Below are 57,671 nucleotides of genomic sequence, written 5' to 3'. Positions count from 1 at the left end.
GCTCTCGGTCCCGCTCTATGGCCACGGCGACCGCATCCAGCATGTCCTGGTCGCGGAACGGTTTGGCCAGAAAATCGACGGCGCCGGCCTTCATGGCGCGCACCGACATCGGGATATCGCCATGGCCGGTCATGAAGACGATGGGAAGATGGATTTCGAGCCTGGCAAGCTGGCCCTGGAAGTCGAGGCCGCTGACGCCGGGCAGGCGTATGTCGAGCACCAGGCAGCTCGGCACGTCCGGCAGCTTGGCCCGCAGCAGTTCCGGCGCCGAACCAAACACCGAGACCTCCATTCCGACCGACTGGAACAGATTGGAGAGCGCGTCGCGCAGGTCGGCGTCGTCGTCGACCACGATCACCATCGAGCGGACCGGCTCCTCGGCCTTGGGAGGTTTTGGCGAACCGGGCATCAGGCATCTCCTGTGGCGGCAACAGGCAACCGCACGGTGAAAGTGGCGCCGCCGCCCTCGCCGGCCGAGGCCGATATCTGGCCGTGATGGGCCTCGACGATCGAACGGCTGATCGAAAGCCCCATGCCCATGCCATCGGGCTTTGTGCTGTAGAAGGGGTTGAACAGCTTGCCTGCCATTTCCGCGTCGAACCCGGTGCCGGAATCCGTCACTTCCAGAGCGACGTTCTGGTCGTTCTCGGCCGTCTCGCGGCGTGTGGCAATGCGCAGCCGGCGGGAGCCGCTGACGTCGTCCATGGCCTGCAGCGCATTCATCACCAGGTTGATGATCACCTGCTGGAGCTGCACGCGGTCGCCCAGCACGGTCGGCAAGGTAGGATCGAAGGAAAGGTCGAGATCGACGCGCCTCTCGGCGAGTTCGCGCTGAACCAGAAACAGCGTGTCGTCGACGGCCTCGTTGAGATCGAGCGGCAGATGCTCGGCTTCCGACCGCCGCGCCAGGGCGCGCAGCCGGGCGATGACGTCGCTTGCCCGCCGCGCATTGGTGATTATCTTCTCCAGCGACATCCGCGCCGCGTCGATATTCGGCGGCTCCCGCGACAGCCAGCGCAGCCCGGCGTCCCCGTTGGTAACGACGGCGGCCAGAGGCTGGTTTGTCTCGTGGGCGATCGACGCCGCAAGCTCGCCAAGCGTGGTGACGCGGGAAACATGGGACAGCTCCGCCTGCGCCTTGTGCAGGGCGCTCTCGGCCTCGCGGTGTTCGGTGATGTCGCTGTTGGTTTCCATGGTCGCCGCCGGCTTGCCGCGTGGGTCCCGATGCAGAGACCAGCGGCTCACGACCTTGAGTTCGGCACCGTCGCGCCGTGTGTGGGAGAGCTCGCCCTCCCAGCGTCCGGTTTCCAGAAGTTCTGCCTGCAGCCGAGCCAGCTCTATAGGGAATCGCGTTTTCAAGAGTTCGGCCGCCTTGCGCCCGACAGCGTCCTCGGCCGGCCATCCATACAGCAGTTCGGAACCACGATTCCAGTAGGTGATGGTGTCCGCGGGATCGCGCACGAAGATCGCGTCGTGGGTCAGGTCAAGCAGCGCCGCCTGGTCCTTGAGCTGCAACATGGCTTGCTGGTTCTTCAGCGACAGCAGCGTCGTGACGATGATCGCGCAGAGGCTGATGGCGCAGCGGATCGCGGCATCGGTGTCGAACGTGTCACCGTGTCCGAACACGAAGGCCAGGATCGTAAAGACCACGCACAGGACCGATACCGCGATCAATCCGCGCCGGTCGAGCGACGCTGCGCCGAGGATGATGACCAGCGCGTAGAGCACCGCGATCGCGATCCCCAGCGGGGTCAGCGCGTCGACGACGAAGATGGCGATCGTCAGCAGGATCGCCGCCACCCCCTTGGCGGTCGACTGGGCGTGCGCGGACACATGGATAGGCATGCGGCTTTTCCTGCGTTTTCCCTTCAACAAACGCAATATCATCATATCTCGCAAGGCGGCCACAGGCGGTCACTCCTTCCCGGGATCGGGATCGTTCGCTAACCGGATCGACGAGCCGGCGCACTCGCCTCGGCTCGCTTTCGTCGCGTTCGGCCTGCTTTTTCGATGCCCGGCGCAAAACGTCTTTCGCGAAGGCACGTCTCACCGAATCCCGTCCGGAATGGACCTGGGCAGAGCGGCGACCATACCAAGGTTTGGGGTGCTCCAACCCATCAGATGGGCCACGAAACCCCGGTATAATTGAGCAATTCAGCCCCGGAAATATCTTGAGACTGCAATCACCGGAGTTTCCGAACAGGGTTCACAGAGGAAGCCAGCCCGCTTTCCCCGAAAACCCCCCGGTCGGAAATCCCAGGGAATTCATCCCAGGATCATTGAGGGAGATCGGACATGCCCATCAGCCCATTCACCAGCGCCTCGGCCGCTTCAGTCCATTCCGCTCCGGCCGGCCTGCTCGCCGCGAATGCCCGTGTTATGGACGATACGCCGTCCCTGCCCCGCAATCCCCAGGCCAGCGTCAAAGTCGGCCTCCCGCATATGGGTGTCGTGCTGTCGCTGTCGGCCGATGCGGCAAACGGCGCCGGCCTCGACTTCGACGCGCCCGCGACTTCGGAAGCCATGGCCTCCGATCCGGTCATGCAGCGTCTGTTCGACCAGCTCGGCCGCTCCGGCAGCGGTGAGAGCGATGACGACGGCGCCTATGACGACGCCATCCGCGTGGCGCTTGCCGCCCGCTGGCTCAAGCTGCGTTCTAGCGAACAGTCCGAATCCACCGAGGCCCTGCAGAAGTGGCGGCTGAAGCGCGTGCTCGCCCATATCGACGAGAACCTCGGCGAGGCCGTCTCGCTGGCCGACCTGGCGCGCGCCGCCGGGCTCAGCCGCATGTATTTCGCCGCCCGCTTCCGCGCCGCGACCGGCCAGCGCCCCCACGACTATCTGCTGAAGCGGCGGATAGACCGGGCCAAGGAACTGCTGTCGCGGACCGAGGAGACGCTGGTCAACATCGCCCTCGACGTCGGTTTCCAGACCCAGGCCCACTTCACCACCGTCTTCAAGAAATTCGTCGGCAGCACGCCGGGCCGCTGGCGCGCGGATAACCGCTTCGCCTGAGCGTCACGTTTCAACGCAGGCATTCGCGCCCACGCATTCGTCAATCGATGGGGAAGTCTCATGAACGTCGTCGTCCACCCTGCGAGCCTAAAGACGGGCGCCGTTGCGCTCGCCCCTCCTCCGCCCGTGCAAGCTCCTGCTCCGCCCGTGCAAGCGCCTCCTGCGCCGGTGCAAGCGCGTCCGCGTCGGCTGCGGCGCGTTCTACTCGGCTCGGCCACGGTGCTGGCGCTGTGCGCCATTGCCTATGCCGGCGAGCAATACTGGACGGTCTGGCGTTTCCAGGAATCGACCGACGACGCCTATGTCCAGGCGGATGTCGTCACCATCGCCCCGAAGGTCACCGGTTACCTCGCCACCGTCTCGGTCGCCGACAACCAGCCGGTGAAGGCCGGCGACGTGCTGGCGGTCATCGACCAGCGCGACTACCAGGCCGCCGTCGACCAGGCCAAGGCCGATGTCGCCGTGGCGCAGGCGGCGATCGGCAGCATCAAGGCTGAGCTCGACGAGCAGAACGCCCTGATCGACGAGGCGAACGCCACGATCAAGGCCGACGAGGCGACGGCCGTCTATGCCGATCAGAACAACCAGCGCTTCGGCACGCTGGCCAAGACCGGATACGGAACAGTGCAGGACGCGCAGCAGGCCGCCTCGCAGATCGCCTCCGCCAACGCTGTTGTGGCCAAGGACAAGGCGGCGCTGCAAGCGGCTCAGACCGAGATCGAGACGCTCAACGCCCAGCTCGCCGAGGCCAACGCCACGCTCCAGCACAATCAGGCGGTGCTCGACCAGGCCGAGCTCAATCTCGGCTACACGGTGCTGCGCGCGCCTGTGGACGGCGTGGTCGGCGCGCGTCAACTGAGGGTTGGGCTCTACGTCCAGCCCGGCATGCAGTTGCTGGCGGTGGTCCCGCTCGCCCAGGCCTACATCGTCGCCAACTACAAGGAGACGCAGCTCGCCGATGTCGTGCCGGGCCAGCCGGTCAGCATCGACGTCGACACCTTCGACGGCGTCTCGGTGCGCGGCACGGTCGACAGCGTCGCGCCGGCCAGCGGTCAGGAATTCGCCTTGCTGCCGCCGGACAACGCCACCGGCAATTTCACCAAGATCGTCCAGCGCATTCCGGTGAAGATCGCCATCGACCGCACCGACCCGCTGGCCGGCCGTCTGCTGCCCGGCATGTCGGTGACGGCGACGATCGACATCAAGCCGCCCGTAGAGACAGCCTCGAGATAGCAGGGAGCACGGCCATGGCTGACATCACCTATGCGGCCGCGCCTCCTGCCCAGGAAGGCGCCAGCCTGCGGGCCTGGATTTCCGTTTTCGGCTGCATGGTCGGCGCGCTGATCGCGGTGCTCGACATCCAGATCACCAACTCCTCGCTCCCAGAGATCGAAGGCGGCATAGGCACCGGCATCGACAACGGCACATGGATCTCGACCTCCTACCTGATCGGCGAGATCATCATGATCCCGCTGACCGACTATCTCAGCCGCGTCTTCACCTTCCGCCGCTTCCTGATCGGCAATGTCATCCTGTTCCTGATCTTCTCCATCGCCTGTGCCTTCGCCGAAAACCTCAGCCAGATGATCGTGCTGCGCGGGCTGCAAGGTTTCAGCGGCGGCGTGATGATCCCGATGGCCTTCACCCGGGTGCTGACGACGCTGCCGCCGCGCCAGCAGCCGATGGGGCTCGCCGCCTTCGCCCTGACCGCAACCTTCGGACCCTCCATCGGCCCGACCATCGGCGGCTTCCTCACCGAGAACTATGGCTGGCAATACATCTTCTTCGTCAACATCGTGCCCGGGGCCCTGATGCTGGGCCTCCTCTATCCGACGCTTGAACGGGCGAAGATGAACCTCGCCTTGCTTAGGGAAGGCGACTGGTGGGGCATCGCCTTCATGGTGGTCGGCCTCGCCTGCCTGCAGACCGTGCTCGACGAAGGCAACAAGGACGACTGGTTCGGGTCGCCACTGATCGTCCGGCTGTCGATCATCGCCGCCGTCGCCCTGGCGATCTTCGTGGCCATCGAACTGACGATCGAAAAGCCTGCCGTTCGGTTGCGCCTTCTCGCCCATCGCAATTTTGCGCTCGGCACAATCGCCAACGTGACCGTCGGCTTCGCGTTGTTCGGTTCGGTCTATGTGCTGCCCGCCTATCTCGACCGGGTCCAGGGCTACAATGCCGAGCAGATCGGTCTCGTGCTGGCCTGGGCGGGACTACCGCAACTGCTCATCATCCCGTTCGTGCCGCTGCTGCAGAAGCATTTTGACGCCCGCCTCATCGTCTGCACCGGGCTGGTCATCTTCGCCACCAGCTTCTTCCTGAACACGCATCTCAGCTTCGACAATGGCGGAGACCAGTTCATGACCACCAACATCGTGCGCGCGTTCGGCCAGGCCGTCGTGCTCGCGCCGCTGGCCGGTATAACAACGGCCGGCATTCCGAAGGAGCTGTCGGGCGCGGCCGCGGGCCTCTTCAACATGATGCGCACCCTTGGCGGCGCGGTGGGCACGGCGGTGCTCGCCACCATCATCACCAAGCGCGAGCAGTTCCATTCCAACATCATCGGCCAGTCGGTCACACCCTATGGCGAGAACGTCCAGCAGTTCCTCGCCAGGCTGCAGGCCTATTTCCTGTCGCACGGCATCTCCGACCAGGACCTCGCGCACCATCAGGCCGAGATCCTGCTCGGCAAGCTCGTCGCGCAGCAGTCCCTGGTCATGGCGTTTTCCGATACGTTCTACATCATGGGGCTGGTGCTGCTGGTGGCGGCAGTGGCCGTGGTTCTGACACGCAAGCGCCCTGCCGTGTGACGGCCGACAGTTCGGTCTGCCGCCCAACGCGCTGGCGTCCGCCCATCGGACGACCGGGCCGCGCATGACCCAAGACGGATATCCCGCGCTTACCGGATGGTCGCGCCAAACCACGCGTTGAAGACCTGCGGATCACCAGGTGGGATCGCGCCCTTCCAGATCATCGTCCGGAACGACCGGCTGACGACCGTGACTGGCGTAGGGGTCCACGTAGGCCATTTTGAATGCGTTGCCCATTACACCGCATATGGCGGCGAGCGTTGCGCCGATTGCAAGCCACGGAAAGCTTGGCCGTGGCAGGGTAAGGCGTCGAATGGTGGTCGGGGTGGTGGTGGACATGTCGGTCATGGTGTCCTCCTGTGATAATGAGGATGACATCGCTTTCCGGTCAGGTCCTTGGCGCGGACCTGAAGAGTCCTGAACAGCCCTGAAGTTCGCCTTCAGGGTCATCTTGAATTATCTTGCCCACGAGGGATGGTTTCTCTGCCGATGGACCTGGAGTTTGGGAACTATCGTCTGAAACGCGCCGAACGGCTGCTGCTGGGCCCGAGCGGGCCGGTGGAGCTTTCGGCGCGTTCCTTCGACATCCTCGCCCTATTGCTCGACAGGCCGGATGAGGTGGTCGGCAAGACCGAACTCTTCGATGCGGTCTGGCCCGGCCTGGTGGTGGAAGAGAACACGCTGCAGGTCCACATTTCGGCGCTGCGACGGCTGCTGTCCGCCGAGATGATCGCAACCGTACATGGCCGCGGCTATAAATATGCCGGCCCCAAGCCCTTTGTGGCTATGGCAGAGGCTACGGCGCCGTCCAGGGCGTCCATCGCCGTTCTCCCCTTCGACAACATGAGCGGCGACCGTGAGCAGGACTTCTTCAGCGACGGGATCACCGAAGACATCATCGCCGGGCTCGGCAGGTTCAAGGAGTTTCTGGTCATTGCGCGGAACTCCTCCTTCCAGTTTCGCGGCAAGGCGAACGACCTGGCCGAGGTGGCGGAAAAGCTCGGCGTCCAGTACGTCGTCGACGGCAGCGTGCGCAAGATCGGCAACCGGATCAGGGTCACCGTGCAGCTAACCGATGCGTCCTCAATGGCGCATGTCTGGGGCGAGCACTACGACCGCCAGCTCGACGACATCTTCGCCATCCAGGACGAGATCACCCAGATGATCGCGGCACGTCTCGCCCGGCAGGCCAGAACCGCGATTTCATCGCGCGCCAGGGCGCGGCCGACCGACAACATGTCGGCCTACGAGTTTTACCTGCGGGCGCTGCAACTCGCGCCCTTCTATGAGACGGCACATGAGGCCGAGCCCTTCCTGCGCCAGGCGATCAAGCTCGACCCGCGGTTTGCGGCGGCCCACGCCATGCTGAGCTTCGTGGAGTCCTTCAAGTTCTACTGGGACTACGACAATCCCGGTCATCTGCATTCCGGGCTGGAGATCGCAAGAACCGCATTGCGGCTCGATCCCGACGAGGCCTATGGGCATCTGGCTACCGGCTTCGCCCACTTCTTCCTGCGCCAGTATAGGCAAGCCGAAATCAGTCTCGATCGGGCCGTCGCCCTCAATCCGAACGATCCGTTCATTCTCAGCACCCGCGCTCTTTTCCTCAGCTACACGGACAGGCCCGAGGAAGGGCTCGGTGAGATCACCGAAGCCCAGCGCCGCGACCCGTATGCCGTGGGATGGTACGACGACTATCGTGGCACCATACTCACGTCGGCCGAACGATACCGCGAGGCGATCGCCTGCTTTGCGAAAATGGCAACCGTGCCATCATGGTCACTCGTTCGTCTGACCATCTGCCATTCCGAACTGGACGAAATCAGCCAAGCGCAAGACCTCCTGGCAAAGGTCAAGGCACACTATGCCGGACTAAGCCTTGACGAGATCGTCGATAAGGAACTGGACTTCTTCAAAGATCCTGCGATCTGCAGCCGTTACCGCGCGATCCTGCGGCGCGTCGACGGCCAGGAGTAATACTAGCGGTTCCAATCTCGGCCCGTTTTGCTCCCAGGCACCCACTCCGGCCCTTCGGGCCACCTCTCCCCTCGCAGGGTAGAGGAAGGGTGCGGTCGGGACGCCGGCGCTTCCACAGCTTGGCTTCCTCTACCCCTGCAAGGGGGAGAGGTGGCCCGAAGGGCCGGAGTGGGGGTTTTCCGGGTTATCACCTAGACTGGGTATTCCTCAATTCCAGAGTCGAGCCCTGCCGCGACGGCTGTGCAGGAACCGGAATTGAGCAAACTGCACCGGGGATTCTATGATCATCCCGACGCCGCTTATGTCGGGCTTGCCAGCGCCTTGGTCATGCTTGTTACGCAAAATTCCACGAGGGTTGCCACCAACTCTCTGTTTCTGCTGGGCTTTACAAGCATGACATTCTTTTTCGACGGACCTTTCGCCCAGGCCGGGAAGGTCCTGAGGGCAAGCCACTGAACCTCGAAAAGTCAAGCTTTTCCAAAGTGTTGTGCAGGAGGAGCATGCCGCTTATAGGATTATTTTCTTAGGATTATTTACATGGACGCTGACTGGTGCTATTATGCCTGCCGCCTGTGTTCGAAGGAGGCGGCGGTGGAGTTTGGAGATGCGAGTGCGACAATCGAGCGATACCGGGCAGCGCTGAAGCATATCCTGTTGATGCTCATCGGCATGGCCGAGATGGGGTTTGGCAGGCCGTTGTCGCTGGTGCTCGGGGAAGCCGCTGTCGCTCCGAGACCGGGACGGGCGGGAAGGACGGGGCGGAACAAACCGTCGCCGGCGCTTTGCCTGCCGCGCCACCTCTACCGCGCCATTCTTCTCATGCTGCGCCCAGCCGAATCCGCCGCCCGGCGGCTCGTCATCGCGGCGGCGCAAGGCATGGTGGTGACGCTGCCGCCGTTTCGTCCGCGCAAGCCAAAACCAAAAATTTCCGACACGGTGGCCGCCATGCGCCGCCTCGGCCTTGCCGTCAACCTGTCGCGCGAGGACTTCGCCCGCTACGAAGCCGAGATGAAAGCCGCCGAACGCCGCGCCGCCAGGCCGCGCGGACAAAACCTTTCGCTGCTCGATCCTCTGAAATATCCGTTCCGCATCCGCCGCCGTTATGTTCCCGCGCATCCGGTCGCTCGACGACGATGCTCGGTACACGCCCCTGCCGCCGCCGCCGTCGCGCGACGATCCGATGAATGCTGCGAAACTGACGCTCAGGCTGGACGCGCTGGGTCAGGCACTCGACGATCTTCCCGGCCAAGCGCAGCGTTTCGCCCGCTGGAAGGTGCGCAACGACGCGGCCCTTCAACGCGACAGAGCGGCCCGCGACGCGGCGGCAGCAGGCGGCAAGCAGGGCTCGGTCAGGTTCCGGCGTTTTTCGCCGCTCCGGCGCGGGCGGCCGCCCGGCGGAAGATTGCCGCGCTTCGATCCGGATGCACCGCGCCGCAAGAACATCCGCGAGGTCGACGAGATTCTGGCGCACGCCAATGCCATGGCATTCTACGCGCTGGAGCCGCCGCGGCGAGATACGTCATGACACACCGCCTGTCGGACGTAACAAGCTTGAGATCGACGGCCGCGTGGATTTTTTCCGCCCCGCGGCGACGATCCGTGCTGTCTGTAAATGCCGCTCGTCCGCCGGCGGAGCCGCTCACCTGCGCAGGCGCCTTCAGCCCGCGCGGCGGACAAACCAGATCAGCGCCAAAAAGCTGAGCAGGATCGGCAGCAGCAGCGCCGACAGCCCGACCTGCCATTCCAGTACCCCGCCGGCCGCACAGCCGACGATGAAGCCGAAAATCTGGGGGAATGTGGACGCGACCTTGCCGCGCGCTTCAGCCCGTTTCTCCATCGGACCGGCGGTGGCTTCCACGGCGGCGATGGTGAAACGCCCGACATTGGTGGTCAGCACGGATGTCGAGGCAACGCCCGGCAACGAGGTCTGCACCAGCACGGTCTGGACGGCCATCGCGGCAACGCCGCACATGCCGGCCGCCACCGCCCAGGGCGCGTTCATGCCGTAGGATTCTCCAAGCGGAAGGCTGAGCAGCAGGAACGCCAGCAGGAAGACAAATTGAATCACCAGGAATGCATGCGCGGACTGCCGGCGCCGATCGAGCGCCAGGCCGAGCAGCCGGGCAAGTGCTGCCACCGCCATGAACATCGGCACCGCGAGCAACTGCCCCAGGCCGGCCTCGCCGCCGGCGACGAGATGGCTGGTGAGCACGACGATATTTCCCGTGATGTGCGCGGTGAACAGGCCGTGCAGGCCGAGGAATCCGATCGCATCGGTCGCGCCGGCCGTCGCGCTGAGCAGGAGCAGCAGCGCCAGATCGTGCGGAGCCTCGTGCCGCGTGGCCGGCTCGCCGGTTGTGGTGTGCGACTGAAGGTTCATGATCGTCCCCGTGGCCTGCCTCGCGCGCCAGCACAGCTCGCGGCCGGCGCAAAACGCTCCTTACACGGGATCGGGCGCCGTTCTTTCCATATCGACCATTTTTCCCGCTGGCGCCGGCTGAACTCTCCCGGCATTCTCGAAACCGGGCCGGCATTCCCAAAATATCTCGAGCCCTCCTTCAGCGACTATCGACAGCATCAAGACCGAAGCGAACGCGAGGCCACGCCGATTTCCGGGCGAGCCCGAGCAGAGAGGAGACAATGCGATGGACCAGATTTCACGCCGCGCAGTCCTGGCGCTGGGCGCGGTTGGAGGCGGCATGCTCGCCGCGACCGCCCACGCCGCCAGCTTCGGCAACCCCGACCAGCCGGCGGAGGGCGCCATCAACGCCAATCCCGCCGGGCTTTCCGATCCGGGACCGAAGAACCCGGTCCTCGACAGCCAGTTCCCCTCGCGCGGCAGCCCGCCGGCGACCGACATCGGCGACATGCCGCAGTTCTGGTCGTCCTTCAACACCGCCGCAAAGCGCATCCAGAACGGCGGCTGGGCGCGCCAGGTCACCCAGTCGGACTTCGCGATCTCCGAGGCCGTCTCCGGCGTGAACATGCGGCTCGGCCCCGGCGGCATCCGCGAGATGCACTGGCACCTCGCCGCCGAATGGGCGATCATGACCAACGGCCGCTGCCGCGTCACCGTGCTGGACCCGCAGGGCCGCGCCTATGTGCAGGACGTGGAAGCGGGCGACCTCTGGTATTTCCCGGCGGGTTATCCGCACTCGCTGCAGGGGCTCGGCCCCGACGGCTGCGAATTCGTCATCGTCTTCGACCAGGGCAACCAGTCGGAATACAACACGCTGCTCGTCACCGACTGGCTGGCGCATACGCCGCCGGAGGTGCTGGCGCTGAATTTCGGCGTGCCGGCCGACACCTTCAAGTCGATCCCGCTGAACGATCTCTGGATATTCCAGGGCAAGGAGCCCGGCTCCCTCGCAGCCGACCAGGCCGCCGTCGCCTCGGGCGGAACGCCGCCGGAACCCTTCACCTTCCGCCTCGGCCAGTCCGAGCCGATCCGCAACAACAAGTCGGGCAAGCTTCGACTGGCCGACAGTTCGACCTTCAAGGTGTCGAAAACGATCGCCGCCGCGCTGGAGACGCTGGCGCCCGGCGCGGTGCGCGAGATGCATTGGCATCCCAACGCCGACGAATGGCAATACTGGATCGAGGGCGAAGGCCGCATGACCGTATTCGACGCCGGCCCGCGCGCCCAGACGGGCGACTTCCACGCCGGGGACATCGGCTACGTCAAGCGCGGCCAGGGCCATTTCATCCAGAACACCGGCACCACCGAACTACGCTTCCTGGCGGTGTTCAAGATCGCCGAATACCAGGAGGTCGGCCTTTCCGACTGGCTCACGCACACGCCGCCGCAACTGGTCGCCCAGCATCTCAACATCGATCCCGCCGTGCTGGCGAAATTCCCCAACGACCGTCCCGGCATCATGCCACGCTGATCCGCGACAGAGGCTCGCCTCGTTGCGAAAGGTGCCTAAATCTCTCCTCGCGTCACTTCCTTCGACCCAACCGCCAAACCTAGAGGCCCACCGTCATGACCGACACCGCCCGCCTGCGCACCGCAAAACTCCGCACCCCGTCCGACCTTGGCGAGAACGCCGCCAAGGACATATCCGCCGCCCTCACCGGGCTGCTGGCCGACGCCTTCGCGCTCTACATCAAGACCAAGAACTTTCACTGGCACATGTCCGGCCCGCATTTCCGCGACTATCACCTGCTGCTCGACGAACAGGGCGAGCAGATATTCGCCATCACCGACGACATCGCCGAGCGCTGCCGCAAGATCGGCGGCACGACGCTGCGCTCCGTCGGGCAGATCGCCAGGGAGCAGCGCATCCCCGACAATGACGCGGCCTATGTGACGCCGCGCGACATGTTGGCCGAACTCGCGCAGGACAACCGCACTTTTGCCGGCCTGCTGCGCTCCGCGCATGGCGTCGCCGAGGAGCACGGAGACGTGGCCACGACCAGCCTGCTGGAAGTCTGGATCGACGAGGCCGAGCGGCGCACCTGGTTCCTATTCGAGGCCGGCCGGACGACCGACTGAGCAGCCAAATCGATCGACGCGGCAAACCTTCTGACGGCGGGCCGCGTTCGATCCGCCGGCACCTGCCCGAGGCAGGTACGTTTCAAGGAGGAATGCAAACCATGTCCCGCCCGCCCCTGCCGCCCTTCACGGAACAGACCGCCATCGAAAAGGTGCGGCTGGCCGAAGATGGCTGGAACAGTCGTGACCCCAGCCGGGTAGCGCTCGCCTACACGGTCGACAGCGCCTGGCGAAATCGCGCCGAGTTCGTGACGGGCCGGGAAGCCATCGAGGCCTTTCTCACCCGCAAATGGAACAGGGAACTCGACTACCGGCTGATCAAGGAGCTCTGGACGTTTTCGGGAAACCGCATCGCGGTCAGGTTCGCATACGAATATCATGACGATAGCGGCCAGTGGTTCCGCGCCTATGGCAACGAGAACTGGGAGTTCGACGGAGACGGGCTGATGCGCCGCCGGATCGCCAGCATCAACGAACATCCGATCGCCGCGGCCGACCGAAAATTCCACTGGCCCCTCGGCCGGCGTCCGGACGATCATCCCGGTCTGAGCAGCTTCGGCTTTTGACGTCCCGGCGCGCCGCCTCGATCATCTGGCGCGCCGGTATTTTTTGCCTGCACGGCCTGACCCGCCGCCATCCAGCCGCCCGTCACCGCCGAGGGCTCGGCGTGCAAATCGGAAAGCAGCGAACCTCTCGGAAAGATCATGCTGAACATTGCCGGTATCATCCGGCATCTCGCTGAACATCAAGGAGGCCGACATGCCCGGCAAGAAGTCCATACGCCGTTATCACGGGCCGGCCGGCGGCTGGGGGGCGCTGAAGGCACTCGGCGAGCATCTGGTCGAGCAGGACATACCGGTCAAGGGCGCGACGACGCTGCTGCGCATGAACCAGCCGCTCGGCTTCGACTGCCCCGGCTGCGCCTGGCCCGATCCTAAACACACCTCGTCCTTCGAGTTCTGCGAGAACGGCGGCAAGGCGGTCGCGTGGGAGGCGACCGCGAAACGCTGCACGCCGGAATTCTTCGCCGCCCACACCGTCACCGAGCTTGCGTCATGGGGCGACTACGAGCTGGAGATGGCGGGACGCCTCACCCATCCCATGGCTTATGACGCGGCCAGCGACCGCTATTTGCCGGTGAGCTGGGAGGACGCCTTCGCCACTATCGGCCGGCATCTTGCCGCCCTTCCCGATCCCAATATGGCGGAGTTCTACACCTCCGGCCGCACCTCCAACGAGGCCGCCTTCCTCTACGAGTTGTTCGTGCGCGAATACGGCACCAACAATTTCCCGGACTGTTCCAACATGTGCCACGAGGCGACCAGCGTCGGCCTGCCGCTGTCGCTCGGCGTCGGCAAGGGCACGGTGCTGCTCGACGATTTCGACAAGACCGACTGCATCTTCATCTTCGGCCAGAACCCAGGGACGAACAGCCCGCGCATGATGACCAGCCTGCGCAAAGCCTCGCGGCGCGGCGCCACCATCATCTCGTTCAATCCCTTCCGCGAGCGGGCGCTGGAGCGTTTCCAGGCGCCGCAGAGCCCGATCGAGATGGCGACGCTGACATCCACCCCGATCAGCTCGCGCCTGCATCAGGTCAAGGTCGGCGGCGACGTCGCCGTGGTCAAGGGCCTGATGAAGGTCATGGTCGAGGAGGACGAGCGGCTGCGCGCCGAGCACCAGATCGAGGCCCTCGACTGGGATTTCATCCGCGGCCACACTGTCGGCATCGAAGCTCTCGTCGCCGACCTTAAGGCGACACGCTGGGAAGACATCGAGCGACGCTCGGGTCTCACGCGCGCGGCGATCGAAGAAGCCGCCCATGCCTACATGAAGGCGGAGAAGGCGATCGTCGTCTACGGCATGGGCATTACCCAGCACCGGCGCGGCGCGCGCAACGTCCAGCAGCTCGCCAATCTCTGCCTGCTCAAGGGCAATATCGGCAAGGACGGCGCCGGCCTGTGCCCGGTGCGCGGCCATTCCAACGTACAGGGCGACCGCACGGTCGGCATCACCGAGATCCCCACCGTCGAATTCCTTGGCCGGCTTGAAAAACGTTTCGGCTTCAAACCACCCGCCGCCCACGGGCACAACGTCGTCACCGCGCTGGAAGCAATGATCAAGGGCGAGGCGCGCGTGTTCATCGGCATGGGCGGCAACATCGTCGCGGCGATCCCCGACTGGCAGGTCACGCAGGATGCGTTCCGCCGCCTGGACCTCAGCGTCCACGTCTCCACAAAACTCAACCGCAGCCACATCATCCATGGCCGCGAAGCGCTGATCCTGCCGTGCCTCGGGCGCACCGAGATCGACGTGCAGGCGACCGGCCCGCAATCCATCACCGTCGAGGATTCGATGTCGATGGTGCATGCCTCGACCGGCATGAACGAGCCGGCTTCCGAACACCTTAAGAGCGAGCCGGCCATCGTCGCCGGCATGGCGCGCGCCACGCTCGGGCAGCGTTCCGTGGTGGAATGGGAAAAATTCGTCGCCGACTACGACCTCATACGCGACGCCATGGAAGCCGTGTTCCCGTTCTTCCAGGGCTACAACGCCCGCATCCGGGTACCCGGCGGTTTCCACCTCACCTCGACAGCGCGCGAGCGCATCTGGGCGACCGCTTCCGGCAAGGCCAACTTCCTTTTGTTCGACGGGCTGGGCGAGGATCCGGAGGAGGCAGAGGACGTGCTGTGGCTTACCAGCGTGCGCAGCCACGACCAATACAACACCACGCTCTATTCGCTCTCCGACCGCTATCGCGGCGTCTTCGGCCAGCGCGACGTGCTGTTCATCAGCGCCGAGGAGATCGAAAAGCGCGGTTTCAAGCCGGACGACCGCGTCGACCTCGTCACCGTGTCGGACGACGGCGTCGAGCGGGTGGTCCGCAATTTCAAGCTGGTGGCCTATGCCTTCCCCGCCGGCGGCTGCGCCGCCTATTATCCCGAGGTCAATCCGCTGGTACCGCTCGCGGCCCACGATCCGATGAGTTTCACGCCCTCCTTCAAGGGCATCCCGATCCGCCTGGTGCGGGCGCGGGCCGAAGCCGAGGCGGCGTGACCATGAACGCCGCATCCTGGCCCGGCTCCGATAGGCCTTGACCAGCGGCTTCCGCATCCTGCGGCCGACGGTGACGATCGGACTTGCCTATATTGTTGCGCTGCTCGGCGGCCGACAGCAACCATTTGGTAGCCGTTATCCCACCGGAAAGGATCGGAGTTTATTTTAAGCTGGCCGAACATGCAGATCCGGACTTGAAGTCTCGCCAATGATGGTGATCGTGCGATTGATTCCAAGGTAGGACCGGCTTGACGTTCGATCTCAAGACCATCGAAGCGCTTGCGCCGGACCAGGCATCGCTGAACTCTGCCTCGAAGCTGACCAGGAAATCCAACTGGGTTCGGCTGGAGAAGCATGACAGCCTGCTGTGGGGCGAATGCCAGGGGTCGGGCGCGAATCCCTACCGCGTAGTCGTCGACGCCGGCGACCAGGGTTACAAGTGCACCTGCCCGTCGCGAAAATTCCCCTGCAAGCATTCGCTGGCGCTGATGTGGATCAGCGCCACCCAGCCGAACGATTTTTCCCCCTCCAACCAGATACCGGAATGGGTCAATGACTGGCTCGGACGCCGCCGCAAGGGCGCCGCATCGACGGCGCCCGCCGCCGGCCCGGCCGGCAAGAGCATCGGCGAAGCCGAGGCGACCGTGATCGAGGCCAAGGCCGAGGATCCGGCAGCGGCCGAACGCCGCGAGGCCGCGCAGAAGAAGCGCGCCGACGACACTCGGGTTTCGATCGCCGCCGGCCTCGAAGAACTCGACCAATGGATATCCGACCAGCTCCGCCTTGGCCTGTCGAGTTTTGTCGATGCAGCCGGGGAACGCTGCCGTCGCATCGCCGCACGCCTGGTCGACGCCAAGGCCGCCGCGCTCGCCAGCCGCCTCGACGAGTTTCCCGCGACGCTGCTTGCGCTGCGCAGCGAGGAGCGGCCGGAGGCGGCGATCCGCGAACTTGGCAAGCTGGTGCTGCTTGCGCGTGCGTGGCGCGCTGCACCCGACGATCCCGAGTTGAAGCGGCTCGTTTCTACCTCGGAGACGCGCGAGCAAATTCTCGGCGATGCCGACGCACTGCACGTTTCGGCCACCTGGGAAGTGCTTGGCGAGCGCATCGAGACGCGGCGCGACGGCCTGGTCAGCCACGCGACCTGGCTCCTGGCTGTCTCAGGGGATGAGCCGCGCTTCGCCCTGCTTCAAGATTATTATCCGGCTTCGGCGGGGCGGCGCTCGCAGGCCTTTTCTCCGGGCGAGCGGTTCGATGCCAGACTGGTTTTCTACCCGGCGCGCCTGCCGATGCGCGCACTGGTGGCCGAGCGCGGCGGTGATCGCCCATCCGACGAGACATGGCCGTCCTCACCGGTGGGAGCCGCAGCCGACCCGCTGGCGGCGCATACGTCAAGGCAGGACGCGGCGGCCTGGACAAGCCAGTCGCCGCTGCTTCTACCAGCCGGATCGCTGGCGCGCGACGAACGCGGCGCGCTGTGGTGGCAGGCCGACGGCGGGTCGAACGGCATCGCTTTGCCGGTCGCGGGCAGCCCGCCGGAGGCGGCGCTCGGCATCCCGCTGGACGGTTCCGCCGGCCTGTGGGACGGCGCGCGGCTCGACCTGCTCGCCGCGCGAACCGCGTTCGGAAGGCTCGATTTCTGATGAACGACGCCGAGCGCTCCGCCCTGGCCAACATGCGCGACTGCTGGATCACCGGCGGGACGGCGGCTGACCTGGCGCCGACCGAATGGAGCGCCTTGGTTTCGGCCGCGCCGGCGGACGACCGGGAACGCCTGCTGCTGGCGATCGCCGGTCAGGCGCTGGACGTCGCCTTCCGGCCGGCGGCGCCGAAATCGCTTGCCCGCCGCGCGCCCCTTCCCCGGCTGGAGCTGCCAGCGCTTCCCGAATGTTTGCGGCCATTGTTTCGCGCCGCACTCCGGCAGGCATCCGATGGGCGCGGGCGCACGCGGGTCGCCGCCCTCGCGGCGGCGCGCGGTTTCGTCGCCCACCCGCTCGACTGGATGCCGGCCGCTTCCGATCTCGACGCCCCGCCAGTCTATGCGCCATGGTCCGACTGGCAGGCGCAAGGCGACGGAAAGGCGGCGCGCGCCCTCGAAGAATTGAACACCGAAAACTGGGCCGATTTCTACCCGGCGGCGCGGCGAATCGCGCTGGCCGATATCCGCCGATCCGACCCGGCGAAAGCGCGGGCGCTGCTGGAGGCCAAGGCAGCCTCGGAAGCGGCGGAGGCGCGGCTTACCCTGGTCGAACTGCTGCGCGTCAATTTGAACGTCGCTGACGCGCCATACCTGCAAAGCCTTTCGGCCGACCGTTCCGGCAAGGTGAAACAGCTTGCCGCCCGCCTGCTCGCCCGCATCGGCCAGGCAGGCACGGGCAGCGAGACCGCGGCCGACGCGACGGAACTCGCCGGCTTCATCGAGCAGGGCCGGACGGGCTTGCTGCGCCGGCGCACGACCTACACGCCGCGTGAACTGAAATCGAACGCGCAGACGCAGCGCCGCGCCGAGCTGTTCGAAAATTGCCAACTGGTCGACCTGGCCGCGCGGCTCGACACCAGCGAGGAGGAACTGGTCGCCGGCTGGCAGCTTGGCGGCACGGCCGGCGCCGATCGCGAATTCGCAGGCATGGTGGCCGCCTCGGGCAGCGACACGGCGGTGGCGCAGTTCGGCGAACGGCTGCTGGCGCTCGGCGACCTGGCGTCGCTGCGGCAGTTGCTGCCGCGCCTCGGCGACGCGGCCCGGCGCGGCTTCGTGAAGGCCGTGCTTGCCGGCGGCGCGACGATGCTGCCCATGCTCAACGCCACCGAAGAGACCCAGCCCGGCAGCTTTGGACGCGACGAGCTGATGGGCTCACGCCTCTACAAGGAGATCCGCGCGGCGATCGCCGGCCGCAACGACACCGACCGGCGGACATTCGATCTCGGCGCCTTCGGTTTTCTGGCGACGCCTTTCGCCGCCGAGGCCATTCTTGCCGACCTGACCGCGGCCGGTCTCGCTTCCGCCGACCCCTCGCTGGCGCTGCTGCGCCTCAACGCCGCTCTCGGCGAACCAAAGAGCTGATCTGGAGAGATGTGATGACCGCCCTGCTCCGCCTGCCCGCCGAACAGGCCCATGCCCCCGAACTGCAAGCCCTGGCGCGCGACGACGACGCACAGAAGCCGCAAGGCTGGACGCTGTCGCCAAAGGCCGTGCTGACCTACCTGCTCGGCGGCAAGGCCGCCGACGGCACGGTGATCTCGCCCAAATATGTCGGCAGCCGGCGGCTGATGGAGACGGCCGTCGCCACGCTCGCCACCGACCGCGCGCTGCTGCTGCTCGGCGTGCCCGGCACGGCGAAATCCTGGGTGTCGGAGCATCTGGCGGCCGCCATCATGGGCGATTCCACCATGCTCGTGCAGTGCACCGCCGGCACCGACGAGAACCAGATTCGCTACGGCTGGAACTATGCCGAGCTGCTGGCCAAGGGGCCGAGCGAGGCGGCACTCGTACCGACGCCGCTCTACCGCGCCATGCAGGACGGAAAACTCTGCCGGCTCGAGGAACTGACCCGCATGGGCTCCGACGTGCAGGACACGCTGATCACCGTGCTGTCGGAAAAGATGATGCCTATCCCCGAGCTCAACTCGGCCGTCTATGCGACACGCGGTTTCAACGTCATCGCCACAGCCAACAACCGCGACAAGGGCGTCAACGAACTATCCTCGGCGCTGAAGCGCCGCTTCAACGTGGTCGTGCTTCCCTTGCCCAACGACATGGAGGAGGAGGTGCGCATCGTCTCGAAGCGCGTCGGCGAAATGGCCGGCGGGCTCGACCTGCCGGTGCCAAAGAATGTCGGCGACGAGATCGCCCGCGTGCTCACCATCTTCCGCGAGTTGCGGTCCGGAGCGACCGCCGACGGCAAGGTGACGCTGAAGACGCCGTCCGGGTCGCTCTCCACCGCCGAGGCAATCGCCACCGTGGTGGGTGGTCTCAGCCAGGCGGCATGGTTCGACGGCGGCAAACTGTCCGCCGACGGGCTCGCCCCGAACATGGTCGGCGCGATCGTCAAGGACCCAGTGCAGGACAAGGCGGTGCTGGAGGAATATCTGGAGACGGTGTTGAAGAAACGACCAGACTACGCAGCCTATTACAAGGCGCTGAACGACTCGCTCTGACCGATGCCGAAAACCTCCTATTTCGGCATCCGCCACCACGGGCCGGGTTCCGCCGACAGTCTTTTGAAGGCGCTCGACGAATTGCGGCCGGCCGCCGTGCTGATCGAAGGCCCGGCCGATGCCTCCGGCCTGCTGCCGATGCTGGCCGACGCGGCGATGCGGCCGCCGGTGGCGCTGCTCTGCTATCCGGAAGACGACCCGACAGCGACCAGTTTCTGGCCGTTCGCGGAATTCTCGCCGGAGTATCAGGCCGTCCTGTGGGCTGTACGCAACGGCGCGACGGTCCGTTTCATCGACCTGCCCTCGTCGGAGCGGTTCGCTTCGATGCAGGAGCGGCGGCCGGCACCCGACAGCGAGCCCGACGATGGGACAGCCTTGGCGGCCAATCCGGAGGATGCCGCCGAGGCGCGGCATCTCGGCGAGGACGTCGCCGAGGAGCCGCTGCAGATGCGCGATCCGATCGGCACGCTGGCGCGCGCCGCCGGCTATGAGGACGGCGAAAGCTGGTGGTCCGACGTCATCGAGCAGAACCCGGCGCCCGGGCCGATCTTCGCCGCGATCGCCGATGCGATGAGCGCGCTGCGGGAGGGCGAGACCTATCTTCCGGCGCTTGAGGCCAAGCGCGAGGCGCATATGCGGCAGGCAATCGCGGCGGCCGAGAAGGAATTCGATGGGCCAATCGCCGTCGTCTGCGGCGCCTGGCACGTGCCGGCGCTGAAATCGGCCGCCTCCAGGAAGGACGATCAGACATTGCTCAAGGGCATGTCGCGCAAGAAGAGCGCCATGACCTGGGCGCCCTGGACAGGTCCACGCCTCGCCTTCGCCCACGGCTACGGCGCCGGCGTGACGGCGCCCGGCTGGAGCAAGCATCTGTGGCAGATGCGCCGGCGCCAAGACGCCGCCAGTGTCTGGCTGGCAAGGATCGCCGGCGTGCTGCGCGCGAAAGGCCACCTGATTTCGACCGCGTCGCTGATCGAGGCTGAACGGCTGGCCCGCGCCTTGGCGGCGATCCGCGAACGGCCCAATGCCGGTTTCGAGGAACTGCGCGACGCGGCGATTGCGGCGCTGTTCAACGGCGACGCGATCCTGTGGCAAGTCATCGAGGCCGAACTTCTGCTCGGCAGCGATGTCGGCGAAATTCCGCCGGACGTCCCGCTGGCGCCGCTTATCGAGGATCTGCAGCGTTGCCAGAAGGAAGCGCGGCTGAAACCCGAGGCGCTGGAGCGCGAACTGGCCGTCGACCTGCGCTCCGAAAGCGGACTTTATCGCTCGACCTTGCTGCATCGGCTGAACGTGCTCGGCGTGCCGTGGGGCCGGATCACCGATGCCGGCCGCAGCCGCGGCACGTTCCGCGAGCGCTGGACGCTGCGCTGGGAGCCTGAATACGCGGTGCGGCTGGTGGAGAACCTGATCCACGGCCCAACCATCGCCAAGGCGGCCAATGGCCGGCTGATCCAAATGCTCGGTACGGCGGACAGCCTCGACGTACTGGCGAAGCTGGTGCAGGGCGCAATCACCGCCGATCTCGCTGAGGCGTCAATGGCGGGACTGGCGGCGCTCGAACAACGCGCGGCCCTGAGCAGCAATTGCCAGGAGATGCTGGCCGCCATCCCGCCGCTGGCCGACATCACGCGTTACGGCGAGGCGCGGCGCACGGATGCGGGGCGTCTCGCCGGACTGCTGGAGCGCCTGACGATCGAGGCGGCGATCGCGCTGCCTTATGCCGCCCGCGATCTCGACACCGATGCCGCCGGCTCGCTCGCCGCAGCGCTGCGGGCCGCCGACAGCGGCATCGAACTGGTCGAGGCCGGAGAGCCGGTCCTGGAAGTGTGGCGCAAGGGACTTGCCGATGTTCTCGACAATGCCCGCTCGACACCGCTGGTCGCCGGATGCGCGGCGCATCTGCTCTACGAGGCGGAAGCGCTGAGCGCGCTGGAAGCCGCCGCGCTGCTGGAGCGGCGCTTGTCGCCCGGGACGCCGGCGCTCGACGCCGCTGGCTTCTTCGAAGGGTTTTTCAGTGGCGCGGGCCGGCGGCTGATCTATGACGAGGCCTTGCGCGGCGCTGTCGATGCGTGGCTGAAAAGCCTCGACGGCGAGACTTTCACCGCCCACCTGCCACTGCTGCGGCGCGTCTTCTCCAGCCTCGACAGCATGGAGCGCAAGCGCCTGATCGAGGCCGTGCTCGGGCGCGCCGGACGGCTGCCGGCGACACTGGCGCCGGCGCCCGACGGAGGCGCCGGCTGGCGGAGGCATCTGGCGGCGCTGCAACCCCTGCTTGGCGGAGCGGCCAATGGATGACACGACCGAAACCGGAACGCCGGAGCACCTTTCCCCCGACGCCGAGCGCGAGCGCCGCTGGCGGCTCGCCGTCGGCGCCGACGGAGCGCAATCGTCGGCGCTCTCGTCCGAGGACCGGCGGCTTTCGGCGGCTCTGAACGCGCTTTACGGCGACGGCGAGGACAAGGGCCAGGATTCGCGCAAGCGGCGCGGCGGGCTCGGTCGCTCGGCGCCGCGCGTGGCCGAATGGATGGGCGACATCCGCTCCTTCTTCCCGCAGCAGGTCGTGCAGATTATCCAGAAGGACGCCTTCGAGCGGCTCGACCTGAAGCAGATGCTGATGGAGCCGGAGTTCTTGAAGGCGATCGAGGCCGATGTGAATCTTGTCGCCGACCTGATCTCGCTGCGCAACGTGATGCCGTCCAAGACCAAGGATCTGGCGCGCGGGTTGATCGCCGACATCGTCGCAAAACTGATCGAACGGCTGGAGCGCAAGACGGCGGAAGCGATCCGCGGCGCGCTCGACAAGTCGCGGCGCACCAACCGGCCGCGCCAGCGCGACATAGACTGGCGGCGCACCATCCAGGCCAACCTCCGCCACTACCAGCCCGAGCACAAAACCGTCGTTCCGGAAAAACTCGTCGGTTTCATGCGCAAGCAACGGCGGCTGGTTGATCTCGACGAAGTCGTGCTCTGCGTCGACCAGTCGGGCTCGATGGCGAGTTCGGTCGTCTACGCCTCGATCTTCGCCGCCGTCATGGCTTCGCTGCCGGTGGTGAAGACGAAGCTGGTCTGTTTCGATACGGCGATCGTCGACCTGACCGACGATCTCGCCGATCCGGTCGAGGTGCTGTTCGGCGTGCAGCTCGGCGGTGGCACGGACATCAACCAGGCCGTCGCTTATTGCACCGACCGCATCGAGCGACCGACGAAGTCGCATCTCATCCTGATCACCGACCTCTACGAAGGCGGCACCGGCAAGGAGATGCTGCGCCGGCTGGCCGCACTTGTCCGCTCGGGCGTCAACGTCATCGTGCTTCTGGCGCTGACCGACCAGGGGCGACCCGCCTATGACGCCTCTATGGCCGGGCTCGTCGCCGGCCTGGGCGTCCCGGTCTTCACCTGCACGCCAGACCTCTTTCCGGAAGTCATGGCTGCAGCGTTGCGCCGGGACGATATCGTAGCATTCCTGGCCGGTGCAGATATCAAGGTGGTTCAGGCCGATGAATAGAATGCAGGAGGCACATTCTAGGGCCTGTTGATATTCAGGCCAGAGCGGGCTGCAAATGGCACTTTTCTGCGCTTCCGGTGCTCATGTACCAGCACGTACACTCCGCTCCGGTTCTCGAAAAGCACCATTTTCGCCTCGCCCTGACCTGAATCTCAACAGGCTCTGATCCGGTGTGGTCCCGACACCGCGGAACGATTCATCGAACTCCATTCTTCGTCACAATTCGGCCCGCGCCTTGCCGTCGATGCGGAAAGCGGCGCGCGGATGCCATACACGATCCCGTCCGCCGCGTAGTGGAGCGTCTCCGGTGCGCGCCGGATCGCCGAGATTGTGGATACGCCCTGCCTCCTGACCGGCGCGCACCGGCGTGCCCAGCCTATGGAACGGCTCGAACACGCCCGAACTCGTCGCCAGCACATAGCCGTCATGGCCCGGTATGCGCAGGATGTTTTCCGGCTTTGCCTGCCGCGGCTTGCCCGTGGGCGGCAGGATACCGAAATGGGCGAGCACGTTGCGGACGCCGCGCCGGCAAATGCCCAGCGCGTCGAGAGAAACAGTGCCGGCATCCGTCAGCGCGTGCCTCGGACATCGATCATGGCCTTGATCAGACCGTCCTTTTCATGTGCCCAGAGTGCGATGTCGCGCGGGCTGTCGCGCAGCGTCGTGCGATGCGTGACAAGCCGGTCGACCGGTATCTTGCCCGCGCGGATCGACGCGACGACGTGCTCGAAATCGGCGTTTGTGGCGTTGCGGCTGCCGATCAGCATCATTTCCCGCTTGTGGAATTCCGGGTCCGAGAAGGTGATGTCGTCCTGGACGACGCTGACCATGACCAGGACGCCGCCATGCGCGACATAGGCGAAGGCAGCCTGCATCGAACGGCTGTTCCCCGTTGCGTCGTAGACGACGTCGAAACCCGTTCCGACGGTTCGCTCGGTTACGTTTTCGAGAACCTGCCCTTTCGACGCGTCGATGACGAGGAAACAGAGCTGCCGCGCGGCAAAGGCCAGCCGCTCCGTACTAACGTCCATGATGGTCACTTGTTGTTTCGCGATTCGGGCGAACAGCGCTGTGCCAAGACCTATCGGCCCGGCGCCGATCACCAGCGCGCGACTCCCCGGAACGCCCATGGACCTGCGCACCGCGTGAGCGCCGATAGCCAGGAATTCGACCGTCGCGGCCTCGATCAGCGACAGGCCTCCGGTCGGCAGCAGGTTCGCTACGGGAACCAGTATCTGCTCGCTCATGGCACCGTCACAATGCACGCCGAGCACCTGGATCGAAACACAGCAGTTGGGCTTCCCCTGGCGGCACGCGACACACGCTCCACACGACAGGTAGGGATTGATGATGACGTCCTGTCCGACAGACACGGCGGCGGGTCCATTGATCTCGGAGACAATGCCCGAAACTTCATGGCCCATAACGCGCGGATAGGCCAGAAACGGATGCTTGCCCTCGAAGATGTGATAGTCGGTGCCGCAGATGCCGACATGGGCGACATCGATCAGTGCCCATCCTTCCGGCGGACTGCCGAGCGCGGAGTGGGCGGTGAACTCAAGCTCTCCTGGGGCGACGCATCGGACGATGTTCACGCTGGCGTTCATGTGGGCGGCGTCCCCTCCTGCGATGCATTGGTTGTCGAACCAACCGGCCCGGCGGCGGCGCCGTCGGGCCGGTGGGCGAACTATTCGAAGTCCTTGACGTTGGCCGCCGTCACCAGGCCGGCGCCGGTGTCGACATTTGCTTCCACCTTTTCCCCCTTGATCGCCTTGACGACCGTGTCGATCCCGAGTTCACCCATCTTGGCGGGGAACTGCGCTACGGTCGCATCCTCGACCCCGGACTTGATCGCCTCCAGCTCTCCGCAGCAGGCGTCGAAGCCGACGAGTATGAACTTGTCGTTGGCGATGCCGGCATTGGCGATGGCCTGCGCGGCACCCGCCGCAGGCGGACCGCATGCGGAATAGATCGCCTTGAGGTCGGGATTGGCGGTCAGGATGTCCTCGGCGACCGAGGTGCCGAGTTCCTGCGTGCAGTTCGTGGCGCCCTTGCCGACGATCTCCACCTTCAGGCCGCCGAGGCCTTCCTTCATGCCGTTGACGCGGTCGTCGAGCGCCGGAACGCCCGGCACGCCTTCGAGGATGCCGATCTTGTCGCCATCCTTCAGGACGGTCTTCAGATATTCGCCGGCAATGCGACCCCCATTGAGGTTGTTGGTCGACACCAGCGCCGTCTGGCCTTTCCAGTCGGGAATGCTGTTGTCGATCAGCACCACCTTGACTCCCGCCGCGACTGCCTTGTCGAGCGCCGGCGCCACGGTCGGATCGACGGGCGTGATGGCGATGCCCTGCACGCCCTGGGTGACCATGGATTCGATCAGAGCGATCTGCCCCTCGATGTCGGTGGCCGACTGCCCCTGGCCGACGACCAACTCGACATTGTTGTCAGCCGCGTATTTCTTCGCGGCGTCCTCGATCGTCGAAAAGAACGGAACCGGGAACTTCGTTATCAGACCGACCTTGAGCTTGTCGGCCGCGAAAGAAGGCGACGCGAGCACAGCCGCGGCCGCCAGGCCTCCCAAAAGTGCATGTCTCAGTTTCATGTTCACCTCCCTGGATAATGGCCCGCCTTCCGATGGAAGCCGTGTCGGCCAGTTGCGCGCGCGGATGCGCCCGCAATCCCTTCAGGCTCAGGCTCCGACGATCATCGCAACCAGATCCTGCTTGTTGTTGCTGTTCGGTGTGAGTTCGCCGACCTTCCGTCCCTGCCGCAGCACCATGGCGCGGTCGGCGAGTTCGACGACATGTTCCATGTTGTGGGTGATCAGGATCACCGCGTTGCCATGGTCGCGCAGCGTCGCCACGAGATTGAGCACCTGCCGCGATTCCCGCAGGCCGAGCGCCGCCGTCGGCTCGTCGAGGATCACCACTTTGCGGGCAAATACCGTGGAGCGCGCCACCGCGATCGCCTGGCGCTGGCCGCCCGACATCTTGGCCACCACGACATCCAGCTTGGGCAGCGTCACCTTGAGCCGGCTTATGACCTGCCTGGCCTCGGCGTCCATGCTTCGCTTGCTGAGGAAGCGCAGCCCGCGCGGCAGCCACGCCGGGCCAGCGATCTCGCGGCCGGCGAAGAAGTTCTGGGCCGGCGTCAGATTGTCGAAGAGGGCAAGATCCTGATAGACCGTCTCGATGCCTGCAAACCGGGCGTCGGCGGGCGAGCGTATCGCGGTCTCGAGGCCGTCGAGCTGGATCGAGCCGGAATCCAGATGGTGCAGCCCACTGATGCACTTGATGAGCGTCGACTTGCCGGCGCCGTTGTCGCCGAGCAGCGCAAGGATCTCGCCGCGCCGCACCTGCAGATCGACGCCGTCGAGGGCGAGCACAGAGCCAAAGCGCTTGACGGCGCCGTGCACCGACAGGACCGGCCTTTCGGCCGCGGCCGCAAGCGGCTGAACGGCGGCGCTCATTGCGCCCTCCCCGCCTGGGCGACCCGGACGCGGCCCTCCAGATAGTTACGCAGCACGTCGGATTCGACTGCGATCACGATGACGACGCCGATGACGATGAGCTGGAAGAAGATGTCGACGTTGAGCAGGTTGAGCGCGTTTCGGATGACGCCGATCATGATGGCGCCGATGACCGCGTGGCCGAGATGGCCACGCCCGCCAAGGAAGCTCGCACCGCCGATGATGACGGCCGCGATGGTGTCGAGTTCGAGCAGGTTGCCGAACAGCGGTGATCCGGCATCGGTGCGGCCCGCAAGGATGACCGCGCCGATGCCGGCGCAGGTGCCCGAGATCACATAAGTCGACACGAGGACCCAGTTGACTGGGATGCCCATCGCCATGGCCGCTTCCGGCCGACCGCCGACCGCGTAGATCCAGCGCCCCCATACCATCGTCCTGGTGAGGACCAGGAGCAGCAGGCCGACGCCGATGACCACGAAAACCGAGCCGGGCAGGCCCCAGACGGCGTTGCGGCCGAGCACCCGGATCGCTTCCGGCATGCCCGGAATGGCGCGGCCGTCGGCGAGTTGCAGTGCGATGCCTTTGCAGATGCTAAGCGTCGCCAGCGTGATGATGAATGGATGGGGCAGTCGCCCAAAGACGTAGAACAGCCCGTTCACCGCGCCGACGAGCGCACCGGATACGATCATCGCGATGATGACCGCGGTCGCCGAACCGCCAGCCTGAAACAACAGCGCGCCCACGACAGACGCAAGCGCAAGGTTCGATCCGACGGACAGGTCAATACCGCGCGTCAGGATGACGAGATGCTGCCCCATCGCCACGACGGTGATGACCGCCGTCTGCGCCAGGATGTTGCTGACATTGCGCGGTGTGAGAAAGACCGGAGACAGAAAGCTTAGGACGATAATCAGGGTGATCAGGATAAGCGCCGGGCCAATCCCAAGCAGCCTCAATCCGAGGTCGAGACCGGAATAGGAGCCAGACGCGACACTCCGTGACGGCACGGGCGCCTTCATGCCTACTCCAGCGCTTTCTCCAGCGTCGGACAAATTCTCTCCCCGCCGAACCCAAAGGTTTCAGCACCACAACAAGTTTCTTGTCATTGCTTTGTATCGATAAAAGACAACGTCCAAACTATTTGCGTCAAGTTGTTTTTTATGCATAAAAGTCTTCAGGAAAAGACACGCCCGAGTCACCCTTATGAAACCGGATACCGTCTACAAGAGTGCGCTCAACGCGACCTTGCAATTGCTCGGCAACGGCGAGTTTGCTGCGGGACTACCGTCGGAGAATCTGCTGCGGGGCAAGATCGGCGTCAGCCGCACCACGGTGCGCAAGGTTCTGCGAGAACTTACGAGGCGCGGCATTGTCGTTCAGGAGGACGGCACAAAGATTCCAGGCCGTCCGGTCGGTAAGGACGATCTTTATAGCGGACCTGAAACGACACCGCGCAATGAGCATGTCGAACAGCAGTTCATGGAGTGGATGCTGCGCGGCGGCATCAAGCCAGGCACACTGATCAACGAGTTGGAACTTGCCCGACTGTTCGGCGTAGCGACCAATGGCATTCGGGAATTTCTGATACGATTCAGCCGTTTCGGCCTCGTCGAGAAGAAGAGGAATTCAGGCTGGCTCTTCGAGGGATTTACGGAGGACTTCGCGCTGGAGCTGTTCGAGATACGCGTGATGTTTGAGCTGCGATCCGCGCGCCTCTTTGCCAGCTTGCCACGGGAATCGCCCTTGTGGGGGCGCCTCGATGCGCTGAAGCACCAGCATATTGACCTGTTGGAGAACATCGAGGTGCGCTACCACGACTTTTCAAGCCTCGATAACCGCTTCCACCGGCTGGTAAACGAAAGCTCGCCAAACCGGTTCATCGACGATTTTTCCGATATCATCACCCTCATCTTCCACTACCACTACCAGTGGAACAAGGCGGACGAGAAGGAGCGCAACAAGGCCGCCATCATGGAGCATCTGGCCTATATTGAAGCGCTCCAGTCCAGAAACCGTCGCTTGATCGAATCCGCGTGCCGAAAGCACTTGCGATCGGCGCGCAACACCCTCTTGCGATCGTTGGCAAAATGATTGGGCCTCTAACCTTTGCGTCCGCGGTTTCTTCGAGCATCGAGCGGTTTGTTTGCGGCCTTCAGGCCGCAAACTGTTAAAGGCGACCGGCTAGTCACTATCACGAACGACGAGTTCCAGCGGCCAGACCTCGCGGATGATCTTTGCGCCCTCAGGCCCCGCGAAGGCCGGCATGGACTGCAACAGCATCTCCGCGAGCCGCCGGCCCAGCGGCTCCAGCGCCGGACGGAAGGCAGTGAGCGATGGTGAGTAATAGCGGCAGAGCGCCGTGTCGACGATGACAACCACTGCCACGTCCTTGCCAGGCTGCAAGCCCATCTCGACCAATGCCCGGCAACCGCCGAGAGCCATCGCATCGTTGTTGAAAATGATCGCGGTCGGCGGTTTTTTGGCACGCATCAGGTCTGGCGTCACCGCGTAGCCGCCGGACTCGTTGATGGAACCGGCTGCTGTCAATTGGGGATTAAAATCGATGCCATGCCGCTTCAGTGCCTTGCGGTAGCCCGCCATGAAGAGATAGCCGAAATTCAGATTATGCGACGGGCGGACGGCTGCGATCCGTGTGTGACCGCGCGAGGCGAGGCGATCAACCGCATCGGACCCCGCCTTCTCGAAGTCGAGGTCGAGGGACGGATAGGACCGGCCGCCGGACTTGCTGCGACCGAGCGTAGCGAAAGGGAAGCCCACCTCGGTCAAATAGTCGATGCGGTCATCCTCGCGGCGGGTCGCGGCAAGCACGACGGCGTCGGCGCGGCGCGTTTCCACCACGCGGCGCAGGCGCTCCTGCTGGTAGTCGCCAGGCGCGCCCATCACGACCATCAGGTCGAGTCCGTGTTCGGCAAGCTTCGCCTGCAAGCCAGTGAGGAACGGAATGAAGAACGGCTCGCCATATTGCTGATCGCCCGGATGCGGCTGCAGCATGAAGGCAATCGACTGGGTGGCGCCGCGGCGGAGATTGCGGCCCGACTGGTTCGGCGAGTAGTTCAACTTGCGCGCGGCATCGAGCACGCGCTGCCGCGTTTCAGCGTTGACATCCGCGCGGCCGTTTAGCGCGCGCGAAACCGTGCCGATAGAAATGTTCAGGTGTCGCGCAAGATCGTGAATGCTGGACGCCAAAGGTAAAACTCCTCGGATTCCGGCTATCATTCGCGGAGGTTCCGGCCAAGTCGATTTTATGCGAACTCGCAAAAACCGATTGACATTCTACGGCATGAGGTGTGTTGTCGTAAACGTTTACGGGAAAACGTTTACGGGAAAACGTTTACGGGAAAACGTTTACGGAAAGCCGTGAATGACGGCCTGGAGGGGCCGCGCGGGAGGAGCGTTGGGATGATGAATGTCGTCCTCGTCGGCTGCGGAGCCATGAGCAAGGCCTGGCTCGATGCCGCCAGAGAGGTTCCCGGAATAGCTGTCGTCGGCCTGGTCGATCTCGACGCCGACCGGGCGAAGGCGCGTGCCCGCGAATATGAGCTCAACGGCGTCGTCATCGGCACGAACCTCGACGCGGTGCTCGACCGGACCAAGCCACAGGCGGTGTTCGACGTGGTCGTGCCAGCGGCGCGGCGCGAAGTGGCGTTCTCAGCGCTCTCGCACAACTGCCACCTGCTCACCGAGAAGCCGCTCGCCGACAGTCCCGAAAACGCCCGCGCCATTGTAGAACGCGCGCGGCAGGCGGGCCGTGTTCACGCTGTCGTGCAGAACCGCCGCTATGTCGCCAATGTCCGGCGCATCCGGCGCTTTCTCGATTCCGGCGCGATTGGCGCCCCCACCAGCATTCACGCCGACTTCTTCGTCGCGCCGCACTTCGGCGGATTTCGCGAGGAGATGCGCCATGTGCTGCTGCTCGACATGGCGATCCACACCTTCGACGCCGCGCGATACATGGTGAACGGCGACCCGAAGCGCGCCTTCTGCCTCGAATGGGAGCCCGCCAATTCCTGGTACACGCACGGCTCGTCGGCGACCGCCGTCTTCGAGTTCGGCGGCGGCAAGGTTTTCACCTATCGCGGAAGCTGGTGCGCCGATGGCTTCCGCTCGAGCTGGGAGGCCGGCTGGCGCATCATTGGCGAGCGCGGCAGCCTCGTCTGGAATGGTTTCGATGGGCTGAAAGCCGAGGTCGCGCGGTCGGAGCGCGAAGGTCTGTTCGACCGAGTCGAACCGATCGAGGTGCCGCCGCTCGACCAGAGCGAGCGGGTCGGCGGCCATCTCGGTGTCATCCAGGATTTCGTCCGTGCCGTCGAAAGCGGCACCGAGCCGGAAACGCGCGGCGCCGACAACATCAAGAGCCTCGGCATGGTCTTCGCCGCGATCGAAAGTGCGGAGACCGGGCGTCGAGTCGACATTACGCAGGACACATGACCCATGCCGAACCCGCTTCTCGACATCCGGATCGGCACGATGGTGCGGGCCAATCTCGATGACCCGGCCGCCTATGTCCGGCAGATCCTGCCGCTCGGCTTCGAGAGCATCCAGCCCTTTTTCTGGCAGACGCTTGGCGGCAAGGACCTGTCCCGGCTAGCCGGCGAGCTGCGCGAGGCGATCGGCGATGCCGACGTCATCATCAGCTCCATCGGTGTGTTCGGCAATCCCTTGGAGAACGGCGACACCGACCGCGAGGTGCTCGCCGCCTGGGAAACAGTCATCGACAACGCGCATCTGTTCGGCACCGACACCGTCAGCGGCTTCACCGGACGCGTTCGCGGCAAACCGCTCACCGACAGCCTGCCGCGCTTCCGTGAGGTATGGGGCAGGCTCGCCAAGCGCGCGGCGGACAAGGGCGTACGCATCGCCTTCGAGAACTGCGCGATGGACGGCAATTGGTCGAGCGGCGACTGGAATATCGCGCACAATCCCGACGCCTGGGAGCTGATGTTCAACGAGTTGCCGGACGACAATCTCGGCCTCGAATGGGAGCCCTGCCATCAGCTCGTCTATCTAATCGACCCCATCCCTCAGATCCGCAAATGGGCGCCGAAAATCTTCCACGTGCACGGCAAGGACGCTACGGTGCGCTGGGACGTGGTGCGCGAGCACGGCGTCTTCGGCAAGCATCCCTTCGTGCAGATGCGCACGCCGGGTTTCGGTGACAGCGACTGGACGCGCGTGATCAGCGAGCTGCGCCTCGCCGGCTATCGCGGCGCGATCGACATCGAAGGCTGGCACGACCCGGTCTACCGCGGCGCACTCGAGATCACCGGGCAGGTACGGTCGCTGCACTACCTGAAGGACTGCCGCGGCGGAGGAGAATTCGTGGCCAATCCAGTTTGAGCCCTCGCATAGCGAGGAAGAAAGGGAGGAAGTGCAATGAGCATCGGAATGGGAAGGATTTTGCGGCGCTCGGCCCTTGCGGCGGCGGCCATGGGAATCGTCGCCGCCCTAGGGACGTTGCCGGCGCAAGCGCTCGACGGCAAATGGTGCAAGGACGTGCATATCCGCTTTTTCGTCGGCGGCGCGGAAGGCGATGCGTTCGGCACAATCGTCTACAACGGCGCCAAACAGGCGGAAGCCGATCTTGGGGCGAAGGTCGACTACATCTTCTCACAATGGGACTCCGAGAAGATGGTGCAGCAGCTGCGCGAGGCCGTCGCCGTGAAGCCCCAGGGCATCGCCATGATGGGCCATCCAGGCGACGCCGCGATCATGCCGCTTGCCGAGCAGGCGCATAAGGACGGCATCAAGATGATGTACCAGAACGTGCCGGTGGCTACGGTCGTCGCCGCGTTCGGCGGGGGTTATGTCGGCGCACAGCAGGAGCAGCAGGGCCGTGCTCTGGGCGCCGAGGCGTTCAAGCTTGCCGGGATGAAGGCCGGCGACAAGGCGATCATGATAGGCCCGTTCGAGAACGAGAACCGCGGCGCGCGCGAGCGTGGCACGGTTGCCGCGCTCGAGGAGGCTGGTGTGACCGTGATAAAACTCTCCTCGCCGCCGAGCGGCGAATGGGCATCCGACCCCAACCTCGCTATTCCAGTAATCACCGCAGCACTTCTCAACAATCCCGACGTCAAGGCAGTCGGTTATCCGGGCGGACAGATGCTCGGCAACGTGCCGACCTACATGCAGGCAGCCGGCCGCAAGGCGGGCGACATCTTCAACTTCGGCTTCGACACCAGCCCGCAGATCGTCGAAGGTTTCAAGGGCGGCTGGGTGCAGCTTACCGCCGACCAGCAGCCCTTCCTGCAAGGCTATCTGCCGATTGCCAGCCTCTGCCAGCAGGTCGTGCTGGGCCTCGCGCCGATCAATGTCGATACGGGCGCCGGCTTCGTCACGCCGCAGAACTACGAGATCGTGGCCGAGTTGGCGAAGCAAGCGCTTCGCTGACCGTGTCCTCCCGGCCGGCCGGACAGATCCCGGCCGGCAGTCCTTCACGAGGTCTGCCATGGGCGAACGACTGATCGAACTGCGTGACATCACCAAGTCCTACGGCAACGTTTATGCGCTTGGCGGTGTCAATCTGACCGTCGACCGTGGCGAGGTGGTCGGCCTGATCGGCGACAATGGCGCCGGCAAGTCGACGCTGATCAAAATCCTGTCGGGCGTCGTCAAGCCAACTGGCGGCGAAATCCTGATCCGCGGCAAGGCGGTGACGGGGTGGAATGCAGCACGCTCGCGCGAGGCTGGCATCGAGACCGTGTTCCAGGATCGAGCTCTCGCCGTTCAGCAGACCATCGTGCGCAACATCTTCATGGGCCGCGAACTCAGCGGCTTCATGGGCTGGCTGAAGGTCCGCAAGGAGATCAGCGAGGCCAGTCGCCTCATGCGCGAGATCGGCTTCACCTCAAAAGTGTTCACGCCACAGTCGATCGTTGGTCAGCTCTCGGGCGGCGAGCGCCAGGGCGTGGCCATCGCGCGCGCCATCTACAAGCAGGCGGACCTGATCGTGCTCGATGAGCCGACGACCGCGCTCTCGCTCACCGAAACCGCCAAGGTTTTCCACTTCGTGCGGCAGGTGAAGGCGAGCGGCCGCTCGATCCTGTTCATCGGCCACAATATTCATCACGTCTTCGACATCGCCGACCGTTTTGTCGTGCTCGATCGTGGCAAAGTGGCGCTCACAGCCGACAAGCGCGACGTCAAATCAGCCGAACAGCTCATCAACTTCATGGAAGATGTGGCGCATCCGGGCGGGTTGGCGGGTCTGCGCGACGCAACGACGGAGCACGCCGCACAATGAGCAACATGGTCGAATCCGGTCGTCCCGACGGCATGCCGCTGAGCCGCCCCGCTGAAACCGACTGGAAGCATCCGTCGGAAGGCTTACTGCGCGGCTTGATCCTCGACAACCGCGCAGCCCTCGGCACGCTCGCAGTCTTCATCGTGATGATGGTGATTTTTACGATCGCCAACCCGACGGTATTCACCACCTGGTATCTCTACAGTTCGGTGCTCACCACACTGCCGGTCGCGCTCTTCGTCGTCGTGCCGCTGGTGTTCGTCGTCACCTCCGGCGAGATCGATCTGTCCTTTCCTGCGACGATGGGATTTGCGTCCTGGGTCTTCGCGCTGGTGGTGCAGGCCGGCTACGATCCGTTCCTCGGCATCATCGCGGCGATCGTCACCGGCACGGTGCTCGGCTTCCTCGTCGGCTCGCTGGTCGTCTATGCCGGGCTGTCGTCGCTGATCGCCACGCTCGGCATGAATTTTTTGCTGCGCGGCCTGATCCAGATCATCAATGAAGGCAGGTCGACCGCGCTCACCTCGCTCAACGAGAGCTGGGCCTACACAATCTTTTCCAGCCAGGTCTGGGGAATTCCGGTGCAGATATTCTGGGCGCTGGCCTTCGTCATCCTCGGGGCGCTGCTCTTCAACCGCCACCGCTTCGGCGCGCAGGTAAAGGTCGTCGGCGACAATCCCGACAGCGCGCAGCAGATGGGCATCGACGTCAAGCGCGTGCGCGTGAAGGTCTTCGTCTTCGTCGGCATAGGTGCCGCCATCGCCGGCACCTTCTCGACGATGATCAACTTCACCTGGTGGCCGACCTCCGGCGACGGCTATCTGCTGCCGGTGCTGGCGTCGGTGTTCGTCGGCGGCACGCCGACCTGGGGCGGTGTCGGCACCGTGCTCGGCGGCGCGATCGGCGCGGTCACTGTTTCCTTCATTCAAACCGGCGTCGTGGCAGCGGGCCTCAGCGGCTTCTATGTCCAATTCTTCAACGGATTGATCATCATCCTGTCACTACTCGGTCACAGGTGGAACCAGGCGCGATACCGCTGAAGAGCCTGTGGTAAGTCACATCGACGAGATCGGCGAACTTCGCCCTGCCTACCGGCCTAAAGCCAGATATTGAGGCTCGGTGAATTCGAGCACGCCATGCGAGCCTCCCTCGCGGCCCAAGCCGCTATGCTTCATGCCACCGAAGGGTGCCGCCGGGTCAGAGACCAGCCCTCGGTTCAGCGCAACCATACCCGCCTCGATCCGACGCGAGACCTCCATGCCGCGGCTTATGTCTTTCGTGAAGACATAGGCGGCCAATCCGTATTCAGTATCGTTTGCCTTGTCGATCACCTCTTCCTCAGTGTCGAACCGGGTAATTGCCGCAACAGGCCCGAAAATCTCTTCATGGGCCATCGCGGCGTCGGCCGGCACATCGACCAAAACCGTCGGCGGGTAAAAGAACCCGCGGACACTGGGCTTCTCGCCGCCACACAGCACCTTCGCGCCCCTGCTTACGGCGTCCTTTACAAGGCCATCTATCTTCGCGACCGCCTTTGCCGTGATCATAGGACCGCATTCCGTGGCAGGATCGGTTCCTGGTCCAACGCAGAGCGCTTCCATGCGCCGGGTCAACGCGTCCACGAATCTGGGGTAAATACCCGCTTGTACATAAAGGCGGTTAGCCGCCGTGCATGCTGCGCCAGCATTGCGCATCTTGGCAACCATGGCGCCCTCGACCGCAGGTTCGAGGTTGGCGTCGTCGAACACGATGAGCGGCGCGTTGCCCCCAAGTTCCATCGAGCAGCTCAGCACGGTCTTCGATGCTTCAGCGAGAAGTGTACGGCCAACCGCGGTGGAGCCGGTAAATGAGAGCTTGCGGACGCGCGGATCGTTGAGCATGGCGTTTGTAACAGGCCCAGGCGTCGTCGTGGTGATGACGTTGACGACGCCGTCCGGCACCCCCGCTTCCTTGTAGAGCGCCGCCAGCGCATAGGCTGTCAGCGGTGTTTCCGTCGCAGGCTTCAGTATCACTGTGCACCCCGCGGCCAGTGCCGGTGCGATCTTGCGGGCCGCCATTGCTGCTGGGAAATTCCACGGCGTGATCAGCACGCAAACACCGATCGGCTGATATTCCACGATGATGTGATTGCTGCCTGACGGAGCTATGCCAAAGTCGCCGATAATGCGCACCGCCTCTTCAGAGTTCCAGCGGAAGAACTCGGCGGCGTAGGCGACCTCGCCCCGAGCATCGCGCAGAGCCTTTCCGTTTTCGAGGGAGATCAGCATCGCGAGCATCTCGGCGCGCTCGATCATCAGTTCGTAGCAGCGCCGCAGGATGTCAGAGCGCTTCCGGGGAGGTGTCTTGCGCCAGCCCTTGGCTGCCGCGGCGGCAGCCTCGACTGCGGCAAGTGCGTCGTCAGCAGTGGCGTCCGGCACTGCTGAAATGACTGCTTCCGTCGAAGGGTCTATCACCCGGATCTGGCGGCCGCTGCCGCCCTCTACCCATTTTCCGCCGATGAAAAGTCCGTGCGAGAAGCTCTGGAAGTTCACGTCGTCCTCGTCGTCTAGAATGTTGTGCTGCATGATGTTCATCGGATGGTTCCAACCAGTTCAGAAGGCACTCGTGTCGCCGTCGTAGGCGGCGCGAACCAGACGCTTCATGGAGGCGAGATCGAGCGGACGAGGGTTGTTTTTAATCAGGCGCTCGACGCCAATCGCCTGCTCGGCTGTCCAGTCGAGCTTCTCTTCTGGCAGCCCGAGTTTCGCCAGCGTAGGCGGGATATCGATCAAAGCAAAAAGCCGCGTCACCTCGCGGATTGCCACATCGGCGCTTTCTTGCGTGGAGCACCCGGCGACCTCGAGGCCGAGCGCATCGGCTATTTCTGCCATCTCCGCCTGTGCAGCCGGGCGATTATAGGTCATGACATACGGCAGCATCGTCGCAACACCCAAACCATGCGGCGTGTGCGTCAGGGCGCCGACAGGGTACTGGACAGCATGAGCCGCTGCTGTGCCGGCCGTACCGAAAGCGCAGCCCGCCGCGAGCGCACCCATCATGACGTCGGCCCGGGCGTCCTCGTCTGTTCCATCCGAGAAGGCGCGCACCAGGCTCCTGCCAAGCAACCTGATCGCCAGCAGCGCGAAATGGTCGCTGAGCGCACTCTTGCCGATGAACACATGCTTCTGTGCCAATTCGGGGTCGATGCCCCGTCGAGCCGCGGTGAAGGCTTCGATGGCGTGGGTCAGCGCATCGGCGCCGGCAATGGCCGTAAGAGAGGGGGGACAGGTCATCGTCAGATCCGGATCGCAGATGGCGGCTGCCGGAATCAGGTAGGGGCTGGAAATACCGACCTTGAGTACGCGGCTGGCGTCTGAAATCACGGCAACCGGCGTTGCCTCGGACCCGGTTCCGGCTGTGGTTGGCACAGCGATCACCGGCAATATTGGACCCGGGACCTTGAACTCTCCGTAGTAGTCCCGCAGCACTCCGCCATGCGTCAGCATAAGCGAAGCGCACTTGGCCATGTCGATGCAACTTCCGCCACCAATCCCTACCACGACGTCCGGGCTGAAGGAGCGGGCTTCCTCGGCGCAAAGGCCAACGCTGTCATAGGGCACATCTGGTGCTACGCGGTCGTGAATGAAAGTGTGAAGTCCGGATGCCTTTAATACGTCGACGATACCGGCGAAGGCAGGTGTCGACGCGAACCGTGCATCGGTGCAAATCAGGGCGCGGGAACCGTGTCGCGCTGTGACGGCGCCGGTGGTCTTCGAAAGACCTTTTCCGAACAGAATCTCCTTGGGAAGTCGCAGTGCCGCAAACAGGCTCAAAGTGTTCCCCATATAAAATCGTATAGGATATCGGATTGACGAGGGCGGACCATCGCGGTATGGGTCGGCTCTGTCAAGAGGCAAACATGAACAGCCAGCTTCTGCCTGACGTCCTGGAAGATGCCCGCGCCGCGGCCGGAATCAGAGCCATCAATAGGCACCACGGCCTTGCCGAAGAGGCTTATGAGGCGATTTTCGCCCAACTCATGGCCCTGAGGATCGCCCCGGGTTCCCGCATCACCGTAGACAATCTGGCGCGTGAGCTGAATGTCTCGCAGACGCCTATCCGCGAGGCTCTCGGCCGCCTGGAGGGCGAAGGACTGGTGATCAAGACACATCTGATCGGCTACAGCGCGGCACGGCAGATCTCACGCCGCCGCTTCGACGAGCTCTACGAACTTCGCCTCCTATTGGAGCCAGACGCAGCGGCGAGGGCGGCACGACAAATGGATGAGCGGAAGATTGCCGAGTTGAGGGAACTCGCCGGCGTTATGTCGCGCCGTCAGGGCGGTGATGAGCGTGTTCGCTATTCTGCCTTCGCCCGCCTCGACGCTACTTTTCACGACCGGATACTGGAATTCGCCGGCAACGACCTGATCCGGCAGACGCTCGCGCATCAGCACACTCATTTCCACATCTTCCGCCTCATGTTCCATTCCAGGGTCACCGAAGAGGCGCTCGATGAACACGAGGCGTTGCTTGCGGCCTTCGAGGCGGGAGACGGCAAGGCGGCCAACCAGGCTATGCGCGAACACATCGAGCATTCACGCGATCGGCTGTTGCCGGCATTTGAATGATTAGGCCCAGGCAGTGGACCTGATCGACGAAGGTTGATCAATGAATGAACCCGGGGGCTTGCCCCACGCTAACCAACGGAGGAACGAAATGACCGGCAAAAAGATACTGATGCTGACGGGGGAATTTACCGAGGAATATGAGATTTTTGTCTTCCAACAAGGAATGGAGGCGGTCGGTCATACAGTCCATGTCATCTGCCCCGATAAGAATGCAGGAGACAAGATCCAGACCTCGCTGCACGATTTTGAGGGCCATCAGACCTATATCGAGCGCTATGGCCACTTGGCCGACATCAACAAGACCTTCTCCGAGGTGAAGCCGGAAGAATACGACGCGGTCTACTGCGCCGGTGGACGCGGCCCCGAATACATCCGCACCGACACGCGCATTCAGGCGATCGTGAAGCATTTTCACGACGCCAAGAAGCCGATTTTCACGATCTGCCATGGCGTCCAGATCCTTGTCGCCGTGGACGGCGTCGTGCGGGGCAAGAAGGTCGCGGCACTCGGAGCCTGCGAGCCCGAGGTGCGGCTCGCTGGCGGTACCTACATCGACGTGAAGCCGACTGAGGCTTATGTGGACGGCACGATGGTCTCGGCCAAGGGCTGGACTGGTCTTGCAGCCTTTATGCGCGAATGCTTGAAGGTGCTCGGGACGGAAATTCGGCACGGTGCTATTGCCGGCAGCGTAAAAGCTGCGGCCTGACAAGCTGTCTCGCTTCCGTTGCTACCCTCCTTTTGGGTAGCAACGTTGGCGCGATACCGCGCAACCGGAGCTTGTGCCTGCGGGGAGTTGCGAAGTGGGAAGCGCCGTCAGGGCTCCTACTGGAGCCGCTCGGGTTGAGATTGGATTGAGCATACTGAGGCACACCGTCATCTGACGACGCTCTTCATTCACAGTAAAAAAGCATACATCCGCTTCGCGTCTCATGCTTGAAATCGCGGCTGAACTTCCTTCTCTGCTTTCCCTGCCTCCAGTTCCGTCAAACACCTTATCTCTGTATCCACGAAACCGGCAGCAGGCCAAAGATCGACGGCTGCCAAGAGCACGAATGAGTCAAAGCCGTCTGTCGGTAATGCGCCTAACTCGGTCGTAGAGGCCGCAATAGCAGACTACCAAAAGCGGTCATCTGCACCAGACTGTAGCAACAATCTAAGGGAGCTCAGCCAGATGGCGATTGCAGCGGGGTTTACGAAGACCACGACGTTGGCTCGCGGCTTTTCGTATCGATTGCGACGCGCCTGAACTGCTTGTCCAATTTAGAGTATTTCTCAATACGGTTGCGCTCCTAAAAAGCTTATCGAAAGTCCGCTCGGTATTTCGTTCAAGGTCGATGAAAGGCCGATTTTGCATTAAGTGCGCCCTTTATAACAACGCGGCCGCAGGTTACGAATATGACGAGATACAGCTTAAACGTCTGAGGTGGAGGCGGGCTGCAGCAGCGATGAAGACGCAACCGCCCGCCAATATCACGATCGGGGTCAACCAGCACCCGCCGCTCGTGCAGTTCACGCTTCTGTCGGTCCAGTACGCGTTCCTGCTATCCGTCTATCTGGTGCTGGTCGTCATCGTCGTGCGCGCGGCCGGCGCCGGACCCGAGACGGCGCGCAGTGTGGTCAGCATGGCCATGATCGCGTCGGCGGTTGGGACCGTGCTGCAGGCGTTGCCGCGTGGGCCGGTCGGCTCCGGCTTCCTGGCGCCGCCTGTATTTTCCGCCGCCTATCTCGGGCCGTCGATTTTGGCCGCCAAGGACGGAGGGTTGCCGGCGGTGGTCTGCATGACGGTGTGCGCCGGCTTGTTCGAGATGCTGATCGCGAGCGTGCTGCACCGGCTGCGCATCGTCATACAGCCCACCATCAGCGGCTTGACCATCTGCATCATCGCCTTCGAGCTCGGCATCGTTGGCCTGCAGAACGCCTAGACGTCAGCGGCGAGCGGACAGACTTGTTCCTCGCCACGATCGCCGTCTCGACCCTCACCTTCGCGGTATGCGTTGGGTTCGCGGTGTGGGGAAGGGCATTGGGCGGCTGGTGTGTTCGCTGCTCGGCATGATCGCCGGCGTGTCCGCCGCCGCGCTTGGCCTTTTCGACGCAGCAGCACTCTGCCGCTGTTCCTGCCGACCCCTGCGGCGCGCGAGGACCTGAACGAGGAAAGCGCAATGTCCGCCGGCTTGAGCGACGTGGCGATCGGCGTCTTCGTCGATCGATCATCGACCTCGGTGCGAGGGCCCGAGGTCATGCTGCGCCTGAACTTCGACATGTAGAACGCGTGGCGCGCGCCAGGTAGAGCGCCGGGAACGAGGAGGAGACCGAGGTGAAGGACCCCGCCGCACCGATCCGAATCTGGTATCAGAGTTTCATCAATATTGAGGCGCAGGCGCCGTATTTCAGGCGGCTGCGCGCCTATATCGACAGCGTGAAGTCGGCGTCCACGTCGGTTGACATCCATGGCATGACGCCGCCCGACCGACATTTCCACCCGGTCACCGAGTTCCGCGGGGCCGCGCAAACGATCCGCAACGCGATACGCGCTGGAGAAGAAGGTTACGATGCCTTCGTGATCGGCCATTTTCCGGAAGTAGGTCTGCAGGAGTGTCGGGGCGTCGTCGATATTCCGGTCCTCGGCCTTGGGGGAGGCCGCTTTGCTGTACGGATGCATGATGGGCCGCCGGATCGGCCTGGTCACCATCAACCCCGTCTTCGTCCCCATCCACGAGGCGCAAGTAGTCGCCCACGGCCTGCGGGAGCGGGTGGTCGGCGTCAGGTCTATCGAGGCCGATGTGGAACGCCTCATGCGCGCCTTCGAGGACGCCGAAGCCCGCGAGGAGATCAGACGCGAGTTCGAGGCGCAGGTCGCGCCCTTCGTCGCGGCCGGCACCGACGTCATCACCCCTCGGGCGGCATGCCGATGCTGCTGTTTTCGGGTATGCAGCCTTTCACCGTGAATGGCGCCGCCGTGCTGGAGGGTATCGCGGCGACCGTGCGGATGGCGGAAATGGTCGTCGCCACGCACCGCATCACCGGCGTTGCCGCGGGGCGGAGCGGCCAGTACCGCCTCGCATCCCAGGGAGCGATCGACGACTTCATCGGGGGCTGAACCCCCGCAGAACCAGGCCGCCGAGAGCGCCGGTCTTGAGCGGCGCATGACGGAGCTTTGGTTGTCACCCTCCTCGACCTGGCGAGACGGATAATTCAGGGCGCTCGTCTGCCGGCAGAATTTCCACTCGCCTCTTTTTGGGGCTCAGAGTAGACCTTACAGACGTGGCCTTTCCGGCGGTAGCTTGTCCTGCCATGCGGCCTTGTCAGAACCTGAGCGATTTATTCCGCCAGAGCCGAAACCCACCCTCGAACGCGTTCCGATTGTCGCCTCGGCGACAACCGGGAGGCAATTCATCGAGCTTCTCGACATTGCCGCCGCCGATGACCACGTAGTCAGGCTCCATCGCCGCGCGCAGTCTATCCACGACGTCGAATACGAATTTCTTCCATTTCTCCGAGCCGTGTTTTTCCAGTCCCCGCTCTCCGACATAGTCTTCGAAACTGCGGCCCTTCTTGTAGGGAAGGTGCGCGAGTTCCATCGGCTGCGCGACGTTCTCGACGATCATCGCCGCGCCGAGACCCGTGCCGAGTCCCAGAAACAACATGCGTCCGCCTTCATAGCTGCCGATGGCCTGCATCAGCGCGTCGTTGACAAGCTTCGTTGGCTTGCCAAAGCTCGCGACGAAGTCAAAGCCGACCCAGCCTTTGCCGAGGTTGGCCGGCTCGATGAGGGGCTTGTCGTGGTGTACGGGCCCCGGATAGCCGATCGAGACGACGTCGAATTGCAAGCCGTCCGCCAGTGCTTTGACCTTGCCGATCATCTGCCCCGCTGTCATGTCCGGCCCGGACTTCGTTTTCCGTTCCTCTCCGCCTGAACTCAGCAAGATTTTCACGTGCGAGCCACCGACGTCGATGGCCAGCACCACCGGGTTGGCATGGATATCGGATGCCTTTGAGGCCGTGCTCACCGCATTTTCTCCGTTCGCCTTACTGTTCGGGATCGATCCAGCCATTCGGCGGCGTCAGCGTGTCTGTGGCGCTGGCCGGCCCCCAGGTGCCGGGTTCATAGATGTCCGGCGGCGATTTGTCGTCGAGCACAGGACCGACGATCCGCCACGCTATCTCGCTCGCGTCCTGCCGGGTGAAGAGTTGGGCGTTGCCGTTCATAGCGTCGCCGATCAACCGCTCATACGGCTCCATGTCGCCGACATCATCGTCAACCGCCGCGAGCTCCACCTGCTCGCCCAGCATCTCGTCACCCGCCGCCTTGCGGCGAGCGCCGATGCCGATCAGCATCTGGGGAGCGATGCGGAAGCGGACATAGTTCGAATCCCCGCCCTTGATCTCGTCGAATACGTCGATCGGAGGCCGTTTCAGCCGAACCACCACCTCGGTGACGTGCACCGGCAGGCACTTTCCTGCCCGGATGAAGAATGGCACATCCCGCCAGCGCCAGGTGTCGACGAAAAAACGAACGGCGGCGAATGTCTCGACCGTGGACGCCGGCGCGACGCCGGGCTCTTGCAGGTAGCCGGCAAACTGGCCGCGCACGACGTCGCCGGGCGTCAGCGTCCGGATTGCCTTCAACACCTGAACCTTCTCATCGATGAGATCGTCGGCCGAACGCCCGATGGGGGGCTCCATCGCCAACAGAAGCAAAATGTTGAGAAGGTGATTTTCGATCACGTCCCGGATGCAGCCGACCTCGTCATAGAAGCGCCCGCGCCCCTGGACGCCAAAATCCTCGGCCATGGTGATCTGGACGCTCTCCACATAGTTGCGGTTCCAGATTGGCTCGAGGAACGAGTTGGCGAAGCGGAAATAAAGCAGGTTCTGGATCGCTTCCTTGCCGAGATAGTGGTCGATGCGGAAGATCGATTTCTCCTCGAAGGCGATCTGCAAGACCCGATTGAGCCAGCGCGCCGATTGAAGATCGCGGCCAAACGGTTTTTCGACCATCAGCCGCCCACCGTCGGACCCGCCGGACTGCTCCAGCCCCTGGACCACCGGCTCGAACATGCTTGGCGGAATGGCAAGATAATAAAGCGGGTGCCGAGCCGGCCCGAGGGTATCCCGCAATCGATCAAAGGTGGACTGATTGCGGTAGTCGCCGCTGACATAGCGCAGCAGGGCCGCCAGCTTTGCAAAGACGGCTTCATCGACATTGCCGACGGCCTTGGCGATACCATCGCGGGCACGAGCCTGGAGTTGTTGGACGTCCCAAGCGTCCAGCGCGACCCCGACGACCGGTTCGCTCAACCCGCCCCGCGCAACCATTGAATAGAGCGCCGGGAATATCTTCTTGTGCGCGAGGTCGCCTGTTGCCCCGAACAGCACCAACGCGTCGCATCGTCCGTCCGTCATGATCGACCTATTCCTAGACGCATCCGTGGCCCCTGGCGGCTTCCGGCCTCCGGAAGAACCGTCGGCAAGGATAGCCGAAGACGGGCCGGTTTAGCCAACCTCTCCAGCGGTAATTTCGACTTTGAATTCGGTACCTTCCCAATGCCCCGCCTCATGCCAGAAGAAGGTGAACATAATGGCGCCGCCCGGCTGGATACCGGCAACCGGCAGATCGACGAGATGAATGCCAAACACGTTTTGGCAAGTCTCGCTGTCCTGATAGGTTTTCCCGTCATCGACGCTCCAGTGAACGAGCGCGGAAGCCAGGACTTCCACGCGCAAGCATTTGCCGGAGGGGATCGACCGGATCTTGTTGTTGAAACGCCATGACCGGATGGGCGAGCCGGTCTTTCCCTTGACGTAACGTTCCACGCCCTGCCGCGGCATGTCGAAGACTTTGCCATCGCGGAGCGAGCGTAAAAGCTTGATATGCTCCGAATGAGCCCACACCAGGGGCATGGCGCTCCCGGTGGGTCCGCCGCGCCGCAACTCGCGATCGGGCATGTCGTCGCCATCCCACACCTGCTCGGGAAGGAGGCCGCCCGGGCCCGCGCTGCCTTCCAGGGTGGCCAGCAGGCTCTGCGCCCTATCGATACGCCCGGCCGCCAGTTCGTAGTGAGCACGCTCTCCAACGAGCAGCGGCCACGGCCTGCCCTTGCCGACACCATCGAACGGCGCGCCATCGTCATGCTCGCCATAACCGTCACCGGTGTATCGATACCAGACCGGACCCTGCGGCAGGTCGCAACGCAGGTCGGCGTCGATGACCCTGACGGTATCCAGAATGCGCGGATCGTCGGCGGCCCTCAGGCCGAAGCGGACAAGGGCCAATGCGTCGGGGCTTACGATCGCCTGCGCCGGCTGATCGGCCTCGCCGGCCGGCCGGTTCTTGATCGGCACAAAACCGTCTTTCGGCGAGGCTGCGTCCGCAACATCCGGCGGCGCGATGCGGACGTAGTAACCCTTCACTCCATATCGCTCGCATAAGTCCGTGTCGGTCACATAGGTCCAGCGCTCGATCTGTTCGTTCCAGCAATCGGCGGTCTCACACAGATAGCGCGCGGCATCGCTCCTGCCTGACGTGTCGAGCATGTCCGCCGAGGCAAGAAGAGCGGCAATCTCGACGGCAAGAGTGAACGGGCTGTAGCCTGCGTCCTCCTCCCATCTGTCTTCCCCAGTGACCGGACCGTTGCGCACCAAGAACGATGCGGCGCGCTCGATCATCGTAATAAATGTCATCAACGATTCCGGGAGAAGTTGGCCCTCACGAATGAGCGCATCCGCCAGCAAGATCGGAAAGGCACACTCGTCCATCTGGATGCCATCCCAGTAGGCTGTGCCATCCAGCCACGCATTCTGCGGCCAATGGCCGTCGGCCTCCTGAATTGTCCGGAGATAGGCGAGTATCTGCAAGGCATCGGCGCCGGCGCCGGCGGCCAGGAATCCACCCGCGGTCTCGACCAGGTCGCGCGGCCAAACCAGGTGATAGCCGCCAAGATCCTCGTCGCCCTTGCTGAAGCCCCATGGGATCGAAAGGCTTGCCACGGCCGGGCCTGGAAAGCCGAGCGGGCGGTGCGTAGCCAGAACCGCCGTGCTGATACGATACGTGTTCAAGTCCGACGCGCCCTTGCGATCGAGCGCAAGCAAGGTTTTCTGCCAGTCGCGCCATCCGGCGACGTAATTTTTGGCCGCGGCATCGAAGCCGGCCATGAGGCTGGCCCGCGCGTTATAGGCGGCTTCCTGTGGGCTCGGACCAAAGGCCAGGGCAAGGAGGGCTCGTGGTGCGTTGCCCGAAAAGCCGATCTCCCCGGTGAGCGCGACGTTGCCGTCGTCGGCGCGTTGACAATCGGTGTCGAGACGGCCCGATTTGCTGAGTTGCTGCCACCCGTCCGAAAACCCGACATAACCCGCGGAACTGGATGCCCAGGGCAACGATGAGGCGAGCGCCAGCGATACACCGCCGGTCCCCGTTGCGAACAGCATCTGCTGTCCCTTGTATTCCCCGATCCAGGCGGTGTTGCCTGCACCTGAATTGACCAGGTGGGGTGCGAGCAGGGCGTAGATGCGGAAGTCGCCAACTTGCCCCTTCAGGGCGGTGAACGTGATCGCCTGCAGCACTGTCGGCCGCTCCGGATCGACGAGGATTTGCTTCTCGATCCTGTAGGCGCCGTCGATTGCCGTGTTGGTGAGGCGATAGGCCGGCACACCATCCTCAAACAGCTCAACGGCATGGTCGGCGTGTCGTTTCTCTTCCGAGAAATACCCGGCCGGGCCACAGACAATCAGCCCGAGATCGCGGGTACAGGCATGATCGACACGGGGATAGTAGACTTCGTTCAGAATGCCGTGGCTGAGCGTGAACCAGACCCGGCAGGCCGGCGAAAGCGCGGTGCCGACGCCGCTCTTGGCGCTCGATGTCCAGCGCGCAACGATGCCGGGCGCGCCCGGCGCGACAGCCTGCGTTGTTTCCACTCGAACATCACCGCCCCGCTCAGAATCGGTGCCACTATATCGATATCTTGAATAAGCGTCCCGGCGGCATTGCACACCGGGACACCAAGCATGTCGTCAAGACCGTACGGGACGCTGCCTGGCGGCGTCCCGCATTTCATTGGCTGGACTAGTTCTTGACGACGTCTTCGAGGAAGAACCGGCCCAGCGGGTTCTGGTAGAAATTCTCGACGTTCTTGCGCGAAACATTGATGTACGGGCTGTAGTATAGGTCGATCCAGTTGACGTCGTCCTTCGACATCTTCTGCAGATCGACATACATCTGCTCGCGCTTGGCCGGGTCCATCTCGATGCGCGCAGCCACCACCAATTCCTTGACCTTTTCGTTGTTGTAGCGGGTCATGTAGTTCATGTTGGCGTCGTGCCCGAGCACGAAGGTCGTCTTCTGATCTGGGTCGAGAATGTCGTTCGTCCAGTAGTTGACGCCGACGTCATAGTCACCTGCCACCAGCATGTCCCATTCCTGGCTGGGGTCGACCTTCTGGATGTTGACGGTCACCCCGGCCTTGGCGAGCTGCTGCTGCAGGAGGACGGCGGTCTGTTCGACGATCTCGTCGCCGGCGCGCACGACATAATTCAGCGTGAGATCGGAGGCGCCGGCATCGGCCAGCATCTGCTTCGCCTTTTCCGGATCGTAGGGCCGCTTCAGATTGTCGGCGTAGTAGTAGAGCGCGCCCTTCGGCACGTAAGAATTCGCCACCTCGCCATAACCGAAGGTGACCGTGTCGACCACCGCCTGCTCGTCGATGGCCATGTCGAGCGCCTGCCGCACTTCCTTCTTCGTAAGCGCGCCGTGCTCGTGGTTGATCAGCAGGTGATCCTCACGCGTCGACGGGTCGAGATGGACGGTGAGGTTGGGGTCCTTCTGCAACTCGGCGACGCGCGAGAACGGCACGAAGATCGCCGTGTCGAGCTGCCCGGCCTGCACGTTCAGCATGCGCGTGTTGTCGTCCGGCACCGAGATCCACTCGACGCCGTCGAGGCTGACGCGGTCGGCCTGCCAGAAATTTGGGTTCTTGGCGAGAATGACGCGGTCGCCGCGCCGCCACTCGGTGATGGTGAAGGCGCCGGAGCCGATGGGCGTCTCGGCATATTTCTCAGGGCCGAGCTTTTCGAACCCTGCCTTGGACAGGATAGAGGCGATCGGGAAGGCGAGCGTCGCCAGGAACGGCGCGGTCGGCTGTTTCAGTTTGATCGTGACGGTCTTGGGATCGGTCGCCTCGACGGTCTCCATGACGCTGAACGGGTCCCTCCACAACGAACCCTCGTCGTCACGGATGCGGGTAAGGCTGAACACCACGTCGTCGGCCGTCAGCGCCGAACCGTCCGAAAACTTCGCGTCGCGCAGCTTCAGCGTGTAGGTCAGGCCGTCCGGGCTGACATTCCAGCTTTCGGCCAGGCCGGGCTCCAGCTTGGTGCCGGTCTTGTCGACGCGGATCAGCACGTCATAGACATTTGCGAACACCCACAGGTCGATGTTCTGCGCCGTCTTGATCGGGTCGAAGGTGGTCGAGTCCTCGCGCCGGCCGATCGTCAGCACGCCGGCCGCCTCGGCCAGCGTCGCGCCGAAGGAAAGGCTGGTCATCGCCGATACCAGTCCGATCCGCATCCATTTGCTTATCAACATTGTCGTTCCCTTCTGGTTGTTGTCTCTCGTTCAGGCAGTCGCCGGGCGTAATGCGGAAGCCGGCGTTTTCGACGGCGCAAGCAGCGGCTTGTCCGGATCGATATGCGGGATGGCGGCGATCAGCGAGGCCGTATAGGCGTGTTTCGGCCGCGCGAAGACCTCGGCCGACAGGCCTTCCTCCACGACCTTGCCGCGATACATCACCACCACGCGCTGGCAGAGATGGCGCACGATGGCGAGGTCGTGGGCAATGAACATCAGCGTGAGCGACATGCGCTGCACCAGTTCGCGGAAAAGCTCGACGATCTGCGCCTGGATGGTCACGTCGAGCGCCGCGACGCACTCGTCGGCGATGATCAGCTTCGGGTCGACTGCGAGCGCGCGGGCGATGCCGGCACGCTGGCACTGGCCGCCGCTCATCGAACGCGGCTTGCGGTCGAGGAACTCGCGGCCGAGCCCGACGAGGTCGAGAAGCTCGGCGGAGCGCGCCGGGATGCGGCTTGCCTCGACCTTGCCCTGCACTCTCATCACTTCCGCCAGCATCTTGCCGACCGTCAGCCGCGGGTTAAGCGCGTTGTAGGGATCCTGGAACACCATGGCGGTCTCGCGCCGCAGCGTTGCCAGCGCGCTGCGACCGGAAGCGATATCGGTCCCGTCGAAGCGGATCGTGCCTGATGTGGCAGGGGTGAGGCCGAGGATCGTGCGCGCCAGCGTGCTCTTGCCGCTGCCGGATTCGCCGACGACGCCGACCGTCTCTCCCGGCATAATGCGCAGGCTGACGCCGTCGACCGCGTTCACCGTGCTGCCGCGCTTGAACAGCCCGCCGCCGGCGAAGCGGACGTGCAGCTTTTCGATGTCGACCACCGGCACGGCCCCCGGTGCCTGTGGTCTCGGCCCCTCCGCCGTCACCTGGTCATCCGGCAGGGAAGGATGGCTGGCAATAAGCGAGCGCGTGTAGGCGTGCGTCGGTGCTGAAAGCAGGCTGCGTTTTTCGGCGACCTCGACCACGCGGCCGTTGCGCATTACCGCGATGCGGTCGCAGACCTGGGCGACGATGCCGAGGTCGTGCGTGATCAGGACGACCGAGAGGCCGCGCTTGGCTCTGATGTCCATCAGGAGGCACAGGATCTGTGCCTGGATCGTCACGTCGAGAGCGGTGGTCGGCTCGTCGGCGATCAGGATCTTCGGGTTGCTCGAGAGTGCCGCGCCGATCATGGCGCGCTGGCGCATGCCGCCAGAAAATTCGTGCGGATAGCTGTCATAGGCCCTGGCCGGGTCCGGGAACCCGACCTGCGCCAGGATATCGACCGCCGCTGCGCGCGCCGCCTTGGCGTCGAGCCCCTGGTGGAAGCGGATTCCCTCGGCGATCTGGCCGCCGATCTTCATTACCGGGTCGAGATGGCTCGTCGGGTTCTGGAAGATCATGCCGATCTCGCCGCCGCGCACCGCACGCATCTCGTCTTCCGAGGCGCTTGTCAGCTCGCGTCCGGCGAGCATGACCGAACCGGAGGCGATCCGCAGCCGGCTTGACGGCAGCAGCCTGACCAGCGACCGGCAGAGCAGGCTCTTGCCGGAACCGCTCTCTCCGACCAGGCCGAGCACTTCGCCGGCGCCCAGTTCGAGCGACACGGCGTCAAGCAGGGTACGCGTCCCTTCTTCCGCGTCATGGACGACGGTGAGGTCGGTGACGTTGAGCAGCGGCGCACTCATTCGTGGACCCCGAACCGGTCCGCAAGTCCGTCGCCGAGCATGCTGAAGGCAAAGGCGAGCGTCACGATCGAAAGGCCGGGGAACAACGTGATCCACCAGGCCGTCGTCACGAAGGGCTGGCCTTCCGCCACCATCACGCCCCATTCGGCCGTCGGCGGCTGCACGCCGAGTCCGAGATAGCTGATCGCTGCGCCGCTCAACAGCACCAGCACGGCATCGGACATGGCGAACACCACCGATCCGGCGACGGTGTTGGGCAGCAGGTGGCGGAACATGATGCGGGTGCGGCTGAAGCCGAGGCTGACGGCCGCCACGACATAATCGTGGTTCTTCAGGACCAGCATCTGGGCGCGGATCAGCCGCGCATAGGACACCCAGCCGACCAGCGCCATGGCGATGAAGAAGCTCGAGAGTCCCGGCCCGAGGATGGCGATGATCGACAGCATCAGCACCAGGAACGGGAAGGCGAGGATGATGTCCACCAGCCGCATGAAAACGGCATCGACCATGCCGCCGAAGAAACCCGCCACCGTGCCAAGCGTCGTTCCGATGATGAACGGGAAGATCACGCCGATGATCGCGATCTGCAGGTCGATGCGTGTGCCCCAGATGACGCGCGAAAGGATGTCGCGGCCGAAATTGTCAGTGCCGAACGGATGCAGAAAGGACGGTCCTTGCAGGCGCACCGCCGCATCCTGCGCGATCGGGTCGTAAGGCGCGACGAGCGGGGCGGCAAAGGCGAGGAATACGAAGGTCGCCAGTAGCGCGGCGCCGGCGACGAGCGTTCCCTGCCGGCGAAGTCCGCGGCGCGGCCTCGTGCCCGATGCGGCGATGGCTGCGGGTTCGCTCATAGCCTCACCCGCGGGTCGAGCGCCACCGTCACGATGTCGGCGAGGAAGTTGATCAGCACGGTGGCGCAGGCGAACACCATCGCGACACCCTGCACCACCATATAGTCGCGCGAGAAGATGGCGCGCACCAGGAGCTGCCCCATGCCCGGCAGGGCAAATACTGTCTCCACCACAACGGTGCCGCCGATCAGCCAGCCAATGTTGACCGCCAGCAGGTTCACCGTCGGCACCAGTGAATTGGGCAGCACGTGGCGCCAGAACACGATGCCTTCCGGCATGCCGCGCGCTCTAGCGGCGGTGGCGACGTCCGACTTCAATCCTTCGACCATGGCGGCGCGCAGGCTGCGGGTGAGCACCGTCGACAGCGACAGCGCGATGGTCAGGCTCGGCAGCACCAGATGCGCCAGCTTGTCGGGCAGCGTTTCGCCGTAACCCGACACCGGGAAGATGGCGAGCTCGACACTGAACAGGATGATCAGCATCAGCCCGAGCCAGAAGGGTGGAAAGCCGATGCCGAAGGTCGAGGCGATGCGGATCGCCTGGTCGGCCAGCCGGCCCTGGTTGCGTGCGGCGATCGCCGCCAGCGGCACGGCGATCAGCACCGACAGCACCACGCTGCACAGCACCAGCATCAGCGTCGGCTCGATGCGCGTCAGGATCAGCTTCAGCACGTCGATCTTGTAGAGGATCGAGCGGCCCATCTCGCCATTGGCAAGGTTACGCAGGAAGTAGCCGTATTGAACGACCATCGGCTCGTCGAGGCCATACTGCTCGCGGATGCGGGCGATTGCGTCGGGGGTTGCGCGGGTGCCGAGCAGCACGCGCGCCGGGTCGCCGGGGATAAGCCGCACCAGAATAAAGGTGATCACGCTGATGCCGAATAGCACCGGCAGGAACTGCAGAGGCCGTGTGAGGACGAATTTATAGCGATGCATGGTGGTGACGGGCCTTCCCGTCCGCTTCCTGCCGCATGCGGTCAGCCTGCATCAGCTTGCCTTGCTGCGCGCGAGGAACCCGGTCAGGATCGGATAATACACGGCCGGGTTCTCGTAGAAAGGCATGTGGCTGGCATTCGGGATGATGTGGAGTTCGGCATTCGGCAGGCCGAGCTTCATGCGAAGGCCGCAAGCCGGTGTTAGTTCATCGTGCTCGCCATGGGTGATCAGCACCGGCATCGTGATCCTCGGAAGGTCCGGCACACGGTTCCAGTTCTTGAGATTGCCTATGTAAAGGAACTCGTTCGGCCCCTGCATGGTGCCGTAAGGGCCCATGTTCCAGTCGTCGAGCGAGCGGCGAACCGGGGCCGGCCACTCCGGCAGCCGGCAGACATGCCGGTAGTTGAGGATCGTCACTGCCGCCAGGTATTCGGGGTGATTGTAGGTGCCCTGCGCCTCGTGCTTCTGCATCATCGACACCGTCTCGGGGCCGAGAGAAGCGCGCAGCCGCTCCAGTTCGGAGACGAGATGCGGCATGTCCGCGACGGTGTCCTCGAGGATCAGCGTCCGCAGGTGCTGGGGATAGGTCAGCGCATAGTCGATCGCCAGCCAGCCGCCCCAAGAGTGGCCGAGCATGTGGACCTTGCCGAGCCCCAGCGCCTTGCGGACGGTCTCGGTCTCCTCGACATAGCGCCCGATCGTCCAGAGCGCGGCGTCTGTCGGCCGGTCGGAGGCGCCGGTGCCGAGCTGGTCGAAGGCGACGACGCGGTATCCCTGGTCGACCAGGCAGGAATGCGCCTCGCGCAGATAGTCGCAGGGCAGGCCCGGACCGCCATTCAGGCAGAATACCGTCTCGCTGCCGCAGCCGAAGCTGTAGGCGACAACCTTGAAGCCGTCGACATCGACCTCGATGCGGTCGTCGGCCGCCATCTCACGCCACATTGGTCACTCCGCGTGCACTGCTCCAAGCATGCTCATATTTTTAGCGGAATGTCGCGGATGCGTCAGCTATAAGAAGTGATAGGATCGTCTTGGGAGGTCGATCGCGGAGCGTCGGGATGCTGGACGAACTCACTACGATCAAACGGCGGTTTGCCGGGCGCGGGACGCTGGACTCCTGCATCGACGCCGCGTTCGAGACGGTGCGCGGCCTTGGCTTCGAGGCCATGATCTACGACTACACCCCGGTGCCGTTCGACCTCGACGGCACCATCATGATCCCGTCGATGCTGAAGCTTCGCAATATCGACGACGACATGCACGACTATTGGTGCGACCGCGGCTATTTCCGCATCGATCCGGTGCAGATCGTCGCTGCGCGCAGCTCTGCCCCGTTCGGCTGGAGCTACGACAGCGGCGTCGACACCGAGATCCGCGCGCTGCTGAACGAGAAGACCGAGCCGGTGGCGCGCTACCTGCGTGAGCGAGACCTGACCAGGGGCCTGACCATTCCCATCCACATGCCGCGCGGCGGTTACGCCACCGTGACCGGCATCCGCTTCGGCGCCAGCGAGGACATTGTGCGCGATGCCGGGACGGTCGCCCGTTTCGGCCTGCTGGCGCATGTCTTCCACGACGCGGCCTATGCTCTTTACGACCGCGCGGCCCTCAGCCCGCGCCTGCCGGCCCTGACCGACCGCGAACGCGAATGCCTTCGTCACTCAGCACATGGCTTCTCGGCCAAGGAGATATCCCGCATCATCAAGCGCTCGGTGCCGACGGTCGTCATGCATCTCAGCGCCGCCGCCCGAAAGCTCGGCGCCCGAAACCGCACGCAGGCCGTCGTGCGCGCCGCCCATTTCCGGCTGCTGGACACCTGACCGCCGGCATGGGCATCGGCCGCTTGCGCGCCTATCACTTCTCATAGCTGCCGCCGGCAATACGACTGCCTTATGGTGGCGACAGCAACGAGGAGTGCCGTTCTTGACCGAAGAGACCGAGGGCTACATCACATTTGGCGATCACCGCACCTGGTACCGGGTTACCGGGCCTCTGGATTCGCCCAGGCTGCCGCTGGTCGTCGCGCATGGTGGGCCAGGCTGCACGCACGACTATGTCGACGCGTTCAAGGATATCGCAGCGCTCGATGGCCGGGCGGTGATCCATTACGACCAGTTAGGCAACGGAAACTCGACGCGGCTGCCCGAAAAGGGGCCTGACTTCTGGACGGTCGATCTCTTCCTTGCCGAACTCGACACGCTGCTCCGAGGTCTGGGCATCCAGGACCGCTATGCCTTGCTCGGCCAGTCCTGGGGCGGCATGCTCGGGGCCGAGCATGCGGTCCGCAGGCCGAAGGGCCTCAAGGCCCTCGTCGTCGCCAATTCGCCAGCCAGCATGCATACCTGGGTGGCCGAGGCCAATCGTCTGCGCCGCGACTTGCCGGCCGACGTACAGGAGACCCTGGCGCGCCACGAGGCGGCCGGAACCATTACCGACCCCGAGTACGTCACAGCTTCGCGTGTCTTTTACGACCGTCACGTCTGCCGCGTCGTCCCGTGGCCGCCCGAGGTGGCCCGCACCTTCGCCGTCATGGATGAGGACAATACGGTCTACCGCAACATGAACGGACCGACCGAATTCCATGTCATCGGCACGATGAAGGACTGGACCATCGAGGATCGGCTACGCGACATCGCTGCACCCACGCTGTTGATCTCCGGCCGCCATGACGAGGCCACACCCGAGGTGGTGCGCCCCTATGTGGAGCGCGTTCCAGGTATTCGATGGGTCGTTTTCGAGCATTCGAGCCACATGCCCCATGTCGAGGAGCGGGAACTCTGCATCCGCACCGTCTCGGACTTCCTGGTGACGCAGGACTGAGGAGCCGCCGACAAGCTTCTCGACGCGGGACGCACCTTTTGTGCTTCCAAAGGGGGCGCCAACCAATGCCTCGGAGGCGGCAAGACGCCGAAATCTCGCGCTCGCCTTCCACCTCATTACCGGCGCGGAACACCTCGGGAAGGGTCTTGCCCGACGAATAGGCCGCCTTCCAGGAAGGCCACCTGAACGGCGACAAATTCAGTACCGGCCTGAGATCAGGCGTTGCAACCACCGTCCTGACGGGTTGTGTGCGTCAAGTTCTGCAAAAAGGCGGTCATGCGGCTTGGCGCATTTCGGCTTTCTTGTGTTCGCGTAGATCGTCCATGTTGATGTATCGGTTTGCCTCCATCCAGTTTTCATGGGTTTCGACGGCGAGCGCCCTGACGAGGCGCAGGCAGCTTTCTGCGTTGGGAAAGATGCGCACGACATAGGTCCTGCGTCGGATTTCCTCGTTGAGCCGCTCGAGCATGTTGGTCGACTTCAGGTGCTTGTGATGTTGGCGCGGCAGCCGGAAGAAGGTGAGCGTGCGCTCGATGTTCTGCTCGGCCCAGTCGGTCAGGCGCGGATAGCGGGCGGACCATTTGGCCAGCCACGCGGCGAGATCGGCGCGCACTTCAGCGAGATCGCGACGTTCATAGAGCCAGCGCAGTTCGGACAAGCAGTCGTCGCCGTGCTTTCTGGGCAGATAGTCCAGTGCGTTCCTGAGAAAGTGAACGTAGCATCGCTGCCAGGCGGCTTCCGGCACGACCTCGCCGATCGCCTTGACCAGGCCCGCATGATCGTCGGAGACGACCAGTTCGACGCCTTTCAAGCCGCGCGCCTTCAGGCCGACGAGGAAGTCCCTCCAGGCAGAGCGGCTTTCCCGGTTGGCCATTTCAACGCCCAGGATCTGGCGCCTTCCGTCCCAATCGATGCCGACCGCGATCAGCACCGCCTGGCTGGTCACAATGCCGGCCTCGCGCACCTTCTCGTAGCGGGCGTCAAGGATGAGATAGGGAAAGGGCTCATGAAGCGGGCGGCTGGCAAAGGCGGCAAGGCTCTCATCAAGCCGTTTGTTGATGGCCGAGATCGACGAGGCCGAGAAGGCGTGCCCGCACAGTTCCTCGGTGATCACCTTGCGGGTCGACACACCCTGCACATACATCTCCGCAAGCGTCGCAACCAAAGCCCGCTCCGAGCGCTGATAGCGTTCGAACAGCTCGGTCGAGAAGCGGCCCTGCCTATCCTGCGGAACCCGAAGTTCCAGCTTGCCGACCCGCGTGATCAGCGTGCGGCCGTAATGACCCGAGCGGTAGCCAACCCACTCGGCCGTGCGCTCCCCCTTCGACGCGCCAAGCGTCTCATCCATCTCGGCCTCAAGAACTTCCTGCATCACGGCGCAGATCACATCGCGAAGTCCATCCGGGTTCGACAGCAGAATCTCTTTGACCGCAGCGCTCGCGGCAGTACCTTCAATCTTGGTCATGGTGGCGTTCCTTCCAGGGAATCAGGTGACGTTGAACATCACCAGCCTGCCATGACCGCCTGTCTCTCAGCGAATTTGCAGAACTCTCCGCACACTACCTCCTGACGCTTCGGCTTGCCGAGCACTGGTTCGGGAAAAGGGCGGTGTGCACGACGCTCGGCGCTTCCGTCCGTTGCTCGGTCGTACCATACGGTGAACAGACAGTCCGCTTGCGGTCCGAGGCTGTGTGAAAACTCGGCCTGGACCTTGCGCACGAGAATGTCGTTCCTGACGGGACACAGACTTAGAACGCAGAAGGTGACCTGCCACTGAACTGTCATCCAGCGTCGATTAGAGCCTCGGCCGTTTCTGTTACGCCGTAGGGCGCGGGTTGAGCAACCGGATTACCGGTTGCGGTGAGAAGCCCGGCAAAAGCCGCCGGGGTTTGGTATCCGAGCGAGGAATGCGGTCTCGCGGTGTTGAAATCCTCCACCCATTCCGAGATGGCGCTGCGGGCATGGTCGAGGCCGAAGAACAGACTTTCGTTCAAAAGCTCGTCGCGCATCCGGCCGTTGAAGGATTCGACGTAGCCGTTTTGCATCGGCTTACCCGGCGCGATGTAGTGCCACTCGACGCGATGATCCTTTGACCATGCCAGGATCGCGTTCGATGTGAACTCCGTGCCGTGGTCGGAGACGATCATCCCCGGATTGCCGCGACGAGCGATCAGGTCGATCAGTTCACGAGCAACACGCCTGCCGGAGATCGAGGTGTCGGGGATTGCGGCCAGGCATTCCCGCGTCACGTCATCGACGATGTTCAGCACCCGGAAACGCCGCCCGCAGGCAAATTGGTCATGCACGAAGTCCAGCGACCATCGCGCATTCGCTCTCGCTTCAACCAGGATCGGAGCACGTGTGCCAACCGCTCGTCGTCGTGCCCGGCGCTTGCGCACCGTTAGCCCTTCTTCCCGGTAGAGCCGATAAATGCGGTTGATGCCTGACAACTCACCCTCCCGCCGCAGCAGGATGAACAGCCGACGATAACCGAAGCGGCGGCGCTCGTTGGCGAGATCCCGGAGCCGACCGCGCAGCTCCGTCTCCGGCGGTCGGCAGGGCCGGTAGCGGATCATCTTGCGATCGGCGCCGACGATGGAACAGGCCCGCCGTTCCGACAGACCATGACGGCCTGCAGATGCGCGACGGCTTCGCGCTTGGCGGCGGGCCCTACCATTTTTTTGACAGAAGCTCCTTCAACGCCGCCGCTTCCAGCATCTGGTCCGCCAGCAGCTTCTTCAGCTTCGCGTTCTCGTCTTCCAGAGCCTTCAGGCGCTTGGCGTCGGACACGTCCATCCCGCCATACTTCGCCTTCCAGTTATACAGCGTCGCCTCGCTGATCCCGTGTTTGCGGGCCAGATCGCCCGCCTTCGCACCGGCCTCATGCTCGCGCAGGACCGTAATAATCTGCTCTTCCGTGAACCGCTTCCGCTTCATTCGTCCGTCCTTCAATCAAGGCCGGACTCTAACTCCAAGTGGAGGAAAATCTCAGTGGCAGGTCAATGCTAATCCAGCGTTGCCAACAACAGATTTTGAGAACAGAATTTTACGCTTTTAGGCGTAAGAAGCGTTTTCACACGACTTCAGCCCCGAAGCCGACGGTCGGCAACGCGCTTCTTTTCGGCCTAGAGCGTCAGGCGATTAATGCGCAACGTATCCTGTTTGCTTGAGATAGTTCCAGCATTCGTCCGGTGTGAAGAGGTCGCATACGTTGCCGATGGCGCGCCAGAGATCGTCGTAGGTGCGGGCTGCGGCCTTGCGCAGCCAATGTTTGAGCTTGGCGAAAGCCATCTCGATCGTGTTTTCATGATGACTCTCCTGTCCGGATTCCTGTTGAGGCGTGGGATAGGCTGACGAGCCAGATACGTTGTGTTCCCACTTTTGCGATGCGCCCCTTGAGCTTTCCGCGTCGG

The 57,671-nt window shown here is 64.0% G+C and carries 49 protein-coding genes and 2 pseudogenes (1 of these 51 running past the window's edge); 28 read left to right on the top strand and 23 right to left on the bottom strand.

Annotation, left to right across the window (positions count from 1 at the left end; genetic code table 11):
• A protein-coding gene (locus ACH196_RS18350; RefSeq protein ID WP_396648359.1) for a response regulator transcription factor crosses the window boundary here: on the bottom strand, positions 1-409 show its 5' portion. Its footprint begins 248 nt before the window's first position; the window shows 409 of its 657 coding nt (coding positions 1-409); it begins with the start codon at positions 407-409; the stop codon falls past the left edge of the window.
• Entirely contained in the window at positions 409-1,845 is a 1,437-nt protein-coding gene (locus tag ACH196_RS18345; protein ID WP_396648358.1) for an ATP-binding protein, read from the bottom strand. The genes ACH196_RS18350 and ACH196_RS18345 overlap by 1 nt, the downstream gene beginning before the upstream one ends.
• Before the next feature lie 450 nt (positions 1,846-2,295).
• Here ACH196_RS18345 and ACH196_RS18340 point away from each other — a divergent pair, with 450 nt between their 5' ends.
• Genes ACH196_RS18340 through ACH196_RS18330 form a run of 3 tightly spaced genes read left to right on the top strand, consistent with a single transcriptional unit; the run spans position 2,296 to position 5,828 of the window.
• The gene (locus ACH196_RS18340; RefSeq protein ID WP_396648357.1) at positions 2,296-3,015 is read left to right on the top strand and encodes a helix-turn-helix domain-containing protein; all 720 of its coding nucleotides are present in this window, start codon (positions 2,296-2,298) and stop codon (positions 3,013-3,015) included.
• A gap of 60 nt (positions 3,016-3,075) precedes the next feature.
• Entirely contained in the window at positions 3,076-4,248 is a 1,173-nt protein-coding gene (locus ACH196_RS18335) for an HlyD family secretion protein (protein ID WP_396648356.1), read from the top strand.
• A gap of 14 nt (positions 4,249-4,262) precedes the next feature.
• On the top strand, positions 4,263-5,828 hold the full coding sequence (locus tag ACH196_RS18330) for a DHA2 family efflux MFS transporter permease subunit (RefSeq protein WP_396648355.1): 1,566 nt from the start codon (positions 4,263-4,265) through the stop codon (positions 5,826-5,828).
• A 132-nt stretch (positions 5,829-5,960) separates the two neighbouring features.
• Here the strand turns inward: ACH196_RS18330 and ACH196_RS18325 are convergent, their stop codons facing one another.
• Entirely contained in the window at positions 5,961-6,176 is a 216-nt protein-coding gene (locus tag ACH196_RS18325) for a hypothetical protein (RefSeq protein ID WP_396648354.1), read from the bottom strand.
• 141 nt (positions 6,177-6,317) lie between these two features.
• Here ACH196_RS18325 and ACH196_RS18320 point away from each other — a divergent pair, with 141 nt between their 5' ends.
• From ACH196_RS18320 to ACH196_RS18310, 3 genes are all read left to right on the top strand, one after another.
• Positions 6,318-7,805: a winged helix-turn-helix domain-containing tetratricopeptide repeat protein gene (locus ACH196_RS18320; RefSeq protein WP_396648353.1), complete on the top strand. Its 1,488-nt coding sequence runs from the start codon at positions 6,318-6,320 to the stop codon at positions 7,803-7,805.
• A 255-nt stretch (positions 7,806-8,060) separates the two neighbouring features.
• Positions 8,061-8,261, top strand: coding sequence for a hypothetical protein (locus ACH196_RS18315; protein ID WP_396648352.1), 201 nt, complete (start codon positions 8,061-8,063; stop codon positions 8,259-8,261).
• A 646-nt stretch (positions 8,262-8,907) separates the two neighbouring features.
• Positions 8,908-9,330 carry a hypothetical protein gene (locus tag ACH196_RS18310; RefSeq protein WP_396648351.1) on the top strand — a complete coding sequence of 141 codons (423 nt, stop codon included), beginning with the start codon at positions 8,908-8,910 and terminating at the stop codon, positions 9,328-9,330.
• 132 nt (positions 9,331-9,462) lie between these two features.
• Here the strand turns inward: ACH196_RS18310 and ACH196_RS18305 are convergent, their stop codons facing one another.
• Entirely contained in the window at positions 9,463-10,185 is a 723-nt protein-coding gene (locus tag ACH196_RS18305) for a DUF1275 family protein (protein ID WP_396648350.1), read from the bottom strand.
• Positions 10,186-10,450: 265 nt separating this feature from the next.
• On the opposite strand from ACH196_RS18305, the gene ACH196_RS18300 reads away from it, so the two are divergent.
• The 9 genes from ACH196_RS18300 (at position 10,451) to ACH196_RS18260 (ending at position 23,020) form a co-directional block, all read left to right on the top strand.
• Positions 10,451-11,695, top strand: coding sequence for a cupin domain-containing protein (locus tag ACH196_RS18300; protein WP_396648349.1), 1,245 nt, complete (start codon positions 10,451-10,453; stop codon positions 11,693-11,695).
• Between the two features lie 95 nt (positions 11,696-11,790).
• A complete protein-coding gene (locus ACH196_RS18295; protein ID WP_396648348.1) occupies positions 11,791-12,303 on the top strand; it encodes a Dps family protein in 513 nt (170 codons plus the stop codon).
• Positions 12,304-12,404: 101 nt separating this feature from the next.
• On the top strand, positions 12,405-12,869 hold the full coding sequence (locus ACH196_RS18290) for a DUF1348 family protein (RefSeq protein ID WP_396648347.1): 465 nt from the start codon (positions 12,405-12,407) through the stop codon (positions 12,867-12,869).
• Between the two features lie 193 nt (positions 12,870-13,062).
• On the top strand, positions 13,063-15,360 hold the full coding sequence (locus ACH196_RS18285; protein ID WP_396648391.1) for an FdhF/YdeP family oxidoreductase: 2,298 nt from the start codon (positions 13,063-13,065) through the stop codon (positions 15,358-15,360).
• A gap of 248 nt (positions 15,361-15,608) precedes the next feature.
• A complete protein-coding gene (locus ACH196_RS18280; protein WP_396648346.1) occupies positions 15,609-17,000 on the top strand; it encodes an SWIM zinc finger domain-containing protein in 1,392 nt (463 codons plus the stop codon).
• Complete coding sequence (locus ACH196_RS18275; RefSeq protein WP_396648345.1) at positions 17,000-18,418, top strand: DUF5691 domain-containing protein; 1,419 nt, start codon at positions 17,000-17,002, stop codon at positions 18,416-18,418. The genes ACH196_RS18280 and ACH196_RS18275 overlap by 1 nt, the downstream gene beginning before the upstream one ends.
• 14 nt (positions 18,419-18,432) lie before the next feature.
• The gene (locus ACH196_RS18270) at positions 18,433-19,512 is read left to right on the top strand and encodes an AAA family ATPase (RefSeq protein ID WP_396648344.1); all 1,080 of its coding nucleotides are present in this window, start codon (positions 18,433-18,435) and stop codon (positions 19,510-19,512) included.
• Between the two features lie 3 nt (positions 19,513-19,515).
• On the top strand, positions 19,516-21,810 hold the full coding sequence (locus ACH196_RS18265; RefSeq protein ID WP_396648343.1) for a DUF5682 family protein: 2,295 nt from the start codon (positions 19,516-19,518) through the stop codon (positions 21,808-21,810).
• Positions 21,803-23,020 carry a VWA domain-containing protein gene (locus tag ACH196_RS18260; protein ID WP_396648342.1) on the top strand — a complete coding sequence of 406 codons (1,218 nt, stop codon included), beginning with the start codon at positions 21,803-21,805 and terminating at the stop codon, positions 23,018-23,020. Before ACH196_RS18265 ends, ACH196_RS18260 begins: the two co-directional genes overlap by 8 nt.
• 216 nt (positions 23,021-23,236) lie before the next feature.
• Here ACH196_RS18260 and ACH196_RS18255 read toward each other — a convergent pair whose 3' ends face one another.
• The 5 genes from ACH196_RS18255 to ACH196_RS18235 all read right to left on the bottom strand — a co-directional run bounded on the left by ACH196_RS18255 (position 23,237) and on the right by ACH196_RS18235 (position 27,511).
• The gene (locus ACH196_RS18255) at positions 23,237-23,530 is read right to left on the bottom strand and encodes a hypothetical protein (RefSeq protein ID WP_396648341.1); all 294 of its coding nucleotides are present in this window, start codon (positions 23,528-23,530) and stop codon (positions 23,237-23,239) included.
• A 59-nt stretch (positions 23,531-23,589) separates the two neighbouring features.
• Positions 23,590-24,615: a zinc-binding alcohol dehydrogenase family protein gene (locus ACH196_RS18250; RefSeq protein WP_396648390.1), complete on the bottom strand. Its 1,026-nt coding sequence runs from the start codon at positions 24,613-24,615 to the stop codon at positions 23,590-23,592.
• Between the two features lie 92 nt (positions 24,616-24,707).
• A complete protein-coding gene (locus ACH196_RS18245) occupies positions 24,708-25,625 on the bottom strand; it encodes a sugar ABC transporter substrate-binding protein (protein ID WP_396648340.1) in 918 nt (305 codons plus the stop codon).
• Positions 25,626-25,712: 87 nt separating this feature from the next.
• Complete coding sequence (locus tag ACH196_RS18240) at positions 25,713-26,492, bottom strand: ATP-binding cassette domain-containing protein (protein WP_396648339.1); 780 nt, start codon at positions 26,490-26,492, stop codon at positions 25,713-25,715.
• Complete coding sequence (locus ACH196_RS18235) at positions 26,489-27,511, bottom strand: ABC transporter permease (RefSeq protein WP_396648338.1); 1,023 nt, start codon at positions 27,509-27,511, stop codon at positions 26,489-26,491. The genes ACH196_RS18240 and ACH196_RS18235 overlap by 4 nt, the downstream gene beginning before the upstream one ends.
• A 184-nt stretch (positions 27,512-27,695) precedes the next feature.
• Here ACH196_RS18235 and ACH196_RS18230 point away from each other — a divergent pair, with 184 nt between their 5' ends.
• A complete protein-coding gene (locus ACH196_RS18230; RefSeq protein ID WP_396648337.1) occupies positions 27,696-28,583 on the top strand; it encodes a GntR family transcriptional regulator in 888 nt (295 codons plus the stop codon).
• 90 nt (positions 28,584-28,673) lie between these two features.
• Here ACH196_RS18230 and ACH196_RS18225 read toward each other — a convergent pair whose 3' ends face one another.
• Positions 28,674-29,699 carry a LacI family DNA-binding transcriptional regulator gene (locus tag ACH196_RS18225; RefSeq protein ID WP_396648336.1) on the bottom strand — a complete coding sequence of 342 codons (1,026 nt, stop codon included), beginning with the start codon at positions 29,697-29,699 and terminating at the stop codon, positions 28,674-28,676.
• 213 nt (positions 29,700-29,912) lie between these two features.
• Here ACH196_RS18225 and ACH196_RS18220 point away from each other — a divergent pair, with 213 nt between their 5' ends.
• From ACH196_RS18220 to ACH196_RS18200, 5 genes are read left to right on the top strand one after another with little or no spacing between them, the layout of a single operon-like run.
• Positions 29,913-30,941, top strand: a complete 1,029-nt coding sequence (locus tag ACH196_RS18220) for a Gfo/Idh/MocA family protein (RefSeq protein ID WP_396648335.1) — start codon at positions 29,913-29,915, stop codon at positions 30,939-30,941.
• A gap of 3 nt (positions 30,942-30,944) precedes the next feature.
• On the top strand, positions 30,945-31,850 hold the full coding sequence (locus ACH196_RS18215; RefSeq protein WP_396648334.1) for a sugar phosphate isomerase/epimerase family protein: 906 nt from the start codon (positions 30,945-30,947) through the stop codon (positions 31,848-31,850).
• Between the two features lie 36 nt (positions 31,851-31,886).
• Positions 31,887-32,900: a substrate-binding domain-containing protein gene (locus tag ACH196_RS18210; RefSeq protein ID WP_396648333.1), complete on the top strand. Its 1,014-nt coding sequence runs from the start codon at positions 31,887-31,889 to the stop codon at positions 32,898-32,900.
• 58 nt (positions 32,901-32,958) lie between these two features.
• A complete protein-coding gene (locus tag ACH196_RS18205; RefSeq protein ID WP_396648332.1) occupies positions 32,959-33,753 on the top strand; it encodes an ATP-binding cassette domain-containing protein in 795 nt (264 codons plus the stop codon).
• Between the two features lie 5 nt (positions 33,754-33,758).
• Entirely contained in the window at positions 33,759-34,793 is a 1,035-nt protein-coding gene (locus tag ACH196_RS18200; protein WP_396648389.1) for an ABC transporter permease, read from the top strand.
• Between the two features lie 48 nt (positions 34,794-34,841).
• On the opposite strand, the gene ACH196_RS18195 is transcribed toward ACH196_RS18200, so the two are convergent.
• On the bottom strand, positions 34,842-36,326 hold the full coding sequence (locus ACH196_RS18195) for an NAD-dependent succinate-semialdehyde dehydrogenase (RefSeq protein ID WP_396648331.1): 1,485 nt from the start codon (positions 36,324-36,326) through the stop codon (positions 34,842-34,844).
• Positions 36,327-36,344: 18 nt separating this feature from the next.
• On the bottom strand, positions 36,345-37,565 hold the full coding sequence (locus tag ACH196_RS18190; RefSeq protein ID WP_396648330.1) for an iron-containing alcohol dehydrogenase: 1,221 nt from the start codon (positions 37,563-37,565) through the stop codon (positions 36,345-36,347).
• 86 nt (positions 37,566-37,651) lie between these two features.
• On the opposite strand from ACH196_RS18190, the gene ACH196_RS18185 reads away from it, so the two are divergent.
• The 5 genes from ACH196_RS18185 (at position 37,652) to ACH196_RS18165 (ending at position 41,459) form a co-directional block, all read left to right on the top strand.
• On the top strand, positions 37,652-38,362 hold the full coding sequence (locus ACH196_RS18185; protein WP_396648329.1) for a GntR family transcriptional regulator: 711 nt from the start codon (positions 37,652-37,654) through the stop codon (positions 38,360-38,362).
• A gap of 88 nt (positions 38,363-38,450) precedes the next feature.
• Positions 38,451-39,068, top strand: a complete 618-nt coding sequence (locus ACH196_RS18180; protein ID WP_396648328.1) for a DJ-1/PfpI family protein — start codon at positions 38,451-38,453, stop codon at positions 39,066-39,068.
• A 739-nt stretch (positions 39,069-39,807) separates the two neighbouring features.
• A complete protein-coding gene (locus tag ACH196_RS18175) occupies positions 39,808-40,284 on the top strand; it encodes a solute carrier family 23 protein (RefSeq protein WP_396648327.1) in 477 nt (158 codons plus the stop codon).
• Between the two features lie 705 nt (positions 40,285-40,989).
• Positions 40,990-41,307 (top strand): aspartate/glutamate racemase family protein, encoded by a 318-nt coding sequence (locus tag ACH196_RS18170; RefSeq protein WP_396648326.1) that lies wholly within the window; start codon positions 40,990-40,992, stop codon positions 41,305-41,307.
• Positions 41,271-41,459: a hypothetical protein gene (locus tag ACH196_RS18165; RefSeq protein ID WP_396648325.1), complete on the top strand. Its 189-nt coding sequence runs from the start codon at positions 41,271-41,273 to the stop codon at positions 41,457-41,459. Before ACH196_RS18170 ends, ACH196_RS18165 begins: the two co-directional genes overlap by 37 nt.
• A gap of 205 nt (positions 41,460-41,664) precedes the next feature.
• On the opposite strand, the gene ACH196_RS18160 is transcribed toward ACH196_RS18165, so the two are convergent.
• The 8 genes from ACH196_RS18160 to ACH196_RS18125 all read right to left on the bottom strand — a co-directional run bounded on the left by ACH196_RS18160 (position 41,665) and on the right by ACH196_RS18125 (position 52,380).
• Positions 41,665-42,414, bottom strand: a complete 750-nt coding sequence (locus ACH196_RS18160) for an ROK family protein (protein ID WP_396648324.1) — start codon at positions 42,412-42,414, stop codon at positions 41,665-41,667.
• Positions 42,389-43,765 carry a glucose-6-phosphate dehydrogenase gene (gene zwf / locus ACH196_RS18155; protein WP_396648323.1) on the bottom strand — a complete coding sequence of 459 codons (1,377 nt, stop codon included), beginning with the start codon at positions 43,763-43,765 and terminating at the stop codon, positions 42,389-42,391. The genes ACH196_RS18160 and zwf overlap by 26 nt, the downstream gene beginning before the upstream one ends.
• 90 nt (positions 43,766-43,855) lie before the next feature.
• Entirely contained in the window at positions 43,856-46,276 is a 2,421-nt protein-coding gene (locus ACH196_RS18150) for a glucan 1,4-alpha-glucosidase (RefSeq protein ID WP_396648322.1), read from the bottom strand.
• 148 nt (positions 46,277-46,424) lie between these two features.
• Entirely contained in the window at positions 46,425-47,924 is a 1,500-nt protein-coding gene (locus ACH196_RS18145; protein ID WP_396648388.1) for an ABC transporter substrate-binding protein, read from the bottom strand.
• A gap of 48 nt (positions 47,925-47,972) precedes the next feature.
• Positions 47,973-49,652 (bottom strand): dipeptide ABC transporter ATP-binding protein, encoded by a 1,680-nt coding sequence (locus tag ACH196_RS18140; protein ID WP_396648321.1) that lies wholly within the window; start codon positions 49,650-49,652, stop codon positions 47,973-47,975.
• Positions 49,649-50,503, bottom strand: coding sequence for an ABC transporter permease (locus ACH196_RS18135; protein ID WP_396648320.1), 855 nt, complete (start codon positions 50,501-50,503; stop codon positions 49,649-49,651). Before ACH196_RS18135 ends, ACH196_RS18140 begins: the two co-directional genes overlap by 4 nt.
• Positions 50,500-51,438 (bottom strand): ABC transporter permease, encoded by a 939-nt coding sequence (locus ACH196_RS18130; RefSeq protein ID WP_396648319.1) that lies wholly within the window; start codon positions 51,436-51,438, stop codon positions 50,500-50,502. Before ACH196_RS18130 ends, ACH196_RS18135 begins: the two co-directional genes overlap by 4 nt.
• A gap of 51 nt (positions 51,439-51,489) precedes the next feature.
• On the bottom strand, positions 51,490-52,380 hold the full coding sequence (locus ACH196_RS18125; RefSeq protein WP_396648318.1) for a proline iminopeptidase-family hydrolase: 891 nt from the start codon (positions 52,378-52,380) through the stop codon (positions 51,490-51,492).
• Between the two features lie 116 nt (positions 52,381-52,496).
• Between ACH196_RS18125 and ACH196_RS18120 the strand changes: the two genes are divergently transcribed.
• Positions 52,497-53,258 carry an autoinducer binding domain-containing protein gene (locus ACH196_RS18120; RefSeq protein WP_396648317.1) on the top strand — a complete coding sequence of 254 codons (762 nt, stop codon included), beginning with the start codon at positions 52,497-52,499 and terminating at the stop codon, positions 53,256-53,258.
• A 103-nt stretch (positions 53,259-53,361) separates the two neighbouring features.
• A complete protein-coding gene (locus ACH196_RS18115) occupies positions 53,362-54,258 on the top strand; it encodes a proline iminopeptidase-family hydrolase (RefSeq protein WP_396648316.1) in 897 nt (298 codons plus the stop codon).
• Between the two features lie 274 nt (positions 54,259-54,532).
• Here ACH196_RS18115 and ACH196_RS18110 read toward each other — a convergent pair whose 3' ends face one another.
• From ACH196_RS18110 to ACH196_RS18100, 3 genes and pseudogenes are all read right to left on the bottom strand, one after another.
• Positions 54,533-55,723 carry an IS256 family transposase gene (locus ACH196_RS18110; RefSeq protein WP_396648315.1) on the bottom strand — a complete coding sequence of 397 codons (1,191 nt, stop codon included), beginning with the start codon at positions 55,721-55,723 and terminating at the stop codon, positions 54,533-54,535.
• 316 nt (positions 55,724-56,039) lie between these two features.
• Positions 56,040-57,195: pseudogene (locus tag ACH196_RS18105) on the bottom strand (IS3 family transposase).
• A 204-nt stretch (positions 57,196-57,399) separates the two neighbouring features.
• A pseudogene (locus ACH196_RS18100) lies at positions 57,400-57,671 on the bottom strand (hypothetical protein); the annotation flags it as partial.

This window comes from Mesorhizobium sp. IMUNJ 23232, assembly GCF_044326205.1.
Taxonomy (GTDB): Bacteria; Pseudomonadota; Alphaproteobacteria; order Rhizobiales; family Rhizobiaceae; genus Kumtagia.
Note: the sequence above shows the minus strand (reverse complement) of the source record. Positions and strands in the feature narration are given on the sequence as shown.

What these genes read in the sequence shown, in the direction of transcription:
- ACH196_RS18345 (WP_396648358.1), bottom strand. Translation starts at nt 1,845, where the DNA reads ATGCCTATCCATGTGTCCGCGCACGCCCAGTCGACCGCCAAGGGGGTG.
- ACH196_RS18340 (WP_396648357.1), top strand. Translation starts at nt 2,296, where the DNA reads ATGCCCATCAGCCCATTCACCAGCGCCTCGGCCGCTTCAGTCCATTCC.
- ACH196_RS18335 (WP_396648356.1), top strand. Translation starts at nt 3,076, where the DNA reads ATGAACGTCGTCGTCCACCCTGCGAGCCTAAAGACGGGCGCCGTTGCG.
- ACH196_RS18330 (WP_396648355.1), top strand. Translation starts at nt 4,263, where the DNA reads ATGGCTGACATCACCTATGCGGCCGCGCCTCCTGCCCAGGAAGGCGCC.
- ACH196_RS18325 (WP_396648354.1), bottom strand. Translation starts at nt 6,176, where the DNA reads ATGACCGACATGTCCACCACCACCCCGACCACCATTCGACGCCTTACC.
- ACH196_RS18320 (WP_396648353.1), top strand. Translation starts at nt 6,318, where the DNA reads ATGGACCTGGAGTTTGGGAACTATCGTCTGAAACGCGCCGAACGGCTG.
- ACH196_RS18310 (WP_396648351.1), top strand. Translation starts at nt 8,908, where the DNA reads ATGTTCCCGCGCATCCGGTCGCTCGACGACGATGCTCGGTACACGCCC.
- ACH196_RS18305 (WP_396648350.1), bottom strand. Translation starts at nt 10,185, where the DNA reads ATGAACCTTCAGTCGCACACCACAACCGGCGAGCCGGCCACGCGGCAC.
- ACH196_RS18300 (WP_396648349.1), top strand. Translation starts at nt 10,451, where the DNA reads ATGGACCAGATTTCACGCCGCGCAGTCCTGGCGCTGGGCGCGGTTGGA.
- ACH196_RS18295 (WP_396648348.1), top strand. Translation starts at nt 11,791, where the DNA reads ATGACCGACACCGCCCGCCTGCGCACCGCAAAACTCCGCACCCCGTCC.
- ACH196_RS18290 (WP_396648347.1), top strand. Translation starts at nt 12,405, where the DNA reads ATGTCCCGCCCGCCCCTGCCGCCCTTCACGGAACAGACCGCCATCGAA.
- ACH196_RS18285 (WP_396648391.1), top strand. Translation starts at nt 13,063, where the DNA reads ATGCCCGGCAAGAAGTCCATACGCCGTTATCACGGGCCGGCCGGCGGC.
- ACH196_RS18275 (WP_396648345.1), top strand. Translation starts at nt 17,000, where the DNA reads ATGAACGACGCCGAGCGCTCCGCCCTGGCCAACATGCGCGACTGCTGG.
- ACH196_RS18270 (WP_396648344.1), top strand. Translation starts at nt 18,433, where the DNA reads ATGACCGCCCTGCTCCGCCTGCCCGCCGAACAGGCCCATGCCCCCGAA.
- ACH196_RS18265 (WP_396648343.1), top strand. Translation starts at nt 19,516, where the DNA reads ATGCCGAAAACCTCCTATTTCGGCATCCGCCACCACGGGCCGGGTTCC.
- ACH196_RS18260 (WP_396648342.1), top strand. Translation starts at nt 21,803, where the DNA reads ATGGATGACACGACCGAAACCGGAACGCCGGAGCACCTTTCCCCCGAC.
- ACH196_RS18245 (WP_396648340.1), bottom strand. Translation starts at nt 25,625, where the DNA reads ATGAAACTGAGACATGCACTTTTGGGAGGCCTGGCGGCCGCGGCTGTG.
- ACH196_RS18240 (WP_396648339.1), bottom strand. Translation starts at nt 26,492, where the DNA reads ATGAGCGCCGCCGTTCAGCCGCTTGCGGCCGCGGCCGAAAGGCCGGTC.
- ACH196_RS18235 (WP_396648338.1), bottom strand. Translation starts at nt 27,511, where the DNA reads ATGAAGGCGCCCGTGCCGTCACGGAGTGTCGCGTCTGGCTCCTATTCC.
- ACH196_RS18230 (WP_396648337.1), top strand. Translation starts at nt 27,696, where the DNA reads ATGAAACCGGATACCGTCTACAAGAGTGCGCTCAACGCGACCTTGCAA.
- ACH196_RS18220 (WP_396648335.1), top strand. Translation starts at nt 29,913, where the DNA reads ATGATGAATGTCGTCCTCGTCGGCTGCGGAGCCATGAGCAAGGCCTGG.
- ACH196_RS18215 (WP_396648334.1), top strand. Translation starts at nt 30,945, where the DNA reads ATGCCGAACCCGCTTCTCGACATCCGGATCGGCACGATGGTGCGGGCC.
- ACH196_RS18210 (WP_396648333.1), top strand. Translation starts at nt 31,887, where the DNA reads ATGAGCATCGGAATGGGAAGGATTTTGCGGCGCTCGGCCCTTGCGGCG.
- ACH196_RS18205 (WP_396648332.1), top strand. Translation starts at nt 32,959, where the DNA reads ATGGGCGAACGACTGATCGAACTGCGTGACATCACCAAGTCCTACGGC.
- ACH196_RS18200 (WP_396648389.1), top strand. Translation starts at nt 33,759, where the DNA reads ATGGTCGAATCCGGTCGTCCCGACGGCATGCCGCTGAGCCGCCCCGCT.
- ACH196_RS18195 (WP_396648331.1), bottom strand. Translation starts at nt 36,326, where the DNA reads ATGAACATCATGCAGCACAACATTCTAGACGACGAGGACGACGTGAAC.
- ACH196_RS18185 (WP_396648329.1), top strand. Translation starts at nt 37,652, where the DNA reads ATGAACAGCCAGCTTCTGCCTGACGTCCTGGAAGATGCCCGCGCCGCG.
- ACH196_RS18180 (WP_396648328.1), top strand. Translation starts at nt 38,451, where the DNA reads ATGACCGGCAAAAAGATACTGATGCTGACGGGGGAATTTACCGAGGAA.
- ACH196_RS18175 (WP_396648327.1), top strand. Translation starts at nt 39,808, where the DNA reads ATGAAGACGCAACCGCCCGCCAATATCACGATCGGGGTCAACCAGCAC.
- ACH196_RS18165 (WP_396648325.1), top strand. Translation starts at nt 41,271, where the DNA reads ATGCTGCTGTTTTCGGGTATGCAGCCTTTCACCGTGAATGGCGCCGCC.
- ACH196_RS18160 (WP_396648324.1), bottom strand. Translation starts at nt 42,414, where the DNA reads ATGGCTGGATCGATCCCGAACAGTAAGGCGAACGGAGAAAATGCGGTG.
- zwf (WP_396648323.1), bottom strand. Translation starts at nt 43,765, where the DNA reads ATGACGGACGGACGATGCGACGCGTTGGTGCTGTTCGGGGCAACAGGC.
- ACH196_RS18145 (WP_396648388.1), bottom strand. Translation starts at nt 47,924, where the DNA reads ATGCGGATCGGACTGGTATCGGCGATGACCAGCCTTTCCTTCGGCGCG.
- ACH196_RS18140 (WP_396648321.1), bottom strand. Translation starts at nt 49,652, where the DNA reads ATGAGTGCGCCGCTGCTCAACGTCACCGACCTCACCGTCGTCCATGAC.
- ACH196_RS18135 (WP_396648320.1), bottom strand. Translation starts at nt 50,503, where the DNA reads ATGAGCGAACCCGCAGCCATCGCCGCATCGGGCACGAGGCCGCGCCGC.
- ACH196_RS18130 (WP_396648319.1), bottom strand. Translation starts at nt 51,438, where the DNA reads ATGCATCGCTATAAATTCGTCCTCACACGGCCTCTGCAGTTCCTGCCG.
- ACH196_RS18125 (WP_396648318.1), bottom strand. Translation starts at nt 52,380, where the DNA reads ATGTGGCGTGAGATGGCGGCCGACGACCGCATCGAGGTCGATGTCGAC.
- ACH196_RS18120 (WP_396648317.1), top strand. Translation starts at nt 52,497, where the DNA reads ATGCTGGACGAACTCACTACGATCAAACGGCGGTTTGCCGGGCGCGGG.
- ACH196_RS18110 (WP_396648315.1), bottom strand. Translation starts at nt 55,723, where the DNA reads ATGACCAAGATTGAAGGTACTGCCGCGAGCGCTGCGGTCAAAGAGATT.